The organism is Actinomadura verrucosospora (genome assembly GCF_039540335.1).
Taxonomy (GTDB): Bacteria; Actinomycetota; Actinomycetes; order Streptosporangiales; family Streptosporangiaceae; genus Spirillospora; species Spirillospora verrucosospora.
This window is the reverse complement of record NZ_BAABEV010000060.1, coordinates 1-42169: the sequence shown is the minus strand read 5'-3', so window position 1 is coordinate 42169 and position 42169 is coordinate 1. Positions and strand designations below refer to the sequence as shown.

General features: G+C 72.5%; 41 protein-coding genes. 18 read left to right on the top strand and 23 right to left on the bottom strand.

Going from position 1 to position 42169, the window contains the following annotated elements; genetic code table 11:
• Nucleotides 1–832 (bottom strand): serine/threonine-protein kinase (locus ABD944_RS38505; RefSeq protein WP_345186070.1); only part of this gene is annotated, 832 nt, incomplete at its 3' end.
• Between the two features lie 218 nt (nt 833–1050).
• Here ABD944_RS38505 and hrpA point away from each other — a divergent pair.
• The gene (gene hrpA / locus ABD944_RS38500; RefSeq protein ID WP_345186067.1) at nt 1051–4983 is read left to right on the top strand and encodes an ATP-dependent RNA helicase HrpA; all 3933 of its coding nucleotides are present in this window, start codon (nt 1051–1053) and stop codon (nt 4981–4983) included.
• Here the strand turns inward: hrpA and ABD944_RS38495 are convergent.
• Entirely contained in the window at nt 4980–5204 is a 225-nt protein-coding gene (locus ABD944_RS38495) for a hypothetical protein (protein WP_345186064.1), read from the bottom strand. The genes hrpA and ABD944_RS38495 overlap by 4 nt on opposite strands.
• A gap of 80 nt (nt 5205–5284) precedes the next feature.
• Between ABD944_RS38495 and pip the strand changes: the two genes are divergently transcribed.
• Nucleotides 5285–6286 carry a prolyl aminopeptidase gene (gene pip, locus ABD944_RS38490; protein WP_345186079.1) on the top strand — a complete coding sequence of 334 codons (1002 nt, stop codon included), beginning with the start codon at nt 5285–5287 and terminating at the stop codon, nt 6284–6286.
• A gap of 27 nt (nt 6287–6313) precedes the next feature.
• Nucleotides 6314–7861 (top strand): coiled-coil domain-containing protein, encoded by a 1548-nt coding sequence (locus ABD944_RS38485; protein WP_345186062.1) that lies wholly within the window; start codon nt 6314–6316, stop codon nt 7859–7861.
• 35 nt (nt 7862–7896) lie between these two features.
• On the opposite strand, the gene ABD944_RS38480 is transcribed toward ABD944_RS38485, so the two are convergent.
• The 3 genes from ABD944_RS38480 to ABD944_RS38470 form a co-directional block, all read right to left on the bottom strand.
• A complete protein-coding gene (locus ABD944_RS38480) occupies nt 7897–8118 on the bottom strand; it encodes a hypothetical protein (RefSeq protein WP_345186060.1) in 222 nt (73 codons plus the stop codon).
• Between the two features lie 132 nt (nt 8119–8250).
• On the bottom strand, nt 8251–8940 hold the full coding sequence (locus ABD944_RS38475) for a hypothetical protein (protein ID WP_345186057.1): 690 nt from the start codon (nt 8938–8940) through the stop codon (nt 8251–8253).
• 102 nt (nt 8941–9042) lie between these two features.
• Nucleotides 9043–9558 carry a hypothetical protein gene (locus ABD944_RS38470; RefSeq protein ID WP_345186055.1) on the bottom strand — a complete coding sequence of 172 codons (516 nt, stop codon included), beginning with the start codon at nt 9556–9558 and terminating at the stop codon, nt 9043–9045.
• Nucleotides 9559–9750: 192 nt separating this feature from the next.
• Between ABD944_RS38470 and ABD944_RS38465 the strand changes: the two genes are divergently transcribed.
• Nucleotides 9751–10539, top strand: a complete 789-nt coding sequence (locus tag ABD944_RS38465; RefSeq protein ID WP_345186052.1) for an ABC transporter ATP-binding protein — start codon at nt 9751–9753, stop codon at nt 10537–10539.
• 27 nt (nt 10540–10566) lie between these two features.
• Here the strand turns inward: ABD944_RS38465 and ABD944_RS38460 are convergent, their stop codons facing one another.
• From ABD944_RS38460 to ABD944_RS38420, 9 genes are all read right to left on the bottom strand, one after another.
• Entirely contained in the window at nt 10567–11928 is a 1362-nt protein-coding gene (locus tag ABD944_RS38460) for an AAA family ATPase (protein ID WP_345186050.1), read from the bottom strand.
• Entirely contained in the window at nt 11925–13397 is a 1473-nt protein-coding gene (locus ABD944_RS38455; protein ID WP_345186048.1) for a hypothetical protein, read from the bottom strand. The genes ABD944_RS38460 and ABD944_RS38455 overlap by 4 nt, the downstream gene beginning before the upstream one ends.
• A 7-nt stretch (nt 13398–13404) precedes the next feature.
• Entirely contained in the window at nt 13405–14499 is a 1095-nt protein-coding gene (locus ABD944_RS38450; protein WP_345186045.1) for a hypothetical protein, read from the bottom strand.
• The gene (locus ABD944_RS38445; RefSeq protein ID WP_345186043.1) at nt 14496–15335 is read right to left on the bottom strand and encodes a hypothetical protein; all 840 of its coding nucleotides are present in this window, start codon (nt 15333–15335) and stop codon (nt 14496–14498) included. Before ABD944_RS38445 ends, ABD944_RS38450 begins: the two co-directional genes overlap by 4 nt.
• A 67-nt stretch (nt 15336–15402) precedes the next feature.
• Nucleotides 15403–16005, bottom strand: coding sequence for a class I SAM-dependent methyltransferase (locus ABD944_RS38440; RefSeq protein ID WP_345186040.1), 603 nt, complete (start codon nt 16003–16005; stop codon nt 15403–15405).
• Between the two features lie 13 nt (nt 16006–16018).
• Nucleotides 16019–16408 carry a VOC family protein gene (locus tag ABD944_RS38435; RefSeq protein WP_345186038.1) on the bottom strand — a complete coding sequence of 130 codons (390 nt, stop codon included), beginning with the start codon at nt 16406–16408 and terminating at the stop codon, nt 16019–16021.
• Between the two features lie 80 nt (nt 16409–16488).
• Nucleotides 16489–17355, bottom strand: coding sequence for an NAD(P)-dependent oxidoreductase (locus ABD944_RS38430; RefSeq protein WP_345186036.1), 867 nt, complete (start codon nt 17353–17355; stop codon nt 16489–16491).
• Nucleotides 17356–17507: 152 nt separating this feature from the next.
• Nucleotides 17508–18638, bottom strand: coding sequence for a phosphotransferase enzyme family protein (locus ABD944_RS38425; protein WP_345186033.1), 1131 nt, complete (start codon nt 18636–18638; stop codon nt 17508–17510).
• A 105-nt stretch (nt 18639–18743) separates the two neighbouring features.
• Complete coding sequence (locus ABD944_RS38420) at nt 18744–19145, bottom strand: nitroreductase family deazaflavin-dependent oxidoreductase (protein ID WP_345186030.1); 402 nt, start codon at nt 19143–19145, stop codon at nt 18744–18746.
• Nucleotides 19146–19236: 91 nt separating this feature from the next.
• Here ABD944_RS38420 and paaI point away from each other — a divergent pair, with 91 nt between their 5' ends.
• Nucleotides 19237–19677, top strand: coding sequence for a hydroxyphenylacetyl-CoA thioesterase PaaI (gene paaI / locus ABD944_RS38415; protein WP_378191194.1), 441 nt, complete (start codon nt 19237–19239; stop codon nt 19675–19677).
• Between the two features lie 10 nt (nt 19678–19687).
• Here the strand turns inward: paaI and ABD944_RS38410 are convergent, their stop codons facing one another.
• Nucleotides 19688–20554 (bottom strand): helix-turn-helix domain-containing protein, encoded by an 867-nt coding sequence (locus ABD944_RS38410; RefSeq protein WP_345186073.1) that lies wholly within the window; start codon nt 20552–20554, stop codon nt 19688–19690.
• Nucleotides 20555–21136: 582 nt separating this feature from the next.
• Here ABD944_RS38410 and ABD944_RS38405 point away from each other — a divergent pair.
• Nucleotides 21137–21445 (top strand): hypothetical protein, encoded by a 309-nt coding sequence (locus ABD944_RS38405; protein ID WP_345186027.1) that lies wholly within the window; start codon nt 21137–21139, stop codon nt 21443–21445.
• A 79-nt stretch (nt 21446–21524) separates the two neighbouring features.
• Here the strand turns inward: ABD944_RS38405 and ABD944_RS38400 are convergent, their stop codons facing one another.
• From ABD944_RS38400 to ABD944_RS38390, 3 genes are read right to left on the bottom strand one after another with little or no spacing between them, the layout of a single operon-like run.
• Entirely contained in the window at nt 21525–22307 is a 783-nt protein-coding gene (locus ABD944_RS38400) for an ABC transporter permease (protein WP_345186024.1), read from the bottom strand.
• The gene (locus tag ABD944_RS38395; RefSeq protein WP_345186022.1) at nt 22304–23080 is read right to left on the bottom strand and encodes an ABC transporter permease; all 777 of its coding nucleotides are present in this window, start codon (nt 23078–23080) and stop codon (nt 22304–22306) included. Before ABD944_RS38395 ends, ABD944_RS38400 begins: the two co-directional genes overlap by 4 nt.
• Nucleotides 23077–23982 (bottom strand): ABC transporter ATP-binding protein, encoded by a 906-nt coding sequence (locus ABD944_RS38390; RefSeq protein WP_345186019.1) that lies wholly within the window; start codon nt 23980–23982, stop codon nt 23077–23079. The genes ABD944_RS38395 and ABD944_RS38390 overlap by 4 nt, the downstream gene beginning before the upstream one ends.
• Nucleotides 23983–24140: 158 nt before the next feature.
• On the opposite strand from ABD944_RS38390, the gene ABD944_RS38385 reads away from it, so the two are divergent.
• Together ABD944_RS38385 and ABD944_RS38380 are read left to right on the top strand one after the other, a co-directional pair.
• Complete coding sequence (locus ABD944_RS38385) at nt 24141–25277, top strand: sensor histidine kinase (protein ID WP_345186017.1); 1137 nt, start codon at nt 24141–24143, stop codon at nt 25275–25277.
• Between the two features lie 8 nt (nt 25278–25285).
• Entirely contained in the window at nt 25286–25942 is a 657-nt protein-coding gene (locus tag ABD944_RS38380) for a response regulator (protein WP_345186014.1), read from the top strand.
• A 42-nt stretch (nt 25943–25984) separates the two neighbouring features.
• Here the strand turns inward: ABD944_RS38380 and ABD944_RS38375 are convergent, their stop codons facing one another.
• On the bottom strand, nt 25985–26881 hold the full coding sequence (locus ABD944_RS38375; RefSeq protein WP_345186009.1) for a TIGR03620 family F420-dependent LLM class oxidoreductase: 897 nt from the start codon (nt 26879–26881) through the stop codon (nt 25985–25987).
• 87 nt (nt 26882–26968) lie between these two features.
• Between ABD944_RS38375 and ABD944_RS38370 the strand changes: the two genes are divergently transcribed.
• Nucleotides 26969–27673, top strand: a complete 705-nt coding sequence (locus tag ABD944_RS38370; RefSeq protein ID WP_345186005.1) for a TetR/AcrR family transcriptional regulator — start codon at nt 26969–26971, stop codon at nt 27671–27673.
• A 35-nt stretch (nt 27674–27708) separates the two neighbouring features.
• Nucleotides 27709–28302, top strand: a complete 594-nt coding sequence (locus tag ABD944_RS38365; RefSeq protein ID WP_345186001.1) for a DUF4291 domain-containing protein — start codon at nt 27709–27711, stop codon at nt 28300–28302.
• A gap of 127 nt (nt 28303–28429) precedes the next feature.
• On the opposite strand, the gene ABD944_RS38360 is transcribed toward ABD944_RS38365, so the two are convergent.
• The gene (locus ABD944_RS38360) at nt 28430–29113 is read right to left on the bottom strand and encodes an alpha/beta fold hydrolase (protein ID WP_345185998.1); all 684 of its coding nucleotides are present in this window, start codon (nt 29111–29113) and stop codon (nt 28430–28432) included.
• A gap of 158 nt (nt 29114–29271) precedes the next feature.
• On the opposite strand from ABD944_RS38360, the gene ABD944_RS38355 reads away from it, so the two are divergent.
• Together ABD944_RS38355 and bioB are read left to right on the top strand one after the other, a co-directional pair.
• Nucleotides 29272–29502 (top strand): hypothetical protein, encoded by a 231-nt coding sequence (locus ABD944_RS38355; protein ID WP_345185996.1) that lies wholly within the window; start codon nt 29272–29274, stop codon nt 29500–29502.
• Between the two features lie 790 nt (nt 29503–30292).
• Nucleotides 30293–31450 (top strand): biotin synthase BioB, encoded by a 1158-nt coding sequence (gene bioB, locus ABD944_RS38350; RefSeq protein ID WP_345185992.1) that lies wholly within the window; start codon nt 30293–30295, stop codon nt 31448–31450.
• Nucleotides 31451–32417: 967 nt separating this feature from the next.
• Here bioB and ABD944_RS38345 read toward each other — a convergent pair.
• Nucleotides 32418–33068 carry a nucleoside triphosphate pyrophosphohydrolase gene (locus tag ABD944_RS38345; protein WP_345185989.1) on the bottom strand — a complete coding sequence of 217 codons (651 nt, stop codon included), beginning with the start codon at nt 33066–33068 and terminating at the stop codon, nt 32418–32420.
• Nucleotides 33069–33079: 11 nt separating this feature from the next.
• The gene (locus ABD944_RS38340) at nt 33080–33994 is read right to left on the bottom strand and encodes a hypothetical protein (protein ID WP_345185987.1); all 915 of its coding nucleotides are present in this window, start codon (nt 33992–33994) and stop codon (nt 33080–33082) included.
• A 126-nt stretch (nt 33995–34120) separates the two neighbouring features.
• Between ABD944_RS38340 and ABD944_RS38335 the strand changes: the two genes are divergently transcribed.
• The 5 genes from ABD944_RS38335 to ABD944_RS38315 all read left to right on the top strand — a co-directional run bounded on the left by ABD944_RS38335 (nt 34121) and on the right by ABD944_RS38315 (nt 40076).
• The gene (locus ABD944_RS38335; protein WP_345185983.1) at nt 34121–35059 is read left to right on the top strand and encodes an aldo/keto reductase; all 939 of its coding nucleotides are present in this window, start codon (nt 34121–34123) and stop codon (nt 35057–35059) included.
• 89 nt (nt 35060–35148) lie between these two features.
• Nucleotides 35149–36051 (top strand): serine/threonine-protein kinase, encoded by a 903-nt coding sequence (locus ABD944_RS38330; RefSeq protein WP_345185978.1) that lies wholly within the window; start codon nt 35149–35151, stop codon nt 36049–36051.
• 438 nt (nt 36052–36489) lie between these two features.
• Entirely contained in the window at nt 36490–37773 is a 1284-nt protein-coding gene (locus tag ABD944_RS38325) for a citrate synthase (RefSeq protein ID WP_345185974.1), read from the top strand.
• Nucleotides 37774–37917: 144 nt separating this feature from the next.
• The gene (locus ABD944_RS38320; protein ID WP_345185971.1) at nt 37918–39141 is read left to right on the top strand and encodes a cytochrome P450; all 1224 of its coding nucleotides are present in this window, start codon (nt 37918–37920) and stop codon (nt 39139–39141) included.
• Nucleotides 39142–39293: 152 nt separating this feature from the next.
• A complete protein-coding gene (locus ABD944_RS38315) occupies nt 39294–40076 on the top strand; it encodes a hypothetical protein (RefSeq protein ID WP_345185968.1) in 783 nt (260 codons plus the stop codon).
• A 133-nt stretch (nt 40077–40209) separates the two neighbouring features.
• Here ABD944_RS38315 and ABD944_RS38310 read toward each other — a convergent pair whose 3' ends face one another.
• Nucleotides 40210–40803, bottom strand: a complete 594-nt coding sequence (locus ABD944_RS38310; protein WP_345185965.1) for a hypothetical protein — start codon at nt 40801–40803, stop codon at nt 40210–40212.
• Nucleotides 40804–42027: 1224 nt separating this feature from the next.
• On the opposite strand from ABD944_RS38310, the gene ABD944_RS42575 reads away from it, so the two are divergent.
• Nucleotides 42028–42169: carboxymuconolactone decarboxylase family protein (locus ABD944_RS42575; RefSeq protein ID WP_425550326.1), on the top strand; the 142-nt coding region annotated here is incomplete at its 3' end.

The window sequence follows — 42169 nt, the reverse complement described above, 5'->3', positions numbered from 1 at the left end:
GGTGCCCGCCTGGCGGGCGCCCTCTCGGCGCGAGCGCGCGGGTGCGCGTCTCCCCGGAGGCCCGCGCCAGCGCCTCCCCGAAGTCCGCCGCCGTCGCCCAGCGCCTGTCACGGTCGGGATCGAGCGCGCGCATCACGGCCGCGCCGACCCCGGAGGGGACCGCGGCCAGGGTCTGCCCGAGCGGGCGCGGGGGCATGGCCGGCGGCTCCCCGGTCAGCAGGTGGTGGGTCAGCGCGCCCAGGCCGTAGACGTCCGCGCGGCGGTCCGGCGCGCCGTCCACCTGCGTCTGCTCGGGCGCCATGTAGCCGGGCGATCCGGCGGGCAGCGTCAGCCTCGACAGGTGCTCCCCGGTGCGCGCGATGCCGAGGTCGGCGATCATGATGCGCTCGCCGCCGCCGGGGGCCGACCGCAGCAGCACGTTGGACGGCTTCAGGTCGCGGTGCACGATGCCGAGGTCGTGCAGCTCCTGCACGCCCCGGATGATCTCCTGTGCGGTGCGCAGCGCCTCGCCCGGCGGGAGCGGCCCGTCGGCGAGCCGCTCGGCCAGCGTGCCGCGGTCGGCGTAGGTCATCACGAAGTAGGGCCGGCCGTCCGGCAGCTCCCCGATGTCGAAGACCTGCACCAGCCGGTGCGAGTCGGCGCGGCGCAGCAGCCGCGCCTCCTGGACGAACCGGTCCCGCACGTCGGTGCGCAGGGTCCAGTGGCCGGCCAGGATCTTGATCGCGACGGGGGAGTCGAGGTCGGGGTCGTGCCCCAGCCAGACCGAGGCGAAGCCGCCGGATCCGAGGTGGCTGTCGATCCGGTAGCGCCCGGCGGCGATCGGGGTCTCCACGTCTCCCAATCATGAATGACGGGCCGGGCCCCGCGCAGTGGCTTTGGGTGAAGGATCAGGCGCGGATCGTGGCCGGGGGAGGAGGAATGCGGCTTACCGGCACGGCGTTGTAAGGGCCGGATAATGGATCGCACTGGCCGGGGTGTTCCGGCTACGGTGCGAAGGTTGTGGGGTGAGCGGGGCCCTGGGGGCCTGGAACCCTATCCTTGTCGATGGTTATGGGGACGAGTGTGGAATCGCCGCTCGCCGGCCTGCGCGCGCGCCTGCCGCAGTTGATGCTGCGCGACCAGCACCGGCTGCGCCGCAGGATCGACGGCGCCCAGAAGACGCGGGACGCCGCGCGCCGGGCGAAGGTCGCCGAGGAGATCGCCGCCGAGGTCGAGGCCGCCGAGCGGCGGGTCGAGCGGCGGCGTCTCGCCGTGCCCGAGATCACATATCCGGCGCAGCTGCCGGTGTCGCAGAAGAAGGACGACATCCTCGCCGCGATCCGCGACCACCAGGTCGTGATCGTCGCGGGCGAGACCGGCTCCGGCAAGACGACTCAGATCCCCAAGATCTGCCTCGAACTGGGCAGGGGCGTGCTCGGCTCCATCGGCCACACCCAGCCGCGGCGGCTCGCCGCGCGGACGGTCGGCGACCGCATCGCCGAGGAGCTCGGCACCGAACTCGGCGAGACCGTCGGCTACAAGGTGCGCTTCACCGACCGGTCGAGCGACGACACGCTCGTGAAGCTGATGACCGACGGCATCCTGCTCGCCGAGATCCAGACCGACCGGCTGCTGCGCCAGTACGACACGCTCATCATCGACGAGGCGCACGAGCGCAGCCTGAACATCGACTTCCTCCTCGGCTACGTCAGGGAGATCCTGCCGCGCCGCCCCGACCTCAAGGTGATCATCACCTCCGCGACGATCGACCCGGAGCGGTTCTCCGCGCACTTCGGGGACGCGCCGATCGTGGAGGTGTCCGGGCGCACCTATCCGGTCGAGGTCAGGTACCGCCCCGTCACCGACCCGGACGACCCGTCCGCCGACCCCGACCGCGACCAGGTCCAGGCGATCGTCGACGCGGTCGACGAGCTCGGCCGCGAGGAGCCCGGCGACGTCCTGGTGTTCCTCAGCGGCGAGCGGGAGATCCGCGACACCGCCGACGCGCTCACCAAGCACTTCACCCGCCGGCGCGGGACGACCGAGGTCCTGCCGCTGTACGCGCGGCTGTCGTCGGCCGAGCAGCACCGGGTGTTCCAGCCGCACCGCGGGCGGCGGGTCGTGCTCGCCACCAACGTCGCGGAGACGTCGCTGACCGTCCCCGGCATCAAGTACGTCGTCGACCCCGGCACCGCGCGCATCTCCCGCTACAGCCACCGGCTGAAGGTGCAGCGGCTCCCGATCGAGCCGGTCTCGCAGGCCTCGGCGAACCAGCGCAAGGGCCGCTGCGGCCGCGTCTCCGAGGGCGTGTGCATCCGGCTGTACTCCGAGGAGGACTTCGAGTCCCGCCCGGAGTTCACCGAGCCGGAGATCCTGCGGACCAACCTCGCGTCGGTCATCCTGCAGATGACCGCGCTCGGCCTCGGCGACATCGCCGCGTTCCCGTTCGTGGAGCCGCCCGACCGCCGCAACGTCAAGGCCGGCGTGGAGCTCCTGCACGAGCTCGGCGCCATCGACCCCGCCGAGAAGGACCCGCGCAAGCGCCTCACCCCGCTCGGCCGCCGGCTGGCCCAGCTGCCCGTCGATCCCCGGCTCGGGCGCATGATCCTGGAGGCCGACCGCAACGGCTGCGTCCGCGAGGTGCTGATCATCGCGGCGGCGCTGTCCATCCAGGACCCGCGCGAGCGTCCCGCCGAGAACCAGCAGGCCGCCGACGAGCGGCACCGCCGGTTCGCCGACCCCGGCTCCGACTTCCTCGCCTACCTGAACCTGTGGAACTACCTGCGCGAGCGGCAGGCGGAGCTGTCGGGCAGCGCGTTCCGCCGCATGTGCAAGAACGAGTTCCTGCACTACCTGCGCGTCCGCGAGTGGCAGGACCTGCACGGCCAGCTCAAGCAGGTCGCCAGGTCCCTCGGCGTCACGCTCAACACCGCCGACGCGCCGCCCGACCGCATCCACACCTCGCTGCTCGCCGGCCTGCTGTCCCACATCGGGCTGATGGACGTCGACAAGAAGGACAAGCAGCGGCGCGGGCAGGAGTACCTCGGCGCCCGGGGCGCGAAGTTCGCGGTGTTCCCGGGGTCGTCGCTGTTCAAGAAGCCGCCGCGCTGGGTGATGTCGGCGGAGCTGGTCGAGACGTCCCGGCTGTGGGGGCGGATCAACGCCCGGATCGAGCCCGAGTGGGTCGAACCCCTCGCGCAGCACCTGGTGAAGCGCAACTACAGCGAGCCGCACTGGTCGAAGAAGCAGGCGGCCGTCATGGCGCGCGAGAAGGTCACCCTCTACGGGGTCCCGATCGTCGCCGACCGCCGCGTCAACTACGGCGCCATCGACCCGGCCCTGTCGCGCGAGCTGTTCATCCGGCACGCGCTCGTCGAGGGCGACTGGGAGACCCACCACCGGTTCTTCCACGACAACCGCGCCCTGCTGGACGAGGTGGAGGAGCTGGAGCACCGCGCCCGGCGCCGCGACATCCTCGTCGACGACGAGACCCTCTTCGACTTCTACGACGCGCGGATCCCCGAGGACGTCGTCTCCGGGCGGCACTTCGACGCCTGGTGGAAGAAGGCCCGGCGCGCCGACCCCGACATGCTCGGGTTCGAGAAGTCGATGCTCATCAACGAGTCGGCGGGCGGCGTCAGCGAGTCCGACTACCCGGACGTGTGGCAGCAGGGCGCGCTGCGGCTGCGGCTCACCTACCAGTTCGAGCCGGGCACCGACGCCGACGGCGTCACCGTGCACATCCCCGTCCAGGTCCTCAACCAGGTGCGGCCCGCCGGCTTCGACTGGCAGGTGCCGGGCCTGCGCGCCGAACTGGTCACCGAGCTGATCCGGTCGCTGCCGAAGCAGCTGCGCGTCAACTTCGTCCCGGCGCCCGACTACGCCCGCAAGATCCTCGACCGCGTCGCGCCGCGCACCGAGCCGCTGCTGGACGCCCTGGAGCGCGAGCTGACCGCGATGACGAGCGTGCCGGTCGCGCGGGAGGCGTGGGACCCGTCCCGGCTGCCCGCCCACCTGCGCATCACCTTCCGGGTCCTGGACGCGGCGGGCCGGACCCTCGGGGAGGGCACCGACCTGGACGAGCTGAAACGCCGCCTCGCCGGGAAGGTGCGCGGGACGCTGTCCAAGGCCGCGTCCACGATCGAGCGGTCCGGGCTCACCGCGTGGACGATCGGCGAGCTGCCCCGCACCTACGAGCGCAACCAGGCCGGGTACGACGTCAAGGCATATCCGGCGCTCACCGACGAGGGCGACGCCGTCGCCGTCCGCATGTACGAGACGGAGGCCGAGCAGCGCCGCGCGATGTGGCTCGGCACGCGGCGGCTGATCCTGCTGAACGCGCCGTCGCCGGTGAAGCTCATCCAGAGCCGCCTGACCAACCAGGGCAAGCTGGCGCTCAGCCACAACCCGCACGGCTCCGTCGCGGCGCTGTTCGACGACTGCGTCACCGCCGCCGCCGACCGGCTCATCGCCGAAGCGGGCGGGCCCGCGTGGGACGAGGACGGCTTCCGCGCCCTGTACGACCGGGTCCGCGCCGACCTGCACGACGCGACGGCCCAGATCGTCGCCTTGGTCGAGCGGATCCTCGCCGAGTCGCACGAGATCGACCGGCGGCTGCGCGGTACGGCGAGTCTCACGCTCGTGCCCGCGCTCACCGACGTCCGCGGCCATCTCGGCACGCTGGTGCGGCCGGGGTTCGTCACCGCGACCGGCTGGGCCCGGCTGCCGGACCTGCCGCGCTACCTGCGCGCCCTGCAGGTGAGGCTCGACAAGCTTCCCGAGAACCCGGGACGCGACCGCATGCTCGCGCACCAGGTCGAGGTGCTGGCGCAGGAGTACGACCAGGCGTTGCGCCGGCTTCCCCCGTCCCGGCGCGAGGAGGAGCCGGCCCGGCAGATCCGCTGGATGCTGGAGGAGCTGCGGGTCAGCCTCTTCGCCCAGCAGCTCGGCACGCGCTTCCCCGTCTCCGACAAGCGCATCCGCAAGGCGATGGCCCAGCTCTAGACGGGCGTGCGCGCGAACAGCTCCAGGTGCCCGCACCGGCGGCACCGCAGGGCGTCGATCTGCCAGCGGGGCCGGCCCATGCGCTTCGCGCCGCCGAGGAAGCCCTTCTCCAGCGGGCCGAGGATCCAGCGGGCGTAGCCCTTGGAGTGCTCGCCCGCGTCCTCGATGAAGCCCGGTTCGAGGTCGTCGCCCTCGCACTGCGTGCACGTCGACTGCGTCATGCCGGGAGGGTAGCGGGTCACGCGGGCGGGGGAGCGGCGGGACGACGCGTGATCATGTCGGGTGATACTGGGACATGGCCTTGCGGGAGTACTACCCACCGATCGAGCCCTACGACTCCGGGCTGCTGGACGTCGGCGACGGCGACCGCGTCTACTGGGAGACCTGCGGCAATCCCGACGGACTGCCCGCGGTCTTCCTGCACGGCGGGCCCGGTGGGGGGCTGCTGCCCGACCACCGGCGGTTCTTCGACCCGGCCCGGTACCGCGTCGTCCTGTTCGACCAGCGCAACTGCGGCCGGAGCCTGCCCGGCGCCGGCGACCCCGCGGTGCCGCTCGACCGCAACACCACGCCGCACTTGGTGGCCGACATGGAGCGGCTGCGCGAGCACCTGTCGATCGAACGCTGGCTCGTGTTCGGCGGCAGCTGGGGGAGCACCCTCGCGCTCGCGTACGCGCAGACGCACCCCGACCGGGTCGCCGCCATGGTGCTGCGCGGCATCTACCTCGTCCGTCCGTGGGACGAGCCGTGGGGGCTGACCCCCACCGGCGCGGCGCGGCTGTTCCCCGCCGAGTGGGCCGCGTTCCGGGACGCGATCCCGCCCGCCGAGCAGGACGACCTGCTGGCCGCCTACGGCCGCCGCGTCGGCCACCCGGACCCGGCCGTCCGGCTCCCCGCCGCCCGCGCCTGGGCCGCGTGGGAGATGGCGGCCAACACGCTCCTGCCCGTCCCGCCGCCGGAGCTGGACGACGCGGTGACGGTGGCCTTCGCCCGCATCATGCACCACTACATCGCGAACGGAGGCTTCCTCCCGCCCGAGGGGCTGCTCGGGGGCGTGGACCGCGTCCGGCACATCCCCGCGCTGATCGTGAACGGGCGCTACGACGTGAAGACGCCGCTGGAGCAGGCGTGGGACCTGCACCGCGCGTGGCCGGAGGCGAGATTCCACGTCGTCGAGGACGCCGGGCACGGCGGCGGCGAGCCCGGCACGCGGGACCGCCTCATCGAGGCCACCGACGAGTTGGCCGCTCACTTTCCGGCGAAGTGGGCGCCCCCACATGTACCACCCAAGTCACTGCAGTGACGGGCAGGGGTGCGTAAGGTTCATTCCATGCCTAACAGCGATGAGCGCGACAATAGCGGCCCCGAGGAGACGGCCGCGGCTCCCCAGGGCGCGGTCTCCGAGGGCACGGCGCACAAGGGCTCGGCGTACCAGGGCACGGGGGCCGGGGCGCCCGCCGAGACCGCGGTCGCGCGCATGGGCGACCCGGTCACGGTCTGGCCGTGCGCCAACTGCGGTCGCCCCGTCCCGCAGCCGGTCGGCGCCGCCCGCACCGTCCGCTACTGCCAGGACAACGACGGCGCCTGCGCCCGCGAGGCGCGCGAGCGCCGCGACCGCGGCCGGGACGCGCCGGGCCTCACCGGGCAGGTCGCGTCGGCGTGGGAGATCGTCGAGCGGATGGAGCGGGCCGCCGACGCGCTCGCCGACTCGCTGACCTCCGAGCTGAGCGTCGCCGGCGTGGAGCGCCGCGTCGCCGAGGTGCGGGCCGAGGCCGCCCGCGAGCTCGCCATCGCGCAGAGCGAGCGCGACGCCTCCCAGCGCAAGGCCGAGGAGGCGTGGCACGAGGCCGTCTCGTCCCGCAAGCGCGCCGACACGGCCGAAGGGGAGGCGAGCCGCGCCCGTGAGGAGGCCAGGCTCGCCACCGCCAAGCGCGACGCCGCGCAGCAGGCGTGGGAGGAGGCCCACCAGATCGCGCAGCAGTCCATGACGGCCAAGCTCGCCGCCGAGAGCGAGCGCGACCGGGTCGCGGCCCGGGAGACCGAGCTCCTCGCCGCGCTGGAGGCCGCCCGGGCCGAGCTCGTCGGCCTGCACGCCAAGCTCGCCGAGGCGGAGAGCGCCGCCGAGACGCAGCGCGTGGAGGCCGCGGTGGCCAAGCAGGGCGCCGAGGACCTGCGCAACGCCATGCGCGACACCGAGGCCCAGCGGCAGCGCGCCATGCAGGCCGCCAGCAAGGCCGAAGCCGAGCGCACCACCGCGATGCGCGCCCAGTCGGAGGCCGAGGCGGAGGTCGTCCGCGCCAACGCCCGCGCCGACGAGGCCGCCAAGGAGCGCGACACCGCGCTGTCCCAGGCCGCGGCCGCGACGGCCGAGCGGGACGAGCTGAACACCAAGGTGAACGACCAGGCGGTGCAGCTGCGGCAGCTGTCGCAGTCGGTCGCCGAGCAGCAGGCCGCCCTCACCGCACTCGCCGAGGAGCGCGACGCCGCCCGCGCCGAGGCCGACCGCGCCCGCCGCCAGATCGACCAGCTCACCCACAACACGCTGTCGTCGAACTTCCCGCCCGGGGGGCGGATGTCAGGCGGAGGCCACCCGGCGCCCCCGCCCGGCGAGCCGCCCACCGGAGCCCCCGCCCCGGGCCCGGGGCCCGGCATGCCGCCGGGCCCGCCGCCGATCGGCGGCCCCTTCCCGGGCGGCGTCCCGGCCCGCCCCGGCGCGCCGGCGCCTCTCGGGGCCCCCGTCCCGAACCAGCCTCCCGTCCCGAACGGGACGCCCGCCTCGACCACCGGCGGCCACCTCGCCCCGGGCGGCAACCCCCCGAACCAGGTCCGCCCCCTCAACGGCGCGGACCGGGAAGACCCCCTGTTCACCGGCCCCTGACCATCGACGCCCGGGCCGGCCGCGCCGTCCCGGGCTCAGCCGAGGCCGGCCACCAGAAGCAGAGCAAGCGCCAGGGCCGCCACCGAGGCGGACATCAGGACCTGGTCGCGCTCCTTCGCCGCGGTGCGCCGCGGCGCGGGGACCCTCCGGCGGCTCCGCCCCATGTCCACCGCGGCGCGGCGGGCGTGCTCCCAGTAAGCCCCCGTGTACACGGCCAGCGCCGCCAGCCCCACGATGAGTAACCCGTCTCCGCGCATCGATCGGCCTCCCGTTTTCCGCGGAAGCTCAGATTGAACAGCGGATCCGGCGCGCGTGACAGTGTCGGACGACACAACTCGCCGAAACAGGCGGACTCGGGCGGCTGCGCCGTCGGAACGTCAGCCGGACGGTCAGCGCCCGAACGTCTCGGGATCGACCTCGATCCAGATCTGCTCGGCGCGGCCCAGCAGCCGCCCGTCGGCCCCGTACAGGGCCGTCGCCGCGTGCATCTTGCGGCCCTCGCGGCTGCGCGCGAACCCCATCACCACGCACCGCTCGCCGGCGTCCGGCACGTCCATGACCTGCGCCGTCATCGTGCCGAGGACCGCCGGGCGGCCCGCGACGTCGAACGACCAGCCGCCGGGGCAGTCCAGCACGGCCCACACCAGCTCCCGCTCGGGCACCCGCTCGGGGATCCACGGCGCCGCGACGGTGCCCTCGGCGACGGGGCCCGGTTCGAGCCGCAGCCCGTCGCCGGGCTCGCGCTCCGGCCCGCAGACGAAGCAGCCGGGGAACGGGTGGTTCTCCGCCGCCCGGTACTTCTCCGCCGCCTTGAGCGCCTCCTCGAACGGGACGGCCGCGATGGGCGGCACCACGATCGCGCCGGCCAGCGCCTCGGCGACGAGCCGCTCGCCGTCCCACAGCCGCGCGCTGTGCCCGCGCTCGTCCTCCACGGTGACGGCGAGCTCGGTCTCCAGCGGCGGCGGCCGCCGCAGCGTCACGGTCACCGTGTCGATCGGCACCCGCCCCGCCAGGCGCCCCGCCACGTACCCGCCGTTCCCCGACCCCTCCGGCCCGTGGAACCGCCTCTCGATGATCATTTCTATGTCCCCCGTGCTCACGTACACCAAACCAAAACGGGACCGATCATATTGAGCCCCACCGACATCCCACCCCCCGGGGGTAGCCGGGCGCCGCGCGCGCTACACGGCCCGGGAAGGCTGCGGCCTGCCCGGACGGGTGGTGAAGAAGACCGAGAGGGAGCCCCGCAGCCGGGCGCGGACGGTGTCCTCGTCGACGGGGCCGTCCGCGGGGACGGGGGTCCGGTCGAGGGCGCGGGCGATGAGCAGGTCGACGTTGCGGTCGGCGACGAGGACCGAGCACGTGTCGCACCCGTACCAGGGATAGAGCATGTTGAGGACGGCCACGGCGGTGTCGTCGTCCGACAGGTGCGTGGTGTCGAGCTCGACCTCGAACATCTCGGTGTCGTCGGGATCGAGCGTCGGGTAGTAGAGCCACTGCGGCGCGGCGACGCCGCAGAAATCGCATACCCGGTCGAGCGGGGCGGGCTCTCCGACCGCGAGCTCCAGCTCGTGGTCCCACGGCTCCACCCGCCGGTTGTGGCGGTAGCCGACGCCGTCGAGCGTGCCCTCGCGGTTGTGCGTCACGTCGTGCACCTCGCCGCCGCAGCGGGCGCACATGAAGCCGAGGTCCTCCATGTCCCTCCCCGATCCCTGGGGCACCGGCTCTCACAGTATCCGGCCGGACGCCTCGCTCGTACCAGGCCGCGGCGTTCGGGTACGGTGATGACCCTTCACCGACGCATCCGCCCCGGCGACCCCGGTCTCCCGCGTCCGCACGCCGCACATCTCCCGCGTGCCCACATACCGTGCTCTCGAACGGGAGGTCCCGTGCCCGACGTCGTGCTGAACGCCGACAAGATCGATCTGGTGCGCGAGCGGCGGACGCTGCTCGACCGCGTCACGCTGACGGTGCTGCGCGGCGAGCACTGGGCGCTGCTCGGCCCGAACGGGGCCGGCAAGAGCACGCTGCTCGGCGTCCTCGGCGCCTACGCCCACCCGACGCGCGGCACGGCGGAGATCCTCGGGCGCCGGCTCGGCCGCGTGGACGTCCAGGAGCTGCGCAGGCTGATCGGGCAGGTCAACCCGCGCCACCCCCTGGAGTCGGCGCGGACGGTCCGCGAGATCGTCCTGACCGGCGCGACGGGCACCATCGAGCTCGTCCCGCGCTGGACGCCCGCCGAGGGGGAGCTGCGCCGCGCGGACGAGCTGATCGCGCTGATGGGCCTCACGCACCGCACGGACGCGCGCTGGCCGAACCTCTCGCAGGGGGAGCGGGGACGCGCGCTGATCGCGCGGGCGCTGATGCCCGACCCGCCGCTGCTCCTGCTCGACGAGCCCGCCACGGGCCTGGACGTCGCCGCCCGGGAGCGGCTGCTCGCCGCCCTCGACCAGCTGCGCGCCGAGCGCCCCGACCTGACCACGGTGCTCGTCACGCACCATCTGGAGGAGCTGCCGGTCAGCACCAGCCACGCGCTCCTGCTGCGCGAGGGCCGGGTGCTCGCCTCCGGACCCTCCGGCGAGGTCCTCACGACCGAGCTGGTCAGCGCGTGCTTCGACCATCCGATCACTATCAGCCGGCACGACGGGCGCTGGGCCGCGACCGCCGGACGGGTCTGACCGGCCGTCGCGCACTCCCGGGGCCGGCTAGCCGCCGACGACGCGGTGCTTGGCCAGATGGGCCAGGACCGCCTGGTTCGCCTCCCACCCGTCCGGAAACTTGACCGGCACGCCGAGGTGCACCGGCTCGGCGGACGGATGCGCGTCCAGCAGCTCGGGGATGCCCGCGCGCGCCACCACGACGCACGCGTGGCGGTGCCGCGACGCCAGCACGCACAGCCGTCCCGACTCCAGGTGGAACGCGGTCGCGTCGCGGCGCCCCGACAGCGGGTGCAGCACGACCGTCACGTCGTACTCGCGGCCCTGGAGCCGGTTGGCGGTGTCGACGGTGATGCCCTCGCCGTGCGGGCCGAGCGCGGCGCGGATCGCGGTGACCTGGTCGCGGTGGGCCGCGCCGATCGCGACGCGCGCGGCGTCCACCGGTTCGGAGCCCAGCTCGGAGTGCGCGACGGGGCCGCGCTGCAGCAGCCGGACGGCGAGCGCCGCCGTCGCGCGCACGGCTTCGGAGTCGGTGCGCAGGGTGTGCCGGGCGGGCAGCTCGTAGAGGGCCCACCCGGTGGCCGCCGCCTCCTCCAGCGCGTGGTCGTAGGTGGTGCCCATGCCGCGCGCGGCGAACTCCAGCCTCCGGTCGCCCGGGCCCGTCCCGGCGCGGAACCCGGTGAACGGGTAGAACGCCTCCGACACCACCGGCGCCGCCGACGCGGGCAGCCGCCAGGACACCGGCAGCCGGTGGACGGGAAGCTCCGGGTTGTGCGCGAGCAGGACCGACACGGCGCTGCGCATCGGGTCCCAGGTCAGGCCCGCCCAGCGTTCGACCTCGACGGTGGAGAAGGGGTCGAGCTGGCCGGGGTCGCCGACGAACAGCGCCCGCTCGAACCGCCCGGCGATGCGCAGCAGCAGGTCCGAACGCATCTGGTACGCCTCGTCGACGATCGCCCACGGCCACGACCCGTCCGAGAGCGTGGCCCATTTCGCGCCCGTCGCGATGACGACGGTGCGGTCGGCGAGGTCGTCGGCCTTCTGCGCCACCCGCACCGACGGGTGCGCCATGACCCGCTCGGACGGAACGTAGCCGGACGCCGACAGCCGCCCCAGCGTGATGCCGGGGTGCTTCGCGGCGATCCGGTCGATGAGGTCGTCGACCTGCTCGTTGGTCTGCGCCACGATCATCAGCCGCTCCCCGGCCTCGGCCAGGTGCGCGGCCGCGCGGACCACCAGCGTCGACTTGCCCGCTCCCGGCGGGGAGTCGACCACCACGCCGCGGTGCCCGCCGCCGAGGTCGGCCAGGACGCCGTCGACGACCCGCGCCGCGGCCTCGCCGGGTTCCAGGGGCGGCTCCGGGTCCCGCGCCGCCACCGGCGCCAGATGGCGGCCCGCGTGCCCGGTCACGACCATTCCTCTTCGGCGTCCTCGTCGGTCGGCACGTACTCGACGGGCGGCCCGCCGTGCGTCCACGGCGTGTCCTCCCGGTCGGGGAACCTCGCCACGCCGAACGAGCCCTCCGTCAGCGAGGTGAAGCACACCCGGTCGCCGACCTCGGGGACGGCGCCCGCCTCGGGGGTGAGCTTGCGGCCCATCCCGCCGGTCAGCTCCAGCAGCACGCCGCCGTCGTCCAACTCCACGATCCTCCCCTTGAGCGCCGGTCTGGCGGCGCTGCACACGGTCGTGCCGACGTCGAGCCGCACCGGGTCGCGCGTGCCGACCCGCAGCAGCGGGCGCAGCTTCGGCCGCTTGCCCGTCTCGTCTAGCCGGGTGGGGTCGCACTCGGTGACCGTTCCGCCGAACGCCTGGCCGGCCAGCCGGTGCTCGGCCATCACCAGGGGATCGTCGAACGCCCGCTGCGCGTCGTAGGCGTCCTGCGCGCGTTCGAGGTCGTGCAGCCGCCGCGCCGCCCGGACGGGCGGGTCGCGGCGCGCCTGAGGATACGCCTCGCCGAACGTCTGGTGGTAATAGGTGAAGGCGTCCCGGTCGCGCTCCCAGCGGCGCGGGACGCTCGCTCCCTCCGGCAGGGCCCGCAGCAGCTCGACGGCCCGCCACATCAGGTCCCAGGTCGGGGTGAGCTGGCTCGCGACCGCGGCGCGCAGCCGCTCCTCGGCCGCCGGGGCTCCGTTCGACCGGTCGTAGCCGGCGATCGCGGGGGCGAGGACCTCGTTGTCGAACGTCGGGTCGGTCGTCGGGCCCGCGGGCGGGCAGACGACGGGGTCCTCGGCGCGGGCCGCCGCGGCCGGCCCGTCGAGGCCGTCCGGCGGGTCGATCCAGCCCATCAGCGCGGCGAGGTTGCCGTCCTCCAGCGAGCTCTGGCCCGTCGCCCAGTGCAGCCGCAGCAGCTCGGTCGCCGCCCCCAGCAGCGATGACCCCGGATGGTCGTGGCGGTCGGCGAACCACGTCAGCCACCGGCCGAGCACCGGTACCGCGGGGTCGACCGCGTACGGGCCCTCGGTGCTGCGGAACCGCGTCGACCGGCCCACCATCCGCAGGAACGCGACGCCGCCCCGGTTCGGGACGAGCAGCTGCGGCGCGTCCCCGTACCGGATCCGCTCCTCGCCGTCCTTGCCGGGCGGCAGCTCCTCGACCGGGCCCCGGCTCGTCTCGATGTGGTTCAGGACGAGCTTGGCGAGGCTCGCCGCGAAGGCGAAGCGCAGGTCGCGGTTGCGCGGCTGCGGGACCACGAGCAGGGTCGCGTCGTCGGGGTCGCTGCCGAGCATCACGGCCAGGGGCGCCGCCGCCTCCCCGGCGAGCTTCAACGGGACGAGCACGAGCGGGGCGCCGGAGACATGCCAGTGCCGCACGGTCGCGAGCGGCTGCGCGACCCCGGCGGCCGCCGCCTGCAACCGCGCGAGCGAGGACAGCGCACTCATGGGCGGATCACGCGGCCCCGTGCAGCGCCTCGTCGCGCAGCCGGGCCGCGGCGCGCAGCTGCTCGGCCGTCTCGGCCAGGTCGTCGGAGGGACGCAGCGACCCGTCCGCCAGCGCGAGTGCGGCGCCGATCGTGTCGATGCCGCCGAGGTCGTCGCGGACGGACCGGCCGAGCGCGCCCGTCGAGCCGCACGCCCGCGCCTCGTCCCGGCAGAACAGCGCCATCTCGCAGCCCGCCATGCACTCGGGCGCGTACCGCGCCTCGACGGCCCGCACGGACTCCGCGAGCGCGTCCCCGGGCGCGAACGTCAGGTCGTCCGGCAGCTCGGCGAGGATGTCGTCGACGCGGGTGAGGCGCGCGAGCTGCCGTTCCAGGACGGCGAGCTGGGGACGCACGTCCAGCGGCGTCGCGGTGGGCCGGTTCGAGAAGTTCTCCGGGCAGACGAGGAACACCTCGTGCGACACGCGCGCCGGGTCGTGCCCGAGCTCGGCCGCCAGGCGCCGCAGCGCCAGCACGTACACCGCCGACTGGCGGGCCGCCGCCGCGACCTGCTCGGGCTCGGCCTGCCCGTCCACGACCGCGAACGACTTGATCTCGATGACGTGCATCCGGCCTTCGAGCTGGAACGCGATCACGTCCGGCTCCAGGTAGGCGGGCCGCCCGGCGATCTCCAGCCGCAGCAGCGGATGGTCGAACAGCGTCCCCTCGCCGGTCTCCAGCGCGCGGGCGACCAGCCGCCGGGTGCGCGAGTGCCGCAGCTCCCGGCCCTCGTTGCCCGCGACCACCTCCAGGTCGTCGTAGGCGACCTCGGGGACGGCGAGGCCGAGCCGCTCGCGCAGCAGCGTCAGCAGCTCCGCGCAGCCGTCCGCCTTCACCTGCGCCTCGAACGCGTTCCCGCGCGTGATCGCGAACTGCGACTGGCCGAACGGCGCGGGGAAGCCCAGGGCCCGCGCGACCGCGTCCTTGTCGACGCCCGCCGCGTCCATCACCCCGCGGCGGGCGCAGCCCGGATTGGACGTGAGCGCGGCGATCGTGCGGGCGTCGTGGTTGCGCGGGGGCGCGTCGCCGCGCAGCCGGTCCAGGTCCGGCGCGGTGTCGGTCATCGGTCCGTCTCTCCGTTGATGGCGGGGCGCCGGCCGGGATCCCGCAGGGCCCGCAGCCGGGTGCCGAACAGCCGTTCGGCGTCGTCGAGCCGCTCCCGGGCGCGTGCCGCGGCCGACTCGCGCCGCCGCCGGTCCGAGGCGCGGTGCACGTCCAGCTCGGCCCGGGCGGCCTCGGCGAGCACGGCCGGATCGACTGTACCGACCGTACCGCTGGCCGCACCGGGAATGTTGGACGCGAAACGCCACAGCAGCCGCTGCACGTCCGGCGACGGCGACCCGCGTCCGGCGTGCTCGGCCAGGCGCAGCGCGCAGGTGAGGAAGTCGGTGCGCGGGCTGAGCGGCCCGACGACGCGCTGCTCCAGCGGCCACGTGCTCACGGTGAGCAGGCCGCGCGCGGGGGCGAGCAGGTCGGCGGTCAGCGCGGCGCACAGGTAGTAGGGGCGCGCGTACGGCGCGGTGCGGAAGGAGCGCTCCTCGTCGCGGCGCAGGCTCGTCAGGCTGCTCCCGGGGATCTCGCCGGGGAAGAACGCCGCGTACACCGACCCGATCAGCTTCGGCGCGGCGGGCGCCCCGAGCAGGGTGAGGGCCTGGTGGACCTGCTCCCGGACGGGCAGCAGGCCGCGCGGGTCGGCGTGCGCGTCGCGGCGGGCGCCGGACCCGGTGGTCTCGCCGAGGACGGCGTCGTCCCACGCCGCCTCGCCCCGGCGCAGTTCGGCGCGCAGCTCGCGGGCCCGCACCCGGTCGCCGGCGGCCATGGCCCGGCGCACGGCGGCGCGCAGCTCGGTGATGCGCGCCTCCAGCTCGTCGGGGGTCGGGACGCCGGGGGGCCGGGACATGCGGCAGACAGTACAGGTACTTCCCGACACTTCCAGTGTTTTCCAGTTTTATGGGGTCCGGACGGGGTCAGCGCGGCCTGCGCCACACGAGGGAGTAGCGCCACAGCAGGTGCCTGCGGAACACGGCGCCGGGCAGCAGCCGCAGCGCCTCGTCCCGCACCTCGCCCCACGTCATGTCGGGGTCCATGACCGGGGCGTCGGGGTCGCCCGCGCGCCGGCGGTTGCGGAACCGGTGGAAGTAGTGCGCCGGGAGGCCGGCCGCCGCGTACGCCCGGTCGCGCGGCCCCTTGTTGCTCGCCAGGCCGATGACCACCAGGGTGCCGCCCGGCCTGACGGCGCCGCGCATCGCCGTCAGGCCCTTGACGAAGTCCATGTGGTGGATGGCGGCGACGCTGCAGACGAAGTCGTAGAAGTCCTCCGGCAGGTCGTATTCGAGGAGGCCCGCCTCGACGAAGTCGACGTTGCCGACGCCCTCGCTCGACCGCGCCGCCTCGGCGACCATGTCCGGCGACCGGTCGAGCCCGGTGACGTGCACCGCGCGGGGCGCGAGGCGGCGCGCCAGCAGGCCGTCGCCGCAGCCGACGTCCAGCGCCTCGCCGCATCCGCGCGGCACGTTGCGCAGCACGACGCCGTGGTAGTGCGTGTTGTGGTTCCAGTAGTCGCCGGTCATCGTCACCGCCGGGTCAGGAGCGCGGGTCGCGCCGGAGGGGGTGCCCCTCCGGCACCTCCACAATAACGATCTTGACGCCGTCGGGGTCCTCGATCCACATCTCGACCAGTCCCCACGGCTCCTCGCGCGGCTCCCGCGTGACGCGGGCGCCGGCGGCCGCGAGCCGGTCGTGCTCGTCCCGGACGTCGCGGACCTGGAGCCAGAGCATCGGCGACGACCCGGTCCGGCCGCCGCCGTGCCCCGACACCTCCAGCAGGCCCGGACCGAGGAAGAACACCACGCCGGGGGAGTCGGCCGGACCGAACTCCCGGTACACGGCGAGTCCCAGCACGTCGCGGTAGAAGCGCTGAGTCAGCGCCGGGTCGGCGGGGCGAAGCAGGATGCGGCTGCTCAGTACGTCCATGGCACCATCCTGACCCCGGCGCCGCCCGGCGCCCGTACCGGCGCGCCCGCCCGCGCGAGTCGGCCCGGTGCCGGCCCGGTTCAGTCCGCGAAGCTCGCGCGGTAGGTGGCGGCCATGTCCTCGTCGCCGTGCCCCTGCTCGATCGCGCGCCGGAAGCGCTCGCCCGCCGCGTCGTTGACGTCGACGCGGACGCCCGCTGCCGCGGCCGAGTCGTGGATGAGCCGGGTGTTCTTCTCGGCGTTGCGGACCGCGAAGCTCGGCTCGAAGTCGCCGTCGAGCATCGCCTTCATCTTGACCTGCAGGTAGGGGCTGTCGAGCGGGCCGCCGGTGAGGACCTCGCCGAGCAGGGACGGGTCGAGCCCGAGGCCCTGCGCCAGCGCGACCGACTCGGCGACGACCGACGTCAGCGAGATGGCGTAGCTCACGGCGGCCAGCTTGAGCCGGGTGCCCGCGCCGCCCGCGCCGTCCTCGTCCAGCCACACCGTCTTGCCGCCGACCGCGCCGAAGACCGGCTCCAGAACCTTGCGCGCGTCCTGCGGCCCGGCCGCGAGGATGATGAGCTTGCCCTGCTCGGCGGGCTGCTTGGTGCCCTGGACGGGCGCGTCGACGAACGCCAGCCCGTGGCCGTCGGCGAACCGGGCCAGCCGGGGCACGTCCGCGACGCCGACCGTGCCCATCTGCGCCCAGACCTGCCCGGCGCTCAGCCCGGGGGCGGCCTCGTCCATCACCGCCAGGGCGGTCTCGGCGTCGTTCAGCATGGTGATGACGACGTCGGCGTCCCGCACGGCCTCGGCGGGGGAGGCCGCGACGGCGGCGCCGTCGGCGGCGAGCGGCTCCGCGCGGGCGGCCGTGCGGTTCCAGACGGCGACCCCGTGGCCGTTCCGCAGCAGGTTGCGGGCCATCGCGGCGCCCATGATCCCGGTGCCGAGCACTGCGACCTGAGTCATCTGCCCCTCCTTATGGACTGCTTATGGACTGTTCGATACATAATCGTGCGGGACGAGGCTCGCACATCGCGGTCCGATCCGCATCCGCAGGGTCCTTACCCGCCGGGAGGGCGGGATGCGCCGCCGCGCCGTCCGACCGGCGGGGCGGCCGGTCAGCCGTAGGCGGGGCTGTCGCCCGGCGCGTCGGCGTACACGGCGGTGTAGGGCACGGCGAAGGCGTCGAGGGTGCGGTCGAGATGCGCCGACCACCAGCTCACGAGCGTGGCGGGAGCGCGCTCGCCCGCGCCGTCCTCGCCGAGGTAGCGGTGCCGCAGCGGGGCGACGTCGCAGAGCCGCTCCCACCATTCGCGGTGCACGGCCGACTGGATCTGGCCGGCGTCCAGCGGGAAGGCGGAGCGGTGCCCGCGCACGAACGCCTGGACGCGGTCGAGATCGAGGCCGCGATCGTCCTCGCAGGCGAACAGCCGCGCCGCCGAGCGCACGACCTCTCCCGCGACCGGGCCCGTGGTGAGGCCGTCCCAGCCGAGCACGGCGGTGACGTTGCCCGACCCGCCGTAGCGGAGGTGCTCGGCATGGAACGAGCCGTGCAGGTGCCCGACCGTGCTCACCTCGATGTCGGGCGGCTGGTGCCCGGCGAACTCGGTGAGCAGGGCGCGGCGTTCCCGCAGACGGCGCGCGGTCAGCGCGTCGAAGTCGGTGCCGTCCCCGTCCGGGACGTCGCGCAGCATCGCCTCGACGGCGGCGGCCGCGTCGGCGGCCCGCGGAGCCGGCACGAGCATGCTCTGCTGGACGGGCGGCGTGAGCTCGTCGAGCGCGGCGTGCAGGCGTCCGAGCAGCTCGCCGAGGGCCTCGCACTGGGTGAACGTCAGCTCCAGGCCGCCGCGGCCGCGGCCGCCGACCCACGGATACAGGACGTATCCGCGGCCGGCGGCCGTGACCAGCGTTCGGCCGTTCCGCGCCGGCACGGGCGCGTGGACCGGAAGGCCGGCCGCGTCGAGCGCGGCCGTGACGCCGTGCTGGAACAGCAGGCGGCGCCGGTCGGCGCCGGTGTGCTCCCTGAGGAAGAACGCCCCGCCCGCCGCGTCGACGCGCCAGCTCCGGCCGCCCGGCCCGGTCGCCAGCGGGGTCGCCGTGCCCGAAGCGCCGATCTCCCAGCGCTTCAGCAGCCGCGGTGGAAGCGGATCCGCGCCGGTGGCGCCGTCGTCCGCCGCCTGCCCGCCGTCGCCGGCCCGCTGTTCGGCGTCGGCCCTGTCTCTGGCGTCAGCACTCTGGGACGTCGGCACCTCGGCACCTCGGCTGCTTCGGACGGACGGCGGTCGAATGAGTGTTCTACGCCGACGCTACACGTCCCGGCCGCGGCGCGAAAGTGAACCGCGCCGCCCCGCGTCTCAGACGCGTTCGAGGACGACGACGGGGATGTCGCGGTCCGTCTTCTTCTGGTACTCGTCGTAGTCCGGCCACGTGGCGGCCATCTTCCGCCAGAGGGGCGGCTTCTCCTCGGGTGTCGCCGTGCGGGCCCGCGCGGTGAACTTGTCGCCCTTCACCTGCACCTTCACCTCGGGGGTGTCCTGCAGGTTGCGGTACCAGAGCGGCGGCTCGTCCGCTCCGCCCTTGGACGCCACGACGAGGTAGGCGTCGCCTTCCGTCTGGTAGATGAGCGGCGTCGTGTGCTCCTTGCCGCTGCGCCGTCCGGTGGTGGTGAGCAGGAGGGTGACGGTGCCGTTCCAGTCGTGTCCCTCCGCACCGTCGGTCGCCTGGTACCGCTCGACGTGTTCCTTGCCGTACAACATGGTTCTCTCCTCATTTTGCCCTGGCCATGGGGGCGCCCCTCTGTAACCCGCGAGGCGGGGCCGCCCTTCCCGGGATCACTACCCTGGCGTGGTGGATGATGCGGCGGAGGTGGCGCGGCGGTGCGCCGAGACGATGTACGCGCAGGACAAGGTGGCGCAGGACCTCGGCATGCGGATCACCGAGATCGCGCCGGGGCGGGCGCGGCTGCGGATGACGGTGGCCGAGACCATGGTGAACGGGCACGGGATCGCCCACGGCGGCTATCTGTTCCTGCTCGCCGACTCCGCCTTCGCCTACGCGTGCAACACCTATGACTCCGTGACGGTCGCGGCGTCCGCCGACGTGGTGTTCGTCGCGAGCGCGCGCGGCGGCGACGTCCTGGAGGCGACGGCGGTCGAACGCACCCGCTACGGGCGGAGCGGCGTCTACGACGTCACGGTGCGGCGCGTCCCCGGCGGGGAGGTCATCGCGGAGTTCCGCGGCGGGAGCCGGAGCCGGGACCAGCGCGTCATCGACGGCGGCGCGCCTTGAGGCGCACGGGTCACAGCTCGTTCAGGACGCGGGTGAGGTAGCGCGCCGTCTCGTCGGGGCGCTCGGCGGTGATGCACAGGTTGTTCATCGCGCGCATGTAGGTGTCGACGTCGGTCGGCTTGTCGAGGTAGAGCGCGCTGGTGAGCTGCTCCAGGTAGACGACGTCGGACAGGCCGGGCTCGGCGAAGCGCAGGATCGTGAACGGGCCGCCGGCGGCGGCGTGCCCTCCCGCGCCGAACGGCACGATCTGGAGGGTGACGTTGGGCAGTTCCGACACCTCGATCAGATGCCGGATCTGGTCGCGCATCACCTCGCGGCCGCCGAGCGGACGGCGCACGACCGCCTCGTCCAGCACGGCCCACAGCGTCGGCGCGTCCGGGGAGGTGAACCGCTCCTGCCGGGTGGTGCGGATCTGGACGCGGCGCTCGACCTCCTCGTCACTGGCGTCGGAGTATCCGAGCCGGATGACGGCGCGCGAGTAGTCCTCGGTCTGCAGGAGCCCGGGGACGAACTGCAACTCGTAGGTGCGCAGCAGGGAGGCGGCCTCCTCCAGCCCCAGATACACCTCGAACCAGCTCGGGAGGATGTCGCCGTACCGGTGCCACCAGCCGGGGGTGTTGGCCTCCTTGGCGAGCGCCAGCAGCGGGGCGCGCTCAGCGGGGTCGGAGACCCCGTAGAGGGTGAGCAGATCGGCGACGTCGCGCTCCTTGAAGCCGACCCTGCCCAGTTCCATTCGGCTGATCTTGGAGTGCGAACCGCGGATCTCGTAGCCCGCCTGCTCGGTGGAGATGCCGCGCGACTCGCGCAGCCGCCGCAACTGCGCGCCGAGGAGAATGCGCAGGACAGTGGGCCCGCCGCGGCGCGGATAATCGATCAGCCGTCCGGCCGGATCACCTTCGGCCGGAGGTGTTGGGGCAGCTGAATCCTGGGACAAGGGGTCACCAGCCAGTCGACGGGTCTGCTCGCGGGCGGAACGGCACCGCACTATGTTAGAGGATGCTCGGACGTTTTTGGGAAGTAGGAATACCGCCTTGCGGTCCGGGTGTGCCCGAACGGCGGTTGACGTGCGCGAAGCCGCAGCGGAGTCCCCGTGACCAGTGCTGTCGGTGGCGATGCGGCTGCGGAACGTTGCAGAGCCGTTGCATCGGAGTCGCCGCCGAGGTCATTTTCCCGGCACTGGGGCCGACGGCGGAGCATGAATTGCGGATGGCTCTCCCGCAAAGGGGGCGTCCAATCCTGACAGGCTATTTCGCGGGCTGTCGTCGTCCTCGTGAATGTCCCCTGACCACTTATTTGGCCAACATTCCCCTGAGTATGTTCCGCGGAGCCGGCCGGACGAGTGATGAAGCTCTCGTCCCGCGCGGGCGCGATTCCGGGCGCCCGCGGCGTTCACCCTTCAGGGCGGCGGTCGCGGCCGCCGTTCGACAGGCGAGTACGTCCCACGCAACTGGGAGGACCCATGAATGTGACCCGTGAACGACCGGAGATCCGGTTTCTGACCTCGGGCGACGTCTCGGCCCACGAGCGGGCGGCGGCCGAGCGCGCCGTCCGGGAGGCGCTGACCGGCATCGGCGGCGTCACGTCCGTCCAGGTCACGCTGAGCGTGGTGGCCGACCGGTCGCTGCCGCGGCCCGCCCTGGCCCAGGCCGTCGTCGAGCTCGACGGCCGGCGCGTGCGCGCGCAGGCCGCCGCGCCCCGCATCGACGAGGCCGTCGACATGCTCCGCGAGCGACTGGCGATTCGGGCGAGTTCCCTGCGGACCGGCTGAGACCTTCCTCCGCGCGAGTTCCCAGAAACGAGCGGCGGCGCCCCGCACGGGGACGCCGCCGTCGATGGCTTCCGGGCCCTCAGGCGTCGCGCCTGGCGAGGACGAGGGCGGCCAGGCCGAGCGGTACGAGCGCGTATGCGAGCAGCAGGCCGGTCGCCGCGCCGGGGGACAGCAGATCGCCGTAGACGGAGTTGTCCGCGCTGAGCCCCGCCATCTGGGCGGGCAGGCCGCCGGGCATGACCGAGCCGACGCGCTCGCTCCACGGCCGGGGCAGGTGGAAGGCCAGCAGCGGCAGGACGTGCCACAGGAACACCACCGACACGAGCGTCCCCGCCGTGGACCGCAGGAGCACGCCGAGCGACAGCCCGAGCAGCGCGAACACGGGCACCGCCGCCCCCTCGATGAGGAAGCCGGGCAGGTCGTGGGCGACGGAGGCGTGCTGGTCCGGGAACGGGCGGTCGCCGATGACCAGCCGGGTGCCGAGGAACGAGCCGACCGTCGCGGCCTCCCCGGCGACCAGGGCGACCGTCCCGACCACCGCCGCCTTGGCCGCCGGCAGCGCGCTGCGCCGCGGCAGCACGGTGAGGGTCGTGCGGATCATCCCCGTGCGGTACTCGGACGTGACGGACAGCGCGCCGAGGACCGCCAGGCACAGCGACGCCGCCCACACACTGAGCTCCTGCAACGGGCGCAGCAGGAGGTCGTCACGGCGGTCGGCGGCGAGGCCGTCCCAGACGTGCGCCATCTGCACCGCGAGAAGCACGGTGAACCCGGTGAAGGCCGCCGTCGCGGCCAGCACCCAGTAGGTCGAGCGGATCGAGCGCAGCTTGCGCCATTCGGCGGCGACCGCGTGGGCGATCACGCGTCCCTCCGCGTGAACGAGAGGGCGCCGACCGCGAGCGCGGCCACCGTGTACGCGACCAGCAGCGCGATCGCGGCGGCCGGCGCCAGCACGCCGTGGTCGGTCGACGAGCCGGGCGCACCCGCGATCTGGTTGGACAGGCTTCCGGGAAGCGCCGACCAGATCCGCTCGTCCCACGGCGACGGCAGCAACTGGGCCAGGGCGGGCGCCACGAACAGCACGGCCATGCCCGCGGTGATCGTCGCGGCGGTGGAGCGGAGGACGGCTCCCAGCCCGAAGGCGATCAGCGTGATCGCGGCGGTCGTCAGGCCGAGCCACAGCAGATGGACCGCGACGTCCGGCACCGGCCCCTGGAACGTGGCCACGGGACGATCGCCCACGATCGCGTTCCCGGCGGCGGTTCCGGCGGCGAGCGCGGCCAGTGACGCGGTGAGCACCGTCCCCGCCGCCACCGCCCCCTTGGCCGCGTACAAGGCCAGGCGGTTCGGCAGGACGGCGAGCGTCGTCCGGACCATGCCATGCGCGTACTCCGACGTGAGCGTCAGCGCCCCCAGCACCACCGCGCACACCGGTAGCGCCACGACCAAGGGCTGCTCCGCCGGGGCCGCCCTCGCCCTCGCCTTCTTCGCGGCCGGCAGGCCGTCCCAGTAGCGGGTCACGTACCAGGACCACAGAACACAGAGCAGCATGAACGCCGCGATCGTTCCGAGGACGGCGAAGGTCGAGCGGATGGTCCGGAGCTTGTACCACTCCGCGGCGAGCGCGTCGATCACGGCGCCACCGCCCCGAACTCGGTGCTCCCCGCCGTCAGCTCCATGTAGGCCTCCTCCAGAGAGGCGCTGTGCGGCGTCACCTCGTACAGCGGGATCCCGTGCGCCGCGGCCGTGTCGCCGATCGCGGCCACGTCCAGCCCGGTGACCGTGAGGGCCCCGCCCGGCACGGACTCGACCGAGCCCCCCGCCGCGGCGAGCACGCCGCTCAGCTCCGCCGGACGGGGCGAGCGGACCCGCACCCCGCGGCGGAACCGGTCCGCCAGCTCCCGCACCGACGTGTCCGCGATCAGGCGCCCGCGCCCGATGACGACCAGCCGGTCGGCCGTCAGCTCCATCTCGCTCATCAGATGGCTGGACACCAGGACCGTCCGGCCCTCGGCGGCCAGCGCCCGCATCAGCTCGCGGATCCAGCGCACGCCGTCGGGGTCCAGGCCGTTCACCGGCTCGTCGAACATCAGCACCCCCGGATCGCCCAGCAGCGCCGCGGCGATCCCGAGCCGCTGCCGCATCCCCAGCGAGAACCCGCCGACCCGCTTGCGCGCGACCCCGGCGAGCCCCACCTGCTCCAGGACCTCCGCCACCCGCCGCATCCCGATCCCGTTGCTGCGCGCCATCCAGCCGAGATGGTCGAACGCCCGGCGCCCGCCCTGCACCGCGCCCGCGTCCAGCAGCGCTCCCACCTCGCGCATCGGCCGCTTCAGCGCCGTGTACCGCTGCCCGCCGACCAGTGCTTCACCGGACGCCGGACGGTCCAGACCCAGCACGATGCGCATCGTCGTCGACTTGCCCGCCCCGTTCGGGCCGAGGAACCCCGTCACCGTCCCCGGCCTCACCGTGAACGACAGGCGGTCCACCGCGGTGGTGCCCCCGTAGCGCTTCGTCAGCTCGCGTATCTCGATCATGCAGTCGAGGGTCGTACGCGGCCGCCCCGCGCACATCGGAACGCGGGCGGGAACCGCGCGTGCGACCGTGCTCCGAGAACGTCCCGCCGCCTCCACCCCAGGTATGACGGACACCGGACCGAGGCGCGGGCACCGCCCGTGCCGCTACCTTTCGTGACGTGGACGAATCCGAGCTGCGCTCCCCGCTCCCGCGGCTCAGCCGGCGCGGCCTCATCGGCCTCGACGCCGGGGCCGCGCTCCTCTACGCCCTCGTGCTCCTCGCGCTCCCGGCGGGCACCGGCGCCCCGCCGCTCCTCCTCGTCCCGCTCGTCGCCGCGGCGGCCCTGCCCCTCGCGGTGCGGCGCCTGTGGCCCGTCCCGGTCTTCGCCGCCGTCCTGTCCGCCTCGACCGCCGCGCTGATCCTCGGCCTGCCCTGGGACACCTACGCCGCCGCGGGGTTCGCCCTCTACCAGGTCGCGCTCACCCGGCGGCGCCGCCGCTGGGTCCCCACGCTGCTCATCGGCGTCGTCAGCGCCGTGTTCATCTTCGCCGGAGCCGTCGCCGGTCCTGTCGGAGCGCAGGCCGAGATCCTCGGAAGGGTTCTGCTCGGGGCCTCCGTTCTGGGCGCGTCCTGGACGCTCGGCCGGCTCGTCCGCGAACGCCGGGCCCACGCCGCGCACGCCGCCCGCCGCCTCGCCGACGAGGCCGTCTCCGGCGAGCGGCTCCGCATCGCCCGCGAGCTCCACGACGTCGTCGCGCACAGCATGAGCCTCATCGCCGTGAAGGCCGGCGTCGCCGTCCACGTCGCCGAAGCCCGTCCCGAGGAGGCCCTCGACGCCCTCCGGGTCATCGAAACCACCAGCCGCGGCACGCTCGCCGAGATGCGCCAGCTCCTCGGCGTCCTGCGCACCGGCGCCGCCGACGCCGACCTCGCCCCGTCCCCGGGCCTCGCCGACCTGCCCGGCCTCGCCGAACGCGCCGCCATGGCCGGCGTCCACGTCGACCTGGACGTCGACGCCGGGGAGCTCCCCGACGGCGTCGCCCTCTCCGCCTACCGCATCGTCCAGGAGGCGGTCACCAACGTCGTCAAGCACGCGGCCCCCGCGCGCTGCCGCGTCCGCGTCCGCGCCGACGGGCTCCGCATGCGCATCGACGTCACCGACGACGGGCCCGGCTTCCGCGTCCTGCCGGGCGGCGGCGGGCACGGGCTCATCGGCATGCGCGAACGCGTCATGATGTACGGCGGCGACTTCACCGCCGGCCCGCGTCCCGAAGGCGGCTTCGCCGTGTCCGCCGCCTTCCCGTACGACTCCTAGGAACCCCGTTGGATCTGAGCGTCCTCGTCGCCGACGACCAGGCCCTGCTGCGCGGCAGCTTCCGCGTCCTGATCGACACCGCGCCCGGCCTGCGCACCGTCGGCGAGGCCGGCACCGGGGCCGAGGCCGTCGAACTGGCCGCCCGGGAACGCCCGGACGTCGTCCTCATGGACGTCCGCATGCCCGAGATGGACGGCATCGAGGCCACCCAGCGCATCTGCGCGGACATCCCCGGCGTCCGCGTGCTGATCCTCACGACGTTCGACCTGGACACCTACGTGTACTCGGCGCTGCGGGCCGGGGCGAGCGGCTTCCTGCTGAAGGACACCCCGCCCGCCGACCTGCTGTCGGCGATCCGCGTCGTCGCGTCCGGCGAGTCGCTGCTGGCCCCGTCGGTGACCCGGCGGCTGATCGCCGAGTTCGTCCGCCGCCCCGGCCCGGCGCAGCCCCCGCCCGCCGCGCTGGACACCCTCACCGAGCGCGAGCGCGAGGTCCTCGCCCTCATCGCCCGAGGGCTGTCCAACACCGAACTCGCCGAGCACCTCCACCTGAGCCCCGCCACCGTGAAGACCCACATCGGCCACCTGCTCGCCAAACTCCACGCCCGCGACCGGGCCCAGCTGGTCATCACCGCCTACGAAACCGGCCTCATCCGCCCCCGCTGACATCTGCCCGGACCAGGCCGGGCCCCGGTGCCGGCGTGGTGGTCACAGGAGTGCCGGGGCGAGGCGTTCGTACTGGTCGGCGGCCGAGGCCAGGTCGGGGGCGAACACCGTGACGCAGACATGGTCGGCTCCCGCGTCGAGGTGCTCCTGGATCCGCTTGGCCACGGCCGTCTCGTCGCCCCAGTTGAAGCATGCGTCGATGACCTCGTCGGACCCGCCGCCGGAGACCGCGCCGTCGTCGTAGCCGAGCGTCTTGAGCGAGCGGATGTAGGGGGACCCTGGGAGTTCCAGCATCCCGGTCCCTCTCGCGAGTGCGCGCGCCTTCACCGGATCCGTCTCAAGGATGGCGGTCTGCATGACGACGAGCAGCTTGCCCTCGCCGAGCCTTCCCCGGGCCTGCCTGGTGTGCTCGACGGGCATCGCGGCGGGGAGCGCTCCGTCCGCACGGTCCCGGGCCAGCTCCTGCATCTTCGGGCCCAGGGCCGCGAGCAGCCGCGGAAAAGGCTTCTCGGGCACCGGGGCCGCCTCGACGGCCGCGTCCATGCCGTCGAGGTACTCGCGCATCCGGTTCAGCGGACTGGACCACTTCTGCCCGCTCCGCTCCACGATCGCCCCCATGCTGACGCCCACACCCAGCGCGAGGCGCCCGGGGTAGGCGTCGGCCAGGACCGACGCGGCCCCCTGCATGGCGGCGGGATGCCGCGCCCACAGGTTCGCGATCGCCGAGCCGGCGACGATCCGCTCCGTCGCGGCGAGCATCACGCCCAGCTGCGTGAACACCTCCCGGCCGCCGATGCCCTCGTTCACCCATACCGCTCCGTAGCCCGCGCGCTCCACGCGCTGCGCCGCACGCCGCCACTCGTCGGCCGGCGCGATGGGCGTCACGAGCCCGACGCCGATCCTGCCGAGCCCGGCCCGCGCCGCGTCCACCGCCGTCATCGGTCCTCCTATAATCGGAACGAGCAACCCGCTTAGGACGTTACCGGAACGTCCGCCCCGTTTGTCAACCGACCAAGGAGGCGCCCGGTGAGCGGACGGCCCCAGCGCGCCGACGCGCGCCGGAACCGCGAACGCATCCTCGAAGCCGCCTTCGAGGCCTTCGCCGCGGACGGCCGCCTCGTCCCGCTCGACGACATCGCGCGCCGGGCGGGGGTCGGGGCCGGGACCGTCTACCGGCACTTCCCGACCAAGGAGGCCCTGTTCCAGGCGGTCGTCACGGACCGCATCGAGCGGATCGTGGACGAGGCGCAGGCCCTCGTCCGGGCGGAGGAGCCGGGGGAGGCCTTCTACGGCTTCCTCATGTGGGTCGTGGAGCGCGCGATGTTCAACCACGCCCTGTGCGACGCTCTGGCCGCGGACCTGCGAACGCTCGACGCCCGCGGCCTGGAGGAGCAGTTCGGCTCGGCGCTGGAGGAGCTTCTGCGGCGGGCGCAGTCCGCCGGCGAGGTCCGTCCGGACGTCGACGTGGACGACGTCCGCACCCTCATGGTCGGGGCCATGCTGATGGAACGCCGGCGGCGCCCCGAGGGCAGTCCCGGCCGCATGACGGCGCTGGCGTGCGACGCGCTCCGGCCCGTAACGAAAGGCGACGAAACGGCGTCCCCGGAGCGTAACGAAAGGCGGTGCGAGGTGTGCGGGAAGCCCCTCACCTCGGCGCCGACGGGCCGCCCCGCCCGCTTCTGCGGCACCGCCTGCCGCCAGAAGGCGCACCGCCGCCGGAAAACCGCTTGAGCCGCGGCGCGCCCCCGCGCCACGCTGGCCACATCATGCCCGCACGCGAGATCCGCGCCCGCCACGACCGCGACTCGATCACCGTCTACCAGGCGTACTCACCGGAGATCGGCGTCCCGGCCGCCGAGCACGGCACGTTCGTCCCGCCGTTCTCCCGGAACCGCATGACCTGGATCAAACCGTCGTTCCTGTGGCTCATGGCCCGCAGCGACTGGGCGCGCAAACCCGGTCAGGAGACGATCCTCGCCGTCCGGATCAGCCGGGCCGGCTGGGAGGAGGCACTGGGGCTGGCCGTCCCGACCGATCCCGACCGCCGCGTCTTCCGGAGCTCCGAGGAATGGCGCCGCCGGTTCGCGGAGGCGGTCGTGCACGTCCAGTGGGACCCCGAACGCTCCCTCGACGGCCGGAAACTCGAAGCGCGCAGCATCCAGATAGGCCTCAGCCGCCACATCGTCGACCGCTACGTCGACGATTGGATCCTCGGCATCGATGACCTCACCCCGCTGGTCCGCAAGATCCACGGACTTCGCAAGGCCGGGCGCACCCCTCAGGTCAGAGCCCTGCTCCCCAAGGAACGCCCGTATGCCCTGACACCCGCCCTGGCCGCCCGCCTAGGGGCCTCCCAGTAGCCGCGACCAAGGGCGCGCTGGGGTTAGCGACCCGCTGCCCGCGCGGCTCTGGAGCGGACCGGCCAGTACGAAAGAGTGCTCCGCGCGTACCGTCAATTGGCAGAGGCGCCGGGGCAGGCGCTGCGCATCATCGCGTGCGATAGGCATCCAGACGGTCGGCCAGTTCGCGCGGTCGGCTCAGAGCGACGAGGTGCCCTCCGGGCATCTCGTCCACGCTGATCCCGAGCCGTTCAGCGACCACTCGCCTCTGGAACTCCAGCGGGAAGAGTCGGTCGTCGCGTGATTGCAGGAACACGGTCGGAGTGCTGGGCCACTTGTTTAGCGGCCACGGCTCTGCGAACGGGGTGGACGACTGCACGGTCTCCTGCGCCAGCGCCACGGCCTTCACGTCGTCCGGCACGTCGTGGAAGAAGCACTCCTCGACGTCGAACTCCGCGGACGGTGTCCGTCCCTCCCGGATCGCCTGGTCGGACATCGCCTTCGCCTGCCCGGTGTTCCCCCACCAATCACCGCCCGTCTCGCCTGGCGACGGGACCATGGCGTTGAGCAGCACCAGAAGGTCGACGGGCACCCGCTCGCAGACGAGCGGCGCTGTGAACCCGCCCATCGACTGCGCCACCAGGATGATGTCCGTCCGATCCCCGATCGCCTCGACGACCGTGTCGGCGTACTCCGAGAGCCCCGCGGCGTCGTCCCCGGCCGGAAGCTCGACGGCTACGGCATCGTGCCCCCGAGCGCGCAGCTCCGGCACCAGCCGATGCCAGAACCAGGCCTGCCCGCCCGCGCCCGGGATGAGTGTGTACGTCGCCATGTTCATCGACCTCCGTAGTGCGGCGGCAGCGACACTAGCGAGCCGCACGGACATTCCCCTTCCCCCTCAAGCCCGATCAAGGTCGGGGCACCTGAATGCGAGAACCATCCCGGCGCGTCGCTCGCTTCGAACGTGTGTTCGTATTAGCTTGTCGTCCCGTGCTGATCGATGAACCGGTCTCGGCTGAGACCACGCCCACGGGCCGCCCCTCCCACATCACCGGCCCCCGAGGCCGCTACCACGTGCGCCGCGTCCTGGAGGAATGGCAGGCCCCGGGCCAGGCGAGGTTCTACCGCCTCCAGGTCGCGACACCCGACGGCCCCGCCATTGCCGAGGTCATCGCCCCGCACAACCCGGGCCCCTGGACCCTCCACCAGGTATGGCCCTGACCCGTCACCCTTGGTCCCCATCAAGCCAACCCACCCGCACGCGGACGCCGTCCCCAAGCCGAGCACCCTCCACCAGGTATGGCCCTGACCCGTCACCCTCACTCCCAACCAAGCCGACCCACCCATACGCGGCCGCCGTCCCCAGGCCGAGCACCCAACACCCCAGTCAGCCGCACCTCCACCCGTCGGCCGAGGCTCCCTCAAGCCACCAGATGGGCTCTGACATCCCAGGCCCGATACACGTCGCCTTCGCCATGGCACGGCGTCCGGCCAGGCCGGTCCCGCTTGTGCGCAGGCGCCATCTCTGGCGTCGGCGTCCAGCGACACCCGTAAGTCGCGCTGCCCGCTGGGGGCCGGTGGTTCCTCTAACCGTCGGGTGTGGTCGTGACGCTGCCGGGCTCGGTACCCGTTGTTCACCACGGTTCGGCCCTCCGGACAGGCCGTGGCCATCGGTGCGCGGATGCCGTATCCGGGGGCGGCGTCCAGCGACGCCCGTCCGCCGTGCTTCCTGCCCGGCGGTCGGGGTCCCCTTTCAGGGCGTCTCGCGGCACGACGCTGCCGACCTCAGCGATCCCGCTCCAGTCGGCCTGCAGCCTGTCCGACCTCGGGTCGGGGCTTCGGACGGCCGGGCGGCGATGACGTCCGGGCCGCGAACGGGCATGGTGCCGACCGCCATGGCGGCGGGTGTGCCTGTGCCGGTCCCGCGCTGCCGTGATCGACAGATCTTCATCGACCTTCTTGTGCGAACCGGGCCTTGGCGGGGCGCACGCGGGAGGCGAAGATCGGCGCCATGGATCTGCTGGAGACTCTGGTCGGCAAGGGGCTGCGCCGTGAGCCGCTGTCCCGGGCCGAGGCGCTCGCGGTGCTGGAAACCTCCGATGACGAGTTGCTCGACGTGGTGGCCGCCGCCGGCAAGGTGCGCCGGCACTGGTTCGGGCGGCGGGTCAAGCTGAACTACCTGGTCAACCTGAAGTCGGGGCTCTGTCCTGAGGACTGCTCCTACTGCTCGCAGCGGCTGGGGTCCAAGGCGGGGGTCCTGACCTACACCTGGCTGAAGCCCGAAGAGGTGGCCGCGGCGGCGGAAGCGGGCGTCGCCGGCGGCGCCAAGCGCGTGTGCCTGGTGGCCAGCGGGCGCGGTCCGACCGACCGGGACGTGGAGCGGGTCGCCGGCATCATCTCGGCGATCAAGGAGCGCGACGAGGACGTGGAGATCTGCGCCTGTCTCGGCCTGCTGTCCGGCGCGCAGGCGGGGCGGCTCCACGAGGCCGGCGTTCATGCCTACAGCCACAACCTGAACACCGCCGAAGCCGCGTACGCGGACATTTGCACCACGCACGAGTTCAGCGACCGGGTCGACACCGTGCGGCAGACCAAGGAGGCAGGCCTGTCAGCCTGCTCGGGGCTGATCGCCGGCATGGGGGAGAGCGACGCAGACCTGGTGGACGTGGTGTTCGCACTGCGCGACCTGGACGTGGACTCGGTCCCGGTGAACTTCCTGATCCCGTTCGAGGGGACGCCGATGGCCGAGAAGTGGGCCCTCACCCCTCAGCGGTGCCTGCGCATCCTGGCGATGGTGCGTTTCGTCTGCCCGGACGTGGAGGTGCGTCTCGCCGGCGGCCGGGAGATCCATCTGCGGACGCTTCAGCCCCTCGCCCTGCACGTGGTCAACTCGATCTTCCTGGGCGACTACCTGACCAGCGAGGGCCAGGCCGGCAAGGCCGACCTCGACATGATCGCCGACGCGGGCTTCGAGGTCGAGGACACGGCCACCACCACACTGCCCGAACACCGAAGGCGCTCGAAGACCTCCGCATCCGATGACGAACCCGAACACGAACACGTCCACGGCGACGCCGCCCGTCCTCCACGCCCCTCCCCGCCTGCCCGAGCCGACCTGGTAACGGTGCGCCGCCGAGGAGCCGGCACCACCCTGCCCCCCAACGCCTGACCCCGCGCCGCCCCTTGGGGCCAGCGCCGCGCCAGCCAGCCCGCACCCGATATCGACCTCCGTGTCGAACACCACGGCCGACCTCGACTCCCGGCCGTCCAACACTCCTAGGAGTACAGCGTCGCCAGCCGCGCGGCGCACCTCAGCCGCCGCCCCTCCACCTCCTGCCGCGCGCCCCACCCACAACAACTGCAACTGGCGCCGACCACGCAAAACACGCGAGGCGGTCTAGTGACGAACTGCCTGATGAGGACCTGAACAAACCAGCCCCACACAGCCCAACCACCCGGCTCCCTGCGACCACGCCATCCCCCACCCAGCCAAAGGAACCACCAGCACCACCAGTCGAGCGGGCGCGGGCGGCGCTGGCTGGGGGAGGCGCGGGTGGCGCCAGCTGGGGGGCCGCGGGCGGTGTCGGTCGGGCGGGCGCGGGCGGGGGCGGTGCTGGCTGGGGAGGCGCGGGTGGCGCTCGCTGGGGAGGCCATGGGCGGTGCCCGTCGAGGTAGCCACTGGGGCGCGGGTCGGGGGTGCGGCGGGCGGCGTCTGTTGAGGGGGGCGAGTGCGTCGCTGGCCTGGTCGATGCGGTCGACCGGGTGGCGAACTTGATTGCCTGGGGCGGTGGGTTCGCGAGCCCCGGCGCGCGCCGAACCCACCGATTTCACACCAGTACTGCTGGTTCACGAGGCCGCGCTGCTCGGCGCAGTGCTTCTCGCCCTCGACCGGGTCGTCGCCCTGCGGTCCGTCCGCTCCTTGTGGCGTGGCTCCTCAGGCTACGAGGGGGTGTGTCTTCGTCTGGCGAGGGAGGGTCTCAGCGCCGCGAACCGTGCTTGGCGCGCGACACACCCGCGTCGGGAGCGGCGCCCCGGGGCATGACCCGGGCACGCCGTCTCGGCGGGCGCCCGGTACAAGGACGGAACACGGCGCACCGGGTTTGGAGGTGCCCTGGGTGTAGCTGATTGCTCGGAGGTCAGTGGGGGAGGCGAAGGACGAGGCGCTTGGAGAAGCCACCTCGGTCCGCCGCTTTGGCGGCGCGTCGCTCCTCCAGTTCCTCGGGGGAGAGGCCGTGGAGGGCGGCGAGGGCGTGAAGCACCTCCAGAAGGTCGGCGAGCTCCGCGGGGTCGTTGGACGCGATGTATTCGCCGGCCTCCTCGTAGAGCTTGTTGCGCAGCAACGCCCCTTGTTCCCCAGGGGCCGCGGTCCGTGTTTCCGGGGAACCGCCCGCGTCCCGGATGATCTCGGGGATCCGGTCGCGGACGAGCTTCTCGGATCGGCGTCCCTCCCCGGTCTGGTGCACGGTCCCGCCGTGGCGCCGGTCCAGGGACTGGACCCACTTGAGGGCGACCGCCGCCGTCTGGATGAGTTCGTTGCGGAGACTTCGCGGATCGGGCTCGGCCAGCGCCTCGTAGAACTCCTCGGTGAGGATGTGGCGCCACGTCAGTTCGCCACGCGACCATGCCGCGGCGCATTCCTGCTTCGCCTCCTCGGCTCGTGGGGTGAAGCCCGGGCCGGTTCCGTCAGGGAACTCCTGGACGCCCCACTTCCGGTCTTGGGCTTCACGTTCTGCCGCCACGTCCGCCAGCGCCCTCGCGAGCGATCCCGGTGCCTGCTCGGTCTCCATGCCCGACGACGTTAGCCACTCGGATGGCCCGCCATGGCGTGGTCCGGTTCGCAGCTGAGCAGTTCATGGAGGATGGGCGGGAGCTCGTCCCACAGCCATTCGTTCAGTGTGCCCGGAAAGTCCGCGGGCGGGCGTACGGCCAGACGGTGAGGCGTCACCTCGGTGATGCGTACGGCGAGAGGGCCGTCGTCCCACATGGACTCGCGGTTGCCCCAGAAACCGGAGAAGTCGGCGCTCGTCAGCAGCAACTCCGCAGGCAGCGCATGCTCTCCCGGATGCCTGCCGAGTGGCAGCAGCCGTTGCGCGGTGGTGCGCAGGACGTTCAGCGCGGCCAGGTCGTGCGGGCAGGCGACGCCGGTGATCTGCAGCTCGGGCAGGCCGAACCGGCACAGCCCCCGGGTCGTGAGGTAGACGCAGGAGCAGCCGTCGATGTCGTCCTCGTCGGCGGTGCAGAGGCCGGAGTTCCGGTAGGGCGGCAGGGCGGCGCCGAGCCAGTCGTCGGCGAGGGTGAACTCGTCGAATCTTCCGAAGGGCACGACGGGAAGGACCTGGCTCGACAGTGGGTCCACCAGGACGCCGCAGACCGATTCGGCGACCGCCTTCGCCGCGGCCCGGGCGAGGTGAGGCCCTAACGGCAGGTCACCGGCCGGCAGGACGGACGTGACGCCGATGTGGTGCGTCGCCTGGCGGAGCCTTTCGGTGTCGTCGGCGTCCGCGCCATTGATGCCGGAAAGGTCCCAGGGGGAGCTCGCGGCGGGGTGGCACGCGAGCGCGAGCCGGGGAGAGCCGAGCCTTTCCGAGATCGCCGCCGCGAAGGAGCCGGAGAACCTCCGGAGGATCGCCGCCGCCAGGTCGTCGGGGTTCCTGTCGGTCGCGACGACGAAATCGGCGGTCGTCTCTTCGGGGACCGTGATGGTGACGCGCATTGCAGCCTCCTCGTGGCAGGTGGACCGGCGTGCGAGGTCCAGCATCGGGGAGGCCGCCGGGCGGGCCGAGGCGAATGGGATTCTGTGGATAAAGGCAGCCGGGCTTCTGCGTGGAAGGCTGGGGGGATGGACGCGATACGTCGGCTCGGAGTCGGGCTCGCCGCGCTGGGGCGGCCGGCCTACATCAACGTGGGAAGCGCCGGGGAACTGCCGCCCGGACGAAGCGTGGAGGCGATGCGCGAGGCGACCTGGAGCGTCCTCGACGCTGCGTACGCGGCAGGCGTTCGGTGGGTGGACACTGCGCGCTCCTACGGCCGGGCAGAGGAGTTCCTTGGCGGCTGGCTAGAGGCACGTGCTCCCGAAGGGGTCCGTGTGTCGAGCAAGTGGGGCTACGCCTACGTGGGCGAGTGGAAGACCGACGCGAAGGTGCATGAGGTCAAGGAGCACAGCCTTGGCCGTTTCCAGACGCAGTACGAAGAGACGCGAAGACTTCTGGGCGGGCACCTGGCCGTTTACCAGGTGCATTCACTCACCGAGGAGAGTCCGCTGTTCCAGGACGTCCCCCTCCAGGAGGCTCTGGCCCAGTTGGCCGGTGAGGGGGTGCGCGTCGGGTTCTCGACGTCTGGACCACGGCAGGCGGACACGATCAGACGTGCCATGGGGTTGGAGGCGGCCGGTCAGAGGCTGTTCAGCACGGTCCAGTCGACGTGGAACATCCTGGAGACCTCCGCTGAGGACGCGCTGCGCGAGGCCCACGAAAACGGACTGCATGTGCTGCTGAAGGAAGTGCTGGCCAACGGCAGGCTCGCTGTGCAGCCGCCCGTAGAGGTGCCGGACGTCGCGTCCAAGCACCATGCGGGGCCGGACGCCGTGGCTCTGGCGGCGGCGCTCAGCAAGCCTTGGGCCGGGACCGTCCTCATCGGCGCCGTGAGCCCGGCCCAGTTGCGGGCGAACCTCGCGGCGACAGAGGTGCTCCTCGACGAGGGCGATCTGGAGGAGCTGGCTGGGTTGAACGTTCCGGCGGAACGCTACTGGGCCGAACGGAGCGCGCTTTCCTGGGTGTGAGCGGTCGGACGAACCCCCGTGCCATGGCACGATTTGAGCACCCTCACCATGATCGGATCGCCGTGTCCCCGCAGCCCGAACCGCCCCAGATGATCGGCCCCTACCGCGTCGTCTCGCGGCTCGGTTCCGGTGGGATGGGCGAGGTGTTCCTCGGGGCGTCGCCCAGCAGGCGGCTGGTCGCCGTGAAGGTCATCCGGCCGGAACTGCTGGACGACCCCAAGTGGAGGGAACGGTTCCGCCGCGAGGTCACCTCGGCGCGCTCCGTGAGCGGTTTCTACACGGCGCCCGTCGTCGACGCCGATCCGGACGCGCCACAGCCGTGGCTGGCGACGCAGTACATCCGCGGTGTGAGCCTCTCCGCAGTCGTCCGGGAGAAGGGGCCGCTCCAGGAGCAGACGGCCTGCCGCCTGGGGGCCGGACTGGCGGAGGCGTTGATCGCGATCCATGGGGCGGGGATCGTTCACCGCGACCTGAAGCCGTCCAACGTCCTGCTCGCCTCTGATGGTCCTCGAGTCATCGACTTCGGAATCGCCCGGCTCTTGGACGCCCTTCCGCTGTCGCGTACGGAGATTCTGGGGACGCCCGCGTACATGTCACCGGAGCAGGCTCTTGGCGATCCCGTCCATCCGGAAAGCGACGTGTTCTCCCTGGGGTCGACGCTCGTCTACGCGGCGACCGGTGCGGCACCCTTCGGTGACGGGCGCAAGGTTCGAGGACGCATCGTCTACGGCGAACCCGACCTCGCCCTCCTGCCGGCTCCCATGCTGGGGCTCGTCACGCGCTGTCTGTCGAAGGACCCAGGGGAACGTCCGACACCCGAGCAGATCCTCGTCGCCTTGAGCACGTTGCTGGACGCGCACTACGGCGAGGAGTGGCCACCACTGGACGTCGAGCAATTGATCGACGTCCGGGAACGGACGCTGGTGGAATTGACAGCGGACCAGCCCACCTTGCGTGAGCCGCGCCCTGAGGACGTGCACGGGCCGACATGACCTGCCGGCCATGGCGGCGGGGCTGAGATTCTTCTCACTTTCCCCGTCTGCACCGGCGCGGCGCCGGACGGCCGCCGTGGCATCCCCTCCCGGCGCGCGAGATCATGAGAACGCCTCACCGGCCGACCGGCCGGGACGACCGGTGGGGAGGGCGAATTCTGGTCGATCGCTGCTGACCGTCCAGCTTTCTGCCCAGGCCAGTCGGACGAGGCGTTTCAGGCCAAATCGTCCCGTTTCGCTATGCGGGCGGGACGGTCGGGTCGCCGCGACCGCGAGTGCCGGTGGAGCGGGCATGGCGAGTCGTGAACGGCTCGCGCGCCCGCGCGACCGGCCGGTCCGCCGTCAACGGGGACGGCCCGGATCAGCCCCTGTGATCACGTGGATACGATGAAACCGGAACGTCTACGCAGGTGTGGACGCAGTTGGGAGTGAGCGAGTATGTCGGATTTCGAGCTCGACCACGCGGGCGGCCGCATGCCTCTGGAGGTCAGCGAGGCGACCGAGGGTCCGTCGGGGCTGGTCGTCGGCAGTCTCCTCAAGGAGACGGGCCATGTCACGCTCGATCCGGGCTTCACCAACACGGCGTCCACCACGTCGGCCATCACCTACATCGACGGTGAGGCGGGGATCCTGCGCTACCGGGGCTACCCCATCGAGGAGCTGGCGGAGAAATCGTCCTTCCTCGAAGTGGCCTACCTGCTGATCTACGGCGAGCTGCCGACGGCCGACCAGCTGAGCACGTTCACCGACAGCGTCCGCCACCACACGCTGCTGGACGAGAAGTTCCGCGCCTTCTTCTCCGCCTTCCCGCGCCGCGCGCACCCGATGGCCGTACTGTCGTCCGCGGTCAGCGCCCTGTCGACGTTCTACCAGGACAGCCTCGACCCGTTCGACCCGGAGCAGGTCGACCGGTCGAGCATCCGGCTCATCGCGAAGCTCCCGACCATCGCGGCCTACGCCTACAAGACGTCCAACGGCCAGCCGCTGCTCTACCCCGACAACTCGCTCGGGTACGTGGAGAACTTCCTGCGCATGATGTTCGGCCTGCCCACGCAGCCGTACGAGATCGACCCGGAGATCGCGCGCGTGCTGGACATGCTGTTCGTCCTGCACGCCGACCACGAACAGAACTGCTCCACCTCCACCGTGCGACTGGTGGGCTCCAGCCAGGCGAACCTGTTCTCTTCGGTGTCCGCGGGCGTCGACGCTCTGTTCGGCCCCCTGCACGGTGGCGCCAACCAGGCCGTCCTGGAGATGCTTGAGCGCATCCACGACAACGGCGACGACATCGACTCGTTCGTCGAGCGCGTCAAGAAGAAGGAGCCCGGCGTCAAGCTCATGGGCTTCGGGCACCGCGTCTACCGCAACTACGACCCGCGCGCCGCCGTCGTGAAGAAGGCGACGGGCAAGGTCCTGGACGCGCTCGGCAAGTCCGACCCGCTGCTGGACCTGGCCATGCGCCTCGAAGAGGTCGCCCTCAGCGACGACTACTTCATCGAGCGCAAGCTGTACCCGAACGTGGACTTCTACACCGGCGTCATCTACAAGGCGATGGGCTTCCCGACGAACGCCTTCACGGTGCTGTTCGCCCTGGGCCGGCTCCCCGGCTGGATCGCCCAGTGGCGCGAGATGATGAACGACCCGTCCACAAAGATCGGGCGCCCGCGCCAGGTTTACGTGGGGCCGGGCGAGCGCCACTTCGTGGAGCTTTCCGCTCGCTAGCGGCGGTTCCCGGGCGCGGTCCCGGGACGGCGGGAGTGCGCGTGCGGCGGGCGGGGTCCCCACCCCGCCCGCCGCTTGATCATCTTCGGGAGCGCGGCCGGGTTAGCCTGGGGGCGACGACTCCCCAGCGGAAGGCGCTCCCCCATGCCCTCCATCGCCGAGAGCAGCCTTGTCAGCCTGGATTTCTGGTCGAAGCCGCAGGACCGACGCGACGAACTGTTCGCCTCCCTGCGGGCCACGGAAGGGCCGGTCTTCTGCCCCGTACCGGACGAACCGGGGTTCTACGCGATCGTCCGCTACGAGGAGGTCGCCGAGGCGAGCCGGAACCCCCAGGTGTTCAGCTCGCAGCCCACCGCGGTCAGCCTGGTCGACCCGCCCCCTCAGGTCGCCGCCTACACCGGCTCCATGATCAGCATCGACGATCCCCGGCACGCGCGGCTCCGCCGGATCGTCTCCCGCTCGTTCACGCCGCGCCTCGTCCAGCGGGTCACGGGGGACGTCGCCGTCCTGGCCCGCCACATTGTGGACGAGCTGACCGAGCGAGGCCCGTGCGACTTCGTCGAGCACGTCGCCATGCCGATGCCCCTGCGGATCATCTGCTCGATGATGGGCATCCCGGAATCCGCGTACGACGACGTCATCGAGGCCACGAACGTCATCACCGCCATCGGCGACCCCGACTACGTCGGCCCTGACGGAGCCGAAAGGACGGTCGTCCTCAGGGAGAAGTTCTCCCTCCTGCACGCACTCATGGCCGATCTCGGCCGCCTGCGCAGCGAGAACCCCGCCGACGACCTCGTCACCGCGCTGACTCATGCGAACGTCGACGGGGAGGCCCTCGACGACACCGACCTGGGCCGCTTCTTCTCGCTGCTGGTCGTCGCGGGGAACGAGACGACGCGCAACGCGCTGTCGCACGCCGTGTGCCTGCTCACCGACAACCCTGAGCAGCGGGACGTCCTGCTGGGGGACCTGGACGTCCGGCTTCCGGCCGCCGTCGAGGAGATCGTCCGCTACTCCACCCCGGTGACGTGGATGCGCCGGACGCTGACCCGCGACCACGAGCTGGGCGGCCACGTCTACCGCGCCGGAGACCGGGTGGTCCTCTACTACAACTCGGCGAACAGGGACGAGAGCGTCTTCAAGGATTCGCACGCGTTCGACGTCACGCGCTCGCCCAACCCGCACTTCGGTTTCGGCGCCCCCGGACCGCACTTCTGCCTCGGCGCGCACCTGGCCCGCCGCGAGATCACGGCGCTGCTCCGCGAGTTGTACACGCGACTGCCCACCTTGCACGCCACCGCGCCGCCCGTCCGTCAGCGGGCGAGCTTCATCAATGGGATCAAGTCCCTGCCCTGCGCGTTCTGACTCCCGCCGAAGGTCTCGGCCTGCCGCAGGCGTCGCCGTCCCTCCCATGACGCGGCACCGGTTATCCACAGAAGCGCGTTCTAGTCGTTCCGGCGACGCCCGTGCCTGAGGCTGAGTCGCGTTCACGTCAACGCGACAAGAAAGGCCCGGCCATGCCAGAGATGACGCGCACCGATCACAGCGCCAACCAGCTCGCCACGCTTCTCGGTCTCGCCCGCTGGCAGATGCGCCTCGGCCTGGAGCACGGGCTGCTCCCGGAACCCGACCTGGAGGGGGACCGGTGGTCCGCCGCCCTCGCCGAGGGAGCCCGCGGCCGGAGCGAGGAGATCGTCGCCCGGTTCGGCGACGAGCCCCCCATCGGCTCGGCGAAGGCCGCCGCTCGGCTGGCGTCCCGGGTGGGCCTCGACGTCGAGCGCGGGGACGTCGAGGTCCTGGTAGCCCAAGGCGACCTCGACGTCATCAGCACCTTCCGCGGCTTTCCCGTCTACCTGCTTCGCGATCTCGACCGGCTCGATCCCGACTCCGTGCGCCGCGTGGTCGCCACCAGGAAGGGCCCGCTGACCGACACCGTCGACGCCGGCGGAGCGGCGACCATCCTCGGCTGGCACCGCAGGACCTTCGACCGGATAGCGGTCGAACGGGGCCTTGAGACGGACAGGCTTGGCCGTTACCCCCTCTCCGACGTCCGGGCGCTGAGCGCGGACGAGGATCTGACCCGCCAAGTGGAGGAGGAGCAACGAAACTTGGTCCTCGCTCGAACACGCCGGTCCGAGGCCCGAGTCGAAGACGTGATCCGCGCCTGGATCCTGCGGTGCTCTGCCTTCCTGGACGGCGACGCCGACCAGCCCCCGGACACGGCGCCCGTAGGACGAGCGTTGAGAAGCCTCACGACGATCAGGGCTGATATTGCGAAACAACGAGAACCCATGCCCTAGAACCCGCCGAGAGACTGCCCCGCAAGGGAGAGCGCCCGGACGGGCAGGACAAAGCGATGAGGACCCGGGAGCGCTGCTCGTGCGATCTTCAAGGGCACCTCACCATCGAGGGACGCGCGAAATGGGCGTCGGTCTAACCGCGTCGGGAGGTTGAGCGGCGACGGGTCGGTGGCTTCTGGGTGTCCTTCTGCTGGGCCAGCACCTTCAGGAGGCGGTCACGGGCTTCCGTGCGGGACATCGCCGGAAGGCGGGAAGGGAAGTTGGACGCCACGGCGGGAGGCGCCTCGACCAGCCCCTCGTCGTCGATCACGGCCTGCTCGCCCGTCCAGTGACCGAGCAGGACCGCGAACACGGCGTCCGGATGGTGGGTGAGGAGTGCCATGATCCGCTCGGCCTCCTGGGCGCAGTCGGCCACCAGCAGGAGACGACGCCCCTCAGTGACGCCGCTCCTCTCGCGGATGGCGAGTTCGGTTTCCAGGTACGCGAGCGCCGCGTCGAGGTTCCCCGGGATGAACAGCCCCGCCGGATCGTCGTCGAGCAGCTCATCCTCGGCCAGCCCGAAGAGAGTGATGGCGTCGGGCCGCGGGACGACGACTAGTGAGTTGTCACCGTGTACGTCGAGCGCGGTCAGCGCCAGTACCCGCGCGGTGGACGTCGCACCTGGCCCTGTGAGCCCAGCGGGCGGCGTGGCGAAGGGGTTGAGCGCAGGACGGTAGGTGAATCGCACGGGCTGCGGGTCCTGGGCGCTAGGCGCGGGCACGGGGGCAAGGCCGGCGGTAGCGGCGGTGTAGATGCGATGCCGGAACGGATAGCACATCGCTGCTGCGGCGGGGAGAAGCAGGCTGAGAAGCAGTACCGGTTGCAGCGAGGAAGGACGTGAATCGACCTCGTCGGCCTGTTCGCGCGGTCGGACCGGAGCGGAGGCCACGGATGTGCGCTTGGGGGTGCTCTGAGAGGGGCTGGGAGACGGGGAGGCGCTTCTCGGACGGGCCGGCGCCGCAGGACGAGGAACAACGTTCTCGCGCGGGTGCGGCGATGGCGCCTTGTGCTCCTTCTTCGGCTTCCGGTCGTAGCGCTCGCCCCAGCGAGGCAGATCTCGGCCGTGGCCCGAACGTCTCCGAGACCTCTCGTACATCGCCACCCATGCCTCCTTGCACTTGTGCGCGGCGTACCGGTCGCCGACGGCGTGGCGACAGACGGGCGGGACGGGCCTGCGCGGTTCCGGCTCGGTTCCAGCGGCCGCGTCGGACGGACCCGCCGCACCGATACTGATGGCGCCGGCCATGGCGGTACATCCCAGGAACCCGCACGTGCAGCGGAGCCATTCGCCGAAGGCGACGGCAAGTTTGGGATGTGCCAGGAAACGGTTCATCTTCGCCCCGGGGGATCGCGTCGGTCACCGTGTGAATGCCGATCGTAGCCACTTTGGCTACGGAGCGTTGAACATTGCCCACAGTCGGCTTCTGTGATCGGACCGAGTCGTTGCCGCCGCGCGGGCGACTGATATGTATGGCAGATTCCGGATCATCCCGAAATGCCGCTTCGCTGCCCCTACCCCCGCCCGCCGGCCCGCCAAAGCGCTGAATACCCGTGAATTCAAAGGGATGCGCGAGGAGGGGGATCGGTGATAAGACAACCCAAGCGACGACACCCCGGATGATCAGTGCCTGCTCGAACCTCCTGAGGAGTCCCCCGAAGTGGCATGCTCGGGTGACGGCACGGTCCCAAAACTGTCACTCGCTGTCACTGAGACCAATGGCTGAACTCCTCCAGGTGGTCGCCACTCCCGACCCGGCCAGGAACGCAATGATCGCGCGTCCCGGACGAAGACGAAGTCGCGCGTATTCACCTTCACTCCAGGCCGGACCGGTCACATAGACAGGCGTCGCCGCAATCGACTTGCCACCGACCTTTGTTCGATTCCCCCCACCATCAACCCCCAAGACCACCGATGCGCTTCTGCGCTTACCAGCGCGACGGCCTGTCGCTGCGCGACCGGCAGCTGCTCAACCTCGCCGCCCTCACCGCGATGGGCGGCGTGGATCCGCAGCTCGCCGGGCATGTGCGGACCTGCCTGCGGCTCGGCATGGCCC

Coding starts and splice junctions, on each gene's coding strand:
- hrpA (WP_345186067.1), top strand. CDS start 1,051: ATGGGGACGAGTGTGGAATCGCCGCTCGCCGGCCTGCGCGCGCGCCTG.
- ABD944_RS38495 (WP_345186064.1), bottom strand. CDS start 5,204: ATGACGCAGTCGACGTGCACGCAGTGCGAGGGCGACGACCTCGAACCG.
- ABD944_RS38485 (WP_345186062.1), top strand. CDS start 6,314: ATGCCTAACAGCGATGAGCGCGACAATAGCGGCCCCGAGGAGACGGCC.
- ABD944_RS38480 (WP_345186060.1), bottom strand. CDS start 8,118: ATGCGCGGAGACGGGTTACTCATCGTGGGGCTGGCGGCGCTGGCCGTG.
- ABD944_RS38475 (WP_345186057.1), bottom strand. CDS start 8,940: ATGATCATCGAGAGGCGGTTCCACGGGCCGGAGGGGTCGGGGAACGGC.
- ABD944_RS38470 (WP_345186055.1), bottom strand. CDS start 9,558: ATGGAGGACCTCGGCTTCATGTGCGCCCGCTGCGGCGGCGAGGTGCAC.
- ABD944_RS38455 (WP_345186048.1), bottom strand. CDS start 13,397: ATGAGTGCGCTGTCCTCGCTCGCGCGGTTGCAGGCGGCGGCCGCCGGG.
- ABD944_RS38450 (WP_345186045.1), bottom strand. CDS start 14,499: ATGACCGACACCGCGCCGGACCTGGACCGGCTGCGCGGCGACGCGCCC.
- ABD944_RS38445 (WP_345186043.1), bottom strand. CDS start 15,335: ATGTCCCGGCCCCCCGGCGTCCCGACCCCCGACGAGCTGGAGGCGCGC.
- ABD944_RS38440 (WP_345186040.1), bottom strand. CDS start 16,005: ATGACCGGCGACTACTGGAACCACAACACGCACTACCACGGCGTCGTG.
- ABD944_RS38435 (WP_345186038.1), bottom strand. CDS start 16,408: ATGGACGTACTGAGCAGCCGCATCCTGCTTCGCCCCGCCGACCCGGCG.
- ABD944_RS38430 (WP_345186036.1), bottom strand. CDS start 17,355: ATGACTCAGGTCGCAGTGCTCGGCACCGGGATCATGGGCGCCGCGATG.
- ABD944_RS38420 (WP_345186030.1), bottom strand. CDS start 19,145: ATGTTGTACGGCAAGGAACACGTCGAGCGGTACCAGGCGACCGACGGT.
- ABD944_RS38405 (WP_345186027.1), top strand. CDS start 21,137: ATGAATGTGACCCGTGAACGACCGGAGATCCGGTTTCTGACCTCGGGC.
- ABD944_RS38390 (WP_345186019.1), bottom strand. CDS start 23,982: ATGATCGAGATACGCGAGCTGACGAAGCGCTACGGGGGCACCACCGCG.
- ABD944_RS38375 (WP_345186009.1), bottom strand. CDS start 26,881: ATGACGGCGGTGGACGCGGCGCGGGCCGGGCTCGGCAGGATCGGCGTC.
- ABD944_RS38365 (WP_345186001.1), top strand. CDS start 27,709: ATGCCCGCACGCGAGATCCGCGCCCGCCACGACCGCGACTCGATCACC.
- ABD944_RS38360 (WP_345185998.1), bottom strand. CDS start 29,113: ATGGCGACGTACACACTCATCCCGGGCGCGGGCGGGCAGGCCTGGTTC.
- bioB (WP_345185992.1), top strand. CDS start 30,293: ATGGATCTGCTGGAGACTCTGGTCGGCAAGGGGCTGCGCCGTGAGCCG.
- ABD944_RS38345 (WP_345185989.1), bottom strand. CDS start 33,068: ATGGAGACCGAGCAGGCACCGGGATCGCTCGCGAGGGCGCTGGCGGAC.
- ABD944_RS38340 (WP_345185987.1), bottom strand. CDS start 33,994: ATGCGCGTCACCATCACGGTCCCCGAAGAGACGACCGCCGATTTCGTC.
- ABD944_RS38335 (WP_345185983.1), top strand. CDS start 34,121: ATGGACGCGATACGTCGGCTCGGAGTCGGGCTCGCCGCGCTGGGGCGG.
- ABD944_RS38330 (WP_345185978.1), top strand. CDS start 35,149: ATGATCGGCCCCTACCGCGTCGTCTCGCGGCTCGGTTCCGGTGGGATG.
- ABD944_RS38325 (WP_345185974.1), top strand. CDS start 36,490: ATGTCGGATTTCGAGCTCGACCACGCGGGCGGCCGCATGCCTCTGGAG.
- ABD944_RS38320 (WP_345185971.1), top strand. CDS start 37,918: ATGCCCTCCATCGCCGAGAGCAGCCTTGTCAGCCTGGATTTCTGGTCG.
- ABD944_RS38315 (WP_345185968.1), top strand. CDS start 39,294: ATGCCAGAGATGACGCGCACCGATCACAGCGCCAACCAGCTCGCCACG.